The following is a 56159-nucleotide window of genomic DNA, read 5'->3' as shown; positions in this document are numbered from 1 at the left end:
CTGGACCTCGCGGACGTGCGCTCCGATGAGCACTCGGCGGCACTCCGCCTCGAGGACGTGGAGTCGGGGATCCGTGTCGATGCCTACCTGGAGATCGGCGTCGGCGGGATCCTGACCCAGCGTCTGGCGGTGACCAACCTCGGGACGACCACCTACCAGCTGGTGACGCTGCAGGCGACGTTCCCGCTCCCGTGGGACTCCACCGAGCTGCTCGACACCACGGGTCGCCACCTGCGCGAGAGGACACCGCAGCGGCACGACTTCACCTTCGGCCGGCACGTGCGGGAGAGCCGCCGCGGTCGTCCCGGAGCCGACGCTACGCTCCTGCTCGCGTGCGGCACACCGGGCTTCGGGTTCGGCCACGGGCTCGTGCACGCCGTGCACGTCGGCTGGAGCGGCAACCACCGCGTCGCCGCGGAGCGCGTCACGACCGGCGATGCGGCCCTGACAGGAGGCGAGCTGTACCTGCCCGGCGAACTGCCGATCGCCCCCGGCGCGACCGTCCTCTCCCCGATCGTCTACGGCTCGTGGGGGAACGGACTCGACGACCTCGCGCATCGCTTCCACGCGCTCTGGCGCGCGAGGCCGCACCACCCGTCCCGTCCTCGGCCCATAACCCTCAACACCTGGGAAGCCGTGTACTTCGACCACGACCTCGCGCGGCTCACCGCCCTCGCCGAGGCCGCGGCGGAGGTCGGCGTCGAACGCTTCGTCCTCGACGACGGCTGGTTCCGCGGCCGTCGCGACGACACGGCAGGCCTCGGCGACTGGTCCGTCGACGAGGACGTCTGGCCGGACGGACTCGCGCCCCTCACCGACCGCGTGAGCGCACTCGGCATGGAGTTCGGGCTCTGGGTCGAGCCCGAGATGGTCAACTCCGACAGCGATCTCGCCCGCGAGCACCCCGACTGGCTGCTGCGAGCCCGTGCCGCGCTCCCGGTCACCGGGCGCGGTCAGCACGTGCTCGACCTCTCGCACCCGGACGCGTACGACCACCTCTTCGAACGTCTGAGCTCCTTGCTGGACGAGTACCCGATCGCGTATCTGAAGTGGGATCACAACCGCGACCTGGTCGACGCCGGATCCGGCCCCGGTGCATCAGCGCGAGTGCACGCGACCACTCTCGCCCTCTACCGCCTCCTCGACGAGCTCCGAGCCGCCCATCCCGGCCTCGAGATCGAGTCGTGCGCCTCCGGAGGGTCCAGAGTCGACCTCGGGATCCTGGACCGGACCGACCGAGTGTGGGTCAGCGATGATCTCGACCCGATCGAGCGCCTCGGCAATCAGCGCTACACCGGGCTGGTCGTGCCTCCCGAGATGATGGGGATGCATCTGACGAGCCCGAGGGTGCACGCCACCGGCCGCACCGTCGACCTGGACTTCTCGGCGGCCGTCGCACTCCTGGGCCACACCGGCATCGAATGGGACCTGACGACCACCGACGCGCGGACCCGCGCCGACATCGCGCACTGGGTCGCCCGCGCCAAGCGGCTCCGCGATCTCGTCGCCACCGGACGCACTGTCAACGGCGATCCCGCCGACCCCTCCCTCGACGTGAGAGGAGTGATCAGCCAGGATCGGCGGCGCGGCGTCTTCGTGCTCTCCCAGGTCGCGATGAGCACGAGCTACCCCACCGGCCGCGTCGTTCTCCCCGGGCTCCAGCGCGATGCGCGCTACGTCGTGACGGTGGAGGGGAGCGATTCGGTCGGTGCCGGGCTGACCGCTCTGCCCTGGCTCGAGGCCGGAGCCGTGCACGCCACAGGACGCGAGCTCGGCACGATCGGGCTGCGTCCCCGGGTCATGCTGCCGCAGCAGTCGATGGTCGTCCTCGTCCGGGCCGTCGCGTGAGGGGATCACTCTTCGCGATCGTCCGGACCGCGTTTTCGTGACCAGTCCCACGAGCACGGCCTCGACATCGACCCGATCCGCAGGGCCGTTCCCGTGGATCCCGGTCCTGATCCTGGGCTTCGCCTGGTTCCTCGCCGTCTCGATCGAACTGAGTCCTGCCGGTCTGCTGATCGGCATCGCGCAGGATTTCGGCGTCGGTCTCGCCGCGGCGGGGACGCTCACCACGTTCTACGCCCTCGGCAACGCCCTGCTGGTCCTCCCGCTGACGGCGCTGGCGCTGCGGTTCGCGCGCCGCCCCGTCCTCATGGTCGTCATGGGCGCACTCGGCCTCAGCACGGCGGTCGTCGCCCTCACGCCCGACCTCGCCGTCGCGGGCGCCGGACGGTTCATCGGCGGCGCGTGCTACGCCCTGATCTGCACTCTCTTCCCCGCGATCGTCCTCCGCATCGCCGGTCCCGGCCACGCCAGGAGGGCCCTCACGGTCGTCTTCACCGCGACCACCCTCGGGACCGCCCTCGGCGCTCCGATCGCCTCCCTGGTCGGAGCCGTCACGGGCTGGCGGCCCGTCTTCCTCGGGGCGGCCCCCTCCTCGTCGCCGTCGCGGGAGCCCTCCTGTGGTTCGTCGTGCCCAGCGTCCGGGAGAACAGGCAGGAGTCCGCGAGCGTGCTCCGCACGGCGCGCCTGCCCGGAGTGCTGCGGGTCGCCATCGGCTGGTCACTGGTGATGCTCGCCCACTTCATCGCCCTCACCTACCTCGACGCCTACCTGTCCTCCGTCGGTGCACCCCGTTCGACGACCGGCGTCGCGCTCGCCCTCACCGGAGTCGGAGGTATCGTCGGAACCCTGGTCATCGGACGCGTCTCCCGTCGCAGCCTCGCGCCCGCCCTGATCATCGCTCCCGCGATCGTCGTGCTCGGCTTCACCGCGCTGGCAGCCGCAGGAGGTGCGGTCTGGATCATCCTCGCGGGGACGACCTTCTGGGGAGCGGGCGTCGCCGCCACCGTCGTCGTCCACCAGCAGGCGCTGCTCCTGACGGGTGCCCGTGCTCCGGAGACCGCGACGAGCATCGGAGTGCTGCTCGCGCAGGGCGGCTTCGCGGCGGGAGCGACCGTCGGAGGCATCACGATCGACACGATCGGCATCGGCGCTCTTCCGATCGTCGCCTCCGCCTCCGTGCTCCTCTCCCTCGTCCTCGCCGGGACCCTCGCACCCACGATCAGACGAGCGGAGCGGGCGCGCCCGACCTGAATCCGCACGCCTCGCAACGGGGTGCGGCCGGCGTTCGCAGGAGCGGGTCGTGCGCCGTCGTCGTGACTCCGGCGCTCAGTCGAGGACGAGGACGCCGAGAACGGCGGAGGCGCTCGCGAGCAGGGCGAGGACGACAGCCGGGACGACGGTCAGCTCGTGGCGGGCGTCGACCACGACCGCGCCGATCATCAGGACCGCCAGTGCTGCCCCGGCGACGGGAGCGAGGACCGGCGCGATGCCCGCGACGACCGGGACGATGAGCCCGATCCCGCCGAGGGTCTCGGCTGCGCCGATCAGCCTCACGGTCGACGGGGAGAAGTCGTCCACCCACACCAGACCGCTCTCTCTCAGCGCTGCCGGGGAGCGGACGATCTTGAGGAGACCGGAGCCGACGAAGGCGAGCGCAGCGAGGCCGGCGACGACGAGGAAGGCGATGATCATGCAGGACTCCTGGGGGTAGCGACGGGGTGCGGGCGGGACGGAGACGCGGGTGACGACACGGCGCGGCGACCGGGCGCCGGCTCGTCGGAGCTCCGGCGGGGGACCCGCTACTCGACTCGGAGCTCGGGGTAGAGGACCTGGATCGGAGCGGCGAGTCCGGCCTTCACCTGTCGGCTGAGCTCGTCGGCGACGATCTCGTACTCGTCGTCTCCGACTCCGTCGAGCACGGCCGCCACCAGGTCGGCGGGTCGCATCTTGGCGTCGTCGGTGTGGGCCGCCATCGCGGTGTCGACGTACCCCATGTGCACGCCGGTCACGTGGACGCCGCGAGGAGCGAGTTCGAGTCGGAGCGAGTTGGTGGCCGACCAGAGAGCCGCCTTCGAGGCGCTGTAGACCCCCGCGCCCGCGTACCAGCTGGCGACGGAGTGGATGTCGATCAGGACAGCGTTCCGGGCCTCGGCGAGGATCGGAGCGAACGCCCGTGCCACGAGAAGCGGAGCGAAGAAGTTGATCTCCATGTTCTGCCGCAGGGCCTGCTCGTCGATGTCGAGCAGGCTGGCGGTCGGCGGCAGGCCTCCCGCGTTGTTGACGATCACCGTGACGTCGGTGGCGACGGCGGCCGCGGCGCTGATCGAGGCGGTGTCGGTCACATCCAGCGTGAGCGGAACGATGCGGGGGTCGTCCCACGCGCGAGGGACCCGTGCGGAGGCGTAGACCTTGGCGGCCCCGCGTGCGAGTGCGGAGTGGACGAACTGCGTGCCGATGCCTCCGTTGGCTCCGGTGACGAGGACGACGGCGTCGATGAGAGAGGGCATGGGTTCTGCTTTCCGTGAGGTGGTGAGTGGTGGTGATGAGCGGGTGCTCGGAGTGCTATCGCGCCTTGCGCAGGAGGCTCCGGAGGGACGACGCCAGAAGGCGGTCGAGTACGCGGTCCGGCAGTAGGCGCGCGAGGCGGATCAGGATCGCCGCGTCGCGGCCGATCGTGTAGCGGGTCTTCGGCCGCCGCGCTGTGGCGGCGGTCGCGATGGTCCTCGCGGCCTGCGAGGCGTCCACTCCGCTGCGGAGGAACCCCTCGGACTGCAGCAGGATCGCCTTCATCAGACTGCCGTAGCGCCGCTCCTGCTCGGGGGTCATGTCTGCGCTGAGCTTCTTCAGGGTGACCCCGCCGCGCCCGACCATCTCCGTCCGCACGGCACCCGGTTCGACGATGGCGACCTGCACGCCGGTGGGTGCGAGCTCGCGACGGAGCGAGTCGGCGACGGCTTCGAGAGCGAACTTCGATCCGGAGTACGCCCCGTAGGTCGGCTGGGCGAGGCGCCCACCGATCGAGCTGATCATGACGACGCGCCCACGGCTCTTGAGCAGGGCCGGGAGCACGGCCTGCGTGACCTCGATATGGCCGAAGAAGTTGACGTCGAACTGCCGGCGCCACTCCTCCATCGGGAGGACCTCGACGGGAGCGTTGACGGCGATGCCGGCGTTGTTCACGACCGCCCTCAGCGGTCGGCCGTCGGCCTCGACGAGCGCGGCGATCTCGCGGATCTGGTCCGGTCGCGTGATGTCGAGGAGCACCGGCCGGATGCGGGGGGATTCGAGGCTCCGACCGTCGCTCTCGCGCCGGACTCCCGCCAGCACGTGATATCCGCGGGCGGCGAGCTCGCGGACGGTCGCAGCGCCCATGCCGGTGGAGGCACCGGTGACGAGGACGAGTTCGGTAGGTTCAGGTGACGTTGTCATCTTAGAACCATATCATTCCGGATGACGTTGTCAACTGTATGATGTCGTCATGGTCAGTCGTCTCGAATCCTCCGCGGCCACCCGCCGGTCTCTGCTCGACGCGGCCCGGCAGCTGCTCAACGAGGGCGGTCCGGCGAGGGTCACACTCCGCGAGGTCGGTGCGCGTGCGGACGTGTCGCGCGGTGCGCCCTACCGCCACTTCCCGGACAAGGAGAGCCTCTTGGCCGCCGTCGGAGCCGAGAGCTGGGACCGGATCGCGGACCGATTGCGACGGATGCCGGACGCGGCGACCGACGATGACGCGGCGGTCCTGCGGTCGGCGCTCGACACGCTGCTCGCGGTCGGGAGAGAGGAGCCCGAGGTCTATCGGATGATGTTCACGCTGCCTGCTCAGAACCCCGAACCGGCCATCGAGGCCGCGAGCCGAGCGCAAGCCGAGTTCCTCCGCATCGTGGGGGGCGTCGTCGGGCCGGACCGCTCTCATCTCTTCGGCGCGCTCCTGCTGACCAGTGCGAACGGACTCGCCGGCATGGAGGCCAGCGGCCACCTGGCGCCGGAGATGTGGCGGACCACACCGAACGAGGTGATGTCGGCTCTCGTCGACCTAGTCGCCGGCTGTCGGTGACTCGGCGGCCGATAAATACCCAGAGAGTGTGCCTCCGGCGCCGGGCCGAACGGCCGCTCCCGCCCCGAGGTCGCCGCCGAGTAGCCGGCCGACATTCGAACCGACCGGCGCTCCGGCACCCCCGCCGAAGGACGACCGCGCACGCTCGACGTCGACGAGCCCGTACCTCCTTTGGTGAACCCCTCACCGATACGGCCCTCGCCTGAGCACGAGCGGCCATCGCCCGCAGCGGGTTGGTCGGCGAGACCCTCACATCCGCTCAGGGTGAGGCGACGATGACGGTCTCCACCTGGTCGCGGAGTCTGCGGAGGTCGAGGTTGGAGATGCCGTCGTCGACGATTGTGACCTGGAAGTCTTTGAGGCGCGCCTGGCGGAACATCGCCCGCCGCGAGAACTTGGTGTGATCGGCCAGCAGCACTGCCTTCTGGCTCTGAGCAAGAAGCGCTCGCTTGGTCAGGAGAGGAAGTTCGGCGGGGTTGTAGACGGCGTCTGATCCGACCGCGGCGACCGAGACGAAGGTCACGTCGATCTGGATGGCGGTGATCGCTTCGATGGCACCGGCACCGTGGAAGGACCGGTACTCGTGCTCGTAGCTCCCTCCGATAGCGATCACACGAGAGTCGGGGCTCTCAGCCAGCCGCTCGAGTGCGGGGAGAAAGTTGGTGACCACCGTGACGTCGTGGTCGGCGAGCGGCTCGACAAGGGCGAGAGCCGTCGTGCTGTCGTCCAGCGCGACGACTCGGACGTCATCGCGGTCATCCAGCCAGTGCACGGCGGCGCGGGCGATGGCCTGTTTCTGCTCGACCATGTGGTGCTCGCGGAAGGAGACGACTCTCTCGCGCTCCTCGAGTGGGGTGGCACGGGCGCCGGAGCGGACTTTCGCCAGGATCCCTCGACCGTTGAGGTCCTCGAGGTCGCGGTGGATCGTCATGGCGGTCACGTCGAAGCGCTCAGCTAGCTCGTCCACGCGCACGAAGCCCTTCGCTGTCACGAGCTTGGTGATCTCCGCTCGGCGATGATCGATGTCAAGTCTGGAGGCCACGTTGCCCATCCTCTCCTGCTTCCCGAAATCTAGCAATAAATGTGATTTAGGTCCACTTGACACGTTTTCTTTGTCCGATTATGGTCTGGAAGCACGTTAGGACGCGAGCACCATCGCGTCATCGGACACGAAGGAGTGGTCGCAGTGGCGCATGCCCTGTCAGTGCGAGGATTGAGGAAGTCGTTCGGCGGCGTTCCCGTCCTTCGAGATGTGACGTTCGACGTCGAGGCCGGCAGCGTGACCGTGCTGGCAGGGGAGAACGGCGCCGGCAAGTCGACGCTGTTCAAAATCATCACGGGCCAGCTGGCGGCGGACGAGGGGACCGTCACGATCGACGGGAAGCCGCTTGACGTGGCTAATCCGCACGCGGCTCGATCTCTGGGCGTGGGTATCGTCCCCCAGGAGCTCGCTCCCTACGACGATCTGACGGTCGCCGAGAACCTGTTCATCGGACAGGAGCCCACTCGGGCCGGATTCGTCCTGAACCGCAAGCGCATGGCGACCGAAGCTCGACGGATGCTGAACGACTTCGGCATCGACATCGACCCCTCACGTCGTATGCGGACACTGTCGGTCGCTTACACGCAGATCATCGAGATCGTGAAGGCGAGCACCTCCGGCGCTCGGGTCCTCCTGATGGACGAGCCCACATCGTCCATCCCCACGGCGGAGGTCACTCGTCTCTACCGGGTGATTTCCCGGCTCACCGCGCAGGGCGTCGCGATCGTCTACACGACTCACCGCATGGCCGAGATCGAGGCGATCGCCGACCGGATCGTGGTACTCCGTGACGGGACGCTCGTCGAAGACGCTCCGACGAGCGATCTCACCGCGGAGGACATCGTGACGGCGATGATCGGTCGCGAGCTCGGTCAGCTCTTCCCCGAGCTGCCGGAGGCGAGTGAGGACGTCGCGCTCCGCGTGAAGGGCTTGCAGCGCAAGGACGGCGCCCCGGAGGTCTCGTTCACCGTCCGGCGCGGCGAGATCCTCGGTATCGGGGGACTGGTCGGTGCCGGTCGTTCAGCGACCCTGAACGCCCTGTTCGGCGTCCGTCGCGCCCATCGCGGATCGGTCACGGTCGGCGGCATCGCACTCGAGCGACCTCGAGTGCGCCAGACCATCTCTGCGGGTATCGCCTACGTCCCGGAGGATCGGAAACGGCAAGGGCTCGTCCTCAGCCGCTCCATCCAGGACAACCTCACGCTCCCGCATCTCGACGACTACGCCGTCGCCGGTGTGCTGCGCTCCTCCGCCCGATCGCGGTCGGCGGTCGGTCTGGCGAAGGACGTGAGCCTGCGCTACCGAGCGGTCACCCAGCTCATCGAGACGCTCTCCGGCGGCAACCAGCAGAAGGTGGTCATCGCGCGCTGGCTGAGCCGCACTCCCTCCGTCCTCCTCCTCGACGAGCCCACCAGAGGCGTCGACGTCGGTGCTCGCGGGGAGATCTACCGCATCATCACCGACCTGGCCGCGTCCGGCCTCGCCGTCGTCCTGGTCAGCTCCGACATGCCGGAGCTGATCGGCATGAGCCACCGCGTGTGCGTCATGCGCGGAGGCCGCATCGCGGGCGAGGTCGACCGGGAGTCGCTCAGCGCCCCCGATGCGCAGAACAAGATCTTCCACCTCGCCAGCGGTGAAGCGGCAGCGCTCACCGCGGGAATCGCCACGTCCCGCTCGACGAAGAGAGACCTCTCATGAACACCATCGCCCCGGCCGCGGAACGCGGTCGCTTCACGCTGACCGGACCGGTCCTGCAGAACCTCCTCGTGCGCAACGCCATGGTGCTGGTCCTCGTGGTCGTCATCTGCTACTTCACCTACCGCAGCGCCCGGTTCGCGACGCTCGACAACGTGACGACGATCCTCATCGCCGCCGCCCCGTTCGCTCTCGTCGCACTCGGGCAGACCCTGGTGATCCTGACCGGCGGGATCGACCTCTCCGTCGGCTCGGTCATCGCCGTGAGCGCGATGACCGCCGCGTCCGTCGCCGTCGCGAACCCCGAGTCGCTCTGGCTCGCACCCGTCGCAGCGCTGGCCGTCGGCCTGGTCTGCGGCCTCGTGAACGGGCTGGTGATCAGCCTGCTCAAGGTGCCGCCCTTCGTCGCGACCCTCGGCATGCTGACAGCGGCGTCCGGTGCGGCCTACGTCATCGGGAACGGGGCGCCGATCAACGGCGTGCCGGCCGCCTACGGCGACTTCGCCAACACGTCCTTCCTCGGCCTCACGGTCCCCGTCATCACGATGATCGTCGGCTTCGCCGCCATCTGGTTCATGCTGACCCGCACCACGTTCGGCCTGCGGATCTATGCCGTCGGAGGCAATCCGACGGCGGCATCCCTCGCGGGCGTCCGCACGAACTGGACGCTGATCCGGGTCTACGCGATCAGCGGTGCTCTCGCCGGCGTCTCGGGACTCATGATCTCCTCCCGCGTCATCTCCGGATCGCCCACCCTCGGCAACGGCTACGAACTGGACGCCATCGCGGCGGTCGTCATCGGCGGCGCGAGCCTCTTCGGCGGGCGCGGAACGGTCTGGGGCACCCTGCTCGGGCTGCTGCTCATCCAGACCCTCAACAACGGCCTCGACATCCTCGTCATCCCCGCCTACTGGCAGTCGATCATCAAGGGCGCGCTGATCATCGCGGCCGTCGGGATCGATGTCTGGGCGACACGACGAGCCAAGTCCTGACACCACGATCCATTCCCATTCCCATCCCCATCCCCCACTCCCGCGAAGGCGCGGGCGAAGGAGTCAGCACCATGAAGAACACACGTCGCACCACCTGGGCGGCAGCGGCCGCCGTCACGGCGGCCACCCTGTCCCTGACGGGCTGCGGTGCGGGAGATCCCTCCGCAGCGGGAGGAGGCGACTCCGTGACCGTGGGCGTGTCCGTCTACGACATGAGCTCGTTCATCACCCAAGGCCAGGAGGGCATGGAGGCGTACGCCGAGGCGAACGACATCACCCTCGTCTGGAACTCGGCCAACCTCGACATCTCGACGCAGGCCAACCAGATCCAGCAGTACATCGACCAGGCAGTCGACGCGATCGTCGTCGTGCCGGTGCAGGCCGACTCGCTCGGCCCCCAGTTGAGCGCAGCAGCAGCAGCGGGCATCCCCGTCGTCGCGGCGAACGCCGCTCTCTCCGACACCACCAACGTCACCTCCTCAGTGCTCCCCGATGACATCGCCGCCGGAGAGCAGGAGATGACGATGATGGCCGAGAAGCTCGGCGGCAGCGGAAAGATCGTCGTACTCCAGGGTCCGCTCGGCCAGTCCGCCGAAGTCGATCGCTCCCAGGGCATCCAGAACGTCCTCGACGAGAACCCCGGCATCGAAATCCTCGCGAAGGACACCGCCAACTGGAAGCGGGACGAGGCGGTCAACAAGATGAAGAACTGGATCTCGGCCTTCGGCGACGAGATCACCGGTGTCGTCGCCGAGAACGACGACATGGGCCTCGGCGCCCTTCAGGCGCTCAAGGAGGCCGGACTCGACATCCCGATCGTCGGCATCGACGGCATCGAGGACGGGCTCGACGCCGTCCGCGAGGGCACCTTCATCGGCACGAACCTCCAGCACGGGCGAGTCGAGCTGGCCGCGGGACTGGCCGTCGCCGCCCGCGCGGCAGCGGGCGAGGACGTCGAGAAGGAGTACGTCTACAAGATGCCCGAGATCGACGCTGACACCGTCGACGGGTTCTACGCCAACGTCGTGAGCGACTCGGACGCATTCGTCGAGCGGCTTCCCGCTCTGATCGACGCGAACCTCGAGTCGGGTGATCTCTCGAACGAGGAGTAGACGCGGGGATCCTCCTGAACGAAGAGAGGGGCGGGTGGCCGGAGGGTCGCCCACCCCTCTCTTCGTCGTGCTCCGGGCGGCCGGTCGGAGGGTCCGGACGAGGAGGAGCGCTCCGCCGCCCGGGTCACAGGGGCGGGCTGCGCGGGAGTGAAGAGGGCGACCTCTCCCAGCGCCGGACGGCCAGGCCGGTCCCGTCCTGCGGGCCGCGCCCATCACGACGACGCCCCCGACGAGACCGTCGGGGGCGTCGCGGGTCGACCGGCTCGTGCGATCAGTGCAGCGCGGAGAGAGCGTGGAACGTCGGGCGGAGGATGCTGTAGAGGCCGTCTCGGATGGAGCGCAGCGCGCGATAGACCGCCGCATCGGACGGGTCGGGGCGCATGACGACCCCCGCTCGGCTCATCGCGGCGATGGCGTCGTCCAGGCTGTGGTGCAGTCCGGCGGCGACCGCCGCGAGGATCGCCGCACCGAGTGCCGTCGTCTCCGGCTCGTCGCAGATGACCACCGGCCGGTCGAGGACGTCCGCCACGATCTGCGTCCAGACGACGCTCCGGGACCCGCCTCCGGTGCAGAGCACGCGATGGCCCGTCATGCCGGAAGCCGTCTCGAGCACGTCGATCTGCGTGGCGATCTCGAAGGCGATGCCCTCCAGGAGCGAGCGGTAGAAGTGCGCGCGAGTGTGCGACGGCCGCCATCCGATGACCGCTCCCGATGCGCGCTCGTCCCACGCCGGGCTCTGCAGGCCCAGCCAGTAGGGGAGGGAGACGAGGTTGCCGCTTCCGGCGGGCAGGCGGGAGATCGCCTGCGTCAGGCGGTCCAGTTCATCGGGATCGGTCGAGCCAAACTCCTCCCGGTACCAGTTGACCAGGGAGGTGCCGGAGGCGAGGAACGCCTCGAGCAGGAACCCGTGCCCGGCGGCGGCGGCGACGGTGCGGTACTCGGGGTGCCACTGGTAGTCCGTCACGAGCGTGCCGCAGACCTCCGCCGTTCCGAGGTTGAGGTAGATGTCGCCCGGCTCGACGAGGCCGGCCCCGAGAGCCGCGCACTGCCCGTCGCCGGCGGCGGCGATGACGGGGGTCCCCGGCGTCAGGCCCAGCGTTTCCGCGATCTCGGGCAGGACGGCGGCGACGGAGGTGCCGGGCGCCACGAGGTCGGGCAGGACCCGTCGGTCCACTCCTGCCAGTCGGCAGAGTTCGTCGTCCCAGTCTCCGAGGGAGAGGTCGATCATGCCCATCGAGTCGGCGCTCGCGCTGCTCGACGCCCACCGTCCGGTGAGCTGCAGCGTGAGATAGGCCGAGACGTCGCCGACGCGGGTGCTGCGCGCGAGCAGCTCGGGCTCCTCGTCCGCCATCCACGCGAGCTTGTAGAAGGACGGGGTGAGGTCCGCCGGGCGACCGGTCCGCGCGTGGATGCTCTCCGCGCGCAGCCTCTCGAGCTGCGAGCCGGCTCGCTTGTCCATCCACAGCATCGCCGGGCGCACGGGATCGCCGTCCAGGCAGACGAACGTCTCCCGCTGGTGCGTGATCGTGAGAGCCGCGACCCGCTCCCCGCCGACCGACTCCACGACCTCGTGGAGTGCTGCGAACGTGGTCGTCCACCACGCGCGCGCGTCCTGCTCGAACCGGCCCTCGCCGGGCGAGAGGACGGGGAAGGAGTGCCTCGCGGTTGCGACGGTGCGGCCTCCCGCATCGACGGCGACGGCCTTGCTGGCCGTCGTCGAGCAGTCGATCGCAACGACAAGATCACCGTCAGGCATCCGGGCCCCTCCTAGGTAGTCGACCGCCGTGGTCGCGTCGACCTTCGCGGTCGACTCCGACTCATCATCTATGTGTCGAACATGACAGGTCAAGTGTTGCGTTTGAGAGGTTCGCTGATACTGTGATCTTCATTGTCCAGCTTCCGAGGAGGGAACAGCGATGGCAGGAATCCCCTCGCGGCGTCGTGAGCAGATCGCCGCCTACATTCGCGATGCGGGCGGGGCGCGCACCGAGGATCTCGCCGAGCGGTTCGACGTCAGCCCGATGACGATCCACCGCGACCTCGACGCCCTCGCGGCGGAGGGCTGGATCGAGCGGACGCGAGGCGGTGCCCGTGTCGGCGGCCCGCGGCTCCACGAGCGCAACGTCAACCTGAGGATGCGCCAGCAGACCGCGCAGAAGCGGGCGATCTCGCGCACTGTGCTCGGGCTGCTCCATCCGGGCAGCACGGTCGCCCTCGAGGACTCGACGACAACGATGGCGCTCCTCGAGTACCTCCCCGCTCTGCGCCCCCTCACGCTCATCACCAATTTCCTCCCCGCGATCGTGGCGGCGTCGGTCGATCCGGACATCGACATCATCGGTCTGGGCGGCCAGTACGACCCGAATCTCGACTCCTTCGACGGCCCCGCGGTCATCGACCAGCTGCGTCTGCTCAACGCCGATGCGGTCGTCATGTCCGCGGCCGCGATCAGTGGGACTCAGGTGCAGCACCCCTCGGTCGAGACCGCTCGCCGCAAGCTCGCGATGATCGAATCGGGCGAGACCCGGATCCTCGCGGTCGACGCGACCAAGTTCGACATCCGAGCCACCTACCGCGTCTGCGCCCTCGACGTCTTCGACCACATCGTCGTCGACGACGGCATCGCGCCGGAGGATCTGGAGCGACTGCGCTCGCTCGACACCACCGTCCACGTGGCAGAGGTCACGCCCGACGACATCGCCCACCACTCAGCAGCGACTTCCCCGGTCGCCGGAAGGAAATGATGACCACCATACGAGCAGCGATCTTCCGAGGCCCCGGCGAACTCGCGATCGAGGAGATCGAGAAGCCCCTCCCCGGACCGGGGGAGATCTCCGTGACGGTCCGTGCGGCTGCGACCTGTGGAACCGACCTCAAGTCGTACCGCCGAGGCCACCCCAAGCTGTTCCCCACCCTGCCGGCACGATTCGGGCACGAGTTCGCCGGCGTCGTCGACGCCGTCGGCGCGGGTGTCACCGGATTCGCCGAGGGCGACCGCGTCGCCTCAGCGAACACCGCCCCCTGCGGCTACTGCTGGGCCTGCACGAAGCAGCGTCCGAGCCTCTGTGAGAACCTGGCCTTCCTCAACGGCGCGTTCGCCGAGTCGGTCGTGGTCCCCGCGCCCATCGTCGCCAGGAACACCTTCCACCTTGCCGATCACGTCTCCTTCGCCTCCGCAGCGCCGCTGGAGCCGCTCGCGACCGTCGTCCACGGCATGTCCGAATCGGGCATCCAGCTCGGCGACACGGTCGTGGTCAACGGTTGTGGACCCATCGGACTGATGTTCATCAAGCTCTCCCGCCTGCGCGGCGCCCGTGTCATCGCGACCGATCGCGCGGAGCTCCGACTGCGCCAGGCGGTGGAGGCGGGGGCGAGCGAGACCATCGACCTCACCCCGTTCGAATCCGTCTCGGACCGTGCCGCGGCTGTCAGGGAGCTGACCGAGGGCGGGCGCGGGGTGGACGTCGCGATCGAGGCGGTCGGTCTGCCCGAAGTGTGGGAGCAGACGGTCGAGTGCCTCCGCCCGGGCGGTACTGCCGTGCTCTTCGGCGGTCCCAAGGCCGGATCCCGGTTCTCGGTGGACGCCGTGGCGATGCACTACAGCGAGTACACCCTCAAGGGCGTCTTCCACCACACGCCCGAATTCACGAAGACCGCGATGGCCCTCCTGACGTCGGGAGACCTCAACGGTGAGAGCCTGATCTCCGAGACCCGTCCGCTGGAGGCGCTCGTGGAGAGCCTCGAGGACATGGCCGCGGGCAAAGGCGCCAAGTACCTCCTGGACCCGTCGCTATGAGCGCGCCGATCCTGCACGAGGCTGAGCGCGCGAGTGTCGTCGCGCTCGCACAGCGCATGGTGCGCGACCGACTCGTCGTCGGAACTTCGGGGAACATCTCCCTTCGCGTCGGGGAGCATCTCGTCGTCACTCCCAGTGGCCTCGACTACGACACGATGCGTCCTGAGGACGTCGTCGTGACGGACCTCACCGGAGCGATCGTGGACGGTTCGCTGAAGCCGACGGTGGAGCTCCCGTTCCACCTGGAATGCGTGGTCGAGCACGGCGCCCAGGCCGTCGTGCACACCCATTCGGCGGCCGCGACCGCCCTCTCTCTGCTCCGACGGGATGTGCCGGCGGTGCACTACCAACTCGCCATGTTCGGCGGGTCCGTCCAGGTCGCGCCGTACGCCACCTTCGGCACGCCCGAGCTCGTCGCCAACATCAGTGCCGCTCTCGCGGGGCGCTCGGCGTGCATCATCGAGCATCACGGAACGCTCGCGTACGGCGACACCCTCCAGAAGGCGTACGATCGCGCTCGTCAGCTCGAGTGGGTCTGCGACGTCTGGCTGCGCGCGTCCTCGGTCGGGCTGCCGTCGCTGCTCTCCCAGGCCGAGATGGAGAAGGTCACAGAGCTCTTCGGCGGCTACGGCCAGACCCGCCCCGCCTGACGGGCGAGTCGCGTACGGCAGCCCGTTCCACTCCGCCACCGGCGTCGGACATCCCACTCCTCCGCTCCGCGCCGGTGACGGGGCCTCCTCGCGAAGTCCGGATCCGCCTGCGCCGGCCCGCGGGCTGCAGCAGGGAAAGGTCTCTGTGAGGCAGCAAGGCGCTGAAGACCACGACCGCCGCCCGGCGCTCCTCGGCGGCGGCGCGAGGCCCGTCCCGCGCCGTCGTCCGCGACGAAACGATCAGCAGTCCAGCGGAGCCTGGGGAGGAACGGTTCTCTCCATCAGACCGTGCCCTCATGCAAGAGGAAGCAGCCGTACGGCCCCGGATTAGCGGCGTTCAGCGCTGTCATAACGGTTTCGGCATCGATGCGTGCTACTTCAACGACGGGCCCGGCCGTGACCGGCTCGTTCGCGAGAACCTCGGCAGTCATCCCGTTGCTCGATCTCCACCTGATGAAGATCGAGCGGCCGCCCGACTCACCGAGCCCAGTCCGTCTCAGGGTTCAACTTCTGAAGCTCAGCGGCTCGCACTCGCGCAAGATGGACGGAGTCGCGGACGCGAGTGGGTATGGGCGCGAGGTGCTCGCCCGGCGTGTGGCCCTCGTCGAGGAGGAGACGCACGGCCAGGGCTCCCATCTCCTCGAAGGGGGCGGCTGCCGTAGTGAGCATGGGGTGCAGGTACACGGCGATGTCGTCGTCGTCGAAGGACACGACCGCGACGTCGCGCCCGACGGTAAGGCCCACCTCCGCGAGCGCCCGGTAGGCGCCGAACGAGAGCCGGTCGTTCAAGCAGATCAGGGCCTGCGGAGTGATGCCGGCGGCGAGCAGATCGCGGACCGCCTCGTACCCCGCCTTCACCGACCACGGCTGGCACGGCAGCTGGGCGATCGGGCGGACGCCGTGCGTGCGCAGCGATTCCCAAATCCCCTCGAGGCGGCGCTGCACGGGCAGGGTCAACCACTCGTCGTCGGGCTGGTCGACCGACCGGCCGACGACGACGACCCCCTCGGAGTGGTCGGCGTCGAGGAGCAGGTCGACGACGTCCTTCGCGCCCGCGTGCTCGTCGGGGAGGACGCAGTCCGTGGCCCCGTCGGCTAGGGCGTTGAGCATGATCACCGGGGTGCTGCCGATCCTGAGAGCCGAGCGCAGGCCGAGTTCCTCCGCATCGTCGGAGGAGTCGTCGGGCCGGACCGAGCCCACCTCTTCGGAGCTCTCCTGCTCACCAGCGCGAACGGTCTCGCCAGCATGGAGGCCAGCGGCCACCTGGCGCCGGAGATGTGGCGGATCACGCCAGGCGAGGCGGTGTCCGCCCTAGTGGGTCTCGTCGCTCGCACCGCGGACTCTGAGGAGCGAAGTTGACGGCTACCGGTGAGATGACGAGAAAGAACGCCGGAGCGTGTTCATCGCGCGAGCAAGCCGGGGGTTGCACCAGGTGAAGACGGCGGCGAAGTGAGGATCGGTTTCTCGAGAGAAGAAGCGGGAAGGGAAGGGCCGATCGAGCTTCCCTTCCCGCTGCCTCAGGCCGTCTCCTCGCGAGTACCGCTCAGAGCACTGGTGGCCTCCACGAGGACCGAGGGGAGCGGTTGTGCCACGTCGATCGTCCACCCGTGCTCATCGACCTCCAGATCCTCGAGAGTTGCCAGCTGCGACTGCAGCAAGGAGGCCGGCATGAAATGGCCGTCCCGTGACGCGAGCCGTTGGTACAGCAGCGCCTCGTCACCGTGGAGGTGGATGAAGCGTACGCCGGGCGCCACCCGTCGGAGCCTGTCGCGGTAGTGGCGCTTAAGGGCTGAGCAGGCGATGAGGATCCCATCGGGACGAAGCCCCAGCTCGTCGGCAACGAGATCGAGCCAAGGGGCGCGGTCCTCGTCGGTGAGGGGCTGACCGCTGCGCATCTTCTCGATGTTCGAGGAGGGATGGAGCGTGTCGGCGTCGACAAAGGGAACGCCGTATCGCTCGGCGAGATGCTCGCCGACGACGCTCTTGCCGCAACCGGCGACACCCATGACTACCACGGGGCCGATGGGATGACGATCCGCGCCGCTCATGCCGCCACGATGCGCGCGTCGACCTGGTGTCTGTCGTCGCTGAGGTCGACGACGACCTTGCTGCTGACGGAGGAAGCCTTGGCTAGCTCGAAGGCCTGCTGAACGTCCTCAACGGGGAGGACGTGAGTGACGACGGCCTCGATTTCGGGTCGCTGTGCCAACAGGAGTAGCGCTTCGTCGATCTCATCGAGGAAGCGGAAGACTCCGATGAGGGTCACTTCCTTCGAGATGAGTGGAGCGAGCGCGACGGGGCGTGCTTCAGCGGGGACCATTCCGACCTGGACGACCGTGCCCCGTCGACGGACAGCGATCACGGCGGAGGAGATTGCGGCAGCGGCTCCCGAGCATTCGAAGACGACATCGAACGAGTCAGCTTCGATGGTGTCGACGCCGACATGTCGGGTCTCGTGAGCGCCGATGGTGAGAGCGAGTGCGAGCGGCTCAGCGAGGACATCGCTCACCACGACGCTGCTCGCGCCTGCTGCGGAAGCCGCGGCGGCGGTGAGCAGTCCAATGGGCCCGGCGCCTGAGATGAGGACTCGGGCCCCGTGCACGCTGCCTGCGCGGGCGACCGCGTGGAGTCCGACCGCGAGGGGCTCCGCCAGGACTGCTCTCAGCACGGGCAGTCCCTGAGGCAGGATCCGCACCATGGACGCATCGACGAGGAGGTACTCGGCCATCGCCCCTTGGGTGTGCGGGGTGGTGGATGCACTGCCGAGGTACGACCCCCCTGACCACAGATGGGGCGCATCGGGGATCGAGTCGTCCGTGGCGCCGAAGCGGGCAGGGTGGATCGTGACTGGCGTGCCCGGGGTGAGTCGGCCGCTCGGGTCGAGGTCGACATGGCCGGAGAGCTCGTGACCCGGGGTCAGAGGTTCCTTCACAACGAACGCACCGTTGGCGCCCTCGAAGTAGTAGTGAAGATCTGAGCCGCAGATTCCGACGAAGGAGACGCGGATGCGGATCTCACCCGGCCCTGGTTTGGGCAGGGGTACTTCGGCGACGGCGAGGTCGAGCTTTCCGGAAATGGAAGTTGTCTTCATGGCTTGTCCTTTGCGTGACAGAGATGGGCGTGAGGTGGTCAGACAACTGCTGTCATGCCACCGTCGACGAAGATGTTCTGGCCCGTGACGAAGTCACTCGCAGACGACGCCAGGTAGACGAGGGTGCCCGCCAGCTCCTCGGGTCGACCCCAGCGGCCCGCCGGCGTGCGCTGCTCGAGCCACGCGGAGAAGTCCGGGTCCTCGACGAGGGCGCTATTCATGTCGGTGGCGAAGTAGCCGGGTGAAAGAGTGTTGACCTGGATGTTGTGACGAGCGAGGTCCGCGGTCATCCCGCGGGTGAGCTGAGCCACTCCGCCCTTGCTGGCGGCGTACGGAGCGATCGTCTGGCGGCCGAGCGCGGACTGCACGGAAGCGATGTTGATGATCTTCCCCGAGCCCCTGGCGATCATGTGGGGGGCGACGAATCGAGACACGTAGAACACGCTCGAGAGGTTCGTGGCGACGATCTCGTCCCAGTGCTCGACCGGGAACTCGGCGAACGGGGCTCGATGCTGAATGCCTGCGTTGTTGACGAGGATGTCCGGCGCTCCATGACGATCGACGAGGTCTGCGATCGCCGTCTCGACGCTCGGAGCATCTCGAACATCGAAAGACAGGCTGAGGGGTCGCTGTCCGTGAGTGCGTTCCCACGTGTCCGCTGCGTCTTGAAGTGACGTAGCGTCGCGGCCGTGGAGGACGACCCGTGCGCCTGCTGTCTGGAGCGCGGTGGCCAAAGTGTGCCCGAGGCCTCGAGAGGACCCGGTGACAAGGGCTAGTTTTCCGGTGAGGGTGAACATGCGTGCCTCTCAGACGATGGCGAAGATGACGAGGGTGATGGCGAAGCCGACCAGCGATTCCAGGGTCTGCTGCACTGTCCATGTCTTGAGCGTCGTCTTGACGTCCATGCCCATGAGGCGGCCCACGAGCCAGAAGCCGCCGTCGTTGACGTGTCCGGCGAAGACCGAACCGGCCGCTGTGGCCATGGTGATGCAGGCGAGCTCGAGCGGCGAGTAGCCGGCCGCGAGTACCGCGGGGGACAGTAGACCTGCAGTCGTGACGAGCGCGACGGTGGCCGATCCCTGAGCGACACGCAGGATGACCGCGATCAGATACGCCGCGAAGATGATGGGCAGCCCGAGTCCGTCGAGGGTCCCTGCGAGAGCATCGCCGATACCGGATGCGCGGAGCACCCCACCGAACATGCCACCGGCGCCAGTGATCAGAACCACTGAGCAGATGGGGCCGAGGGAGCGATCGACGACCTTCTCCAGAGCGGAGCCGTGCACTCCGCGCCGGGTACCGAGGACGACGAGGGCGACGAGCAGGGCGAGGAGCAGGGCGATCTCGCTCGTGCCGATCAGCGTCAAGGCGCGCACCCAGAGCTGGTCACCCTCGAGAACTCCTGCCGATGTCAGTGCCGTCAGGCCAGTGTTGAGGAAGATGAGCAGGAGGGGGATCGCGATGATACCGACGACCGTTCCCGCAGACGGCGGGTTAGTGGGTTCGACGTCATCCTCGGGTCGGCCGAAGAGGGCCAGGACCGCCATCGGGTTGCGCTTGTTGGCGAACTTCGCCCAGAGGTAACCGGACACGTACCAGGTCGGCACTGCAACGATCACGCCGAGGATGAGCACGATGCCGAGATTGGCGCCGTAGGTGGCGGACGCGGTCACCGGGCCAGGATGCGGCGGAAGGAACACGTGCATCGCAGAGAGCGCCGCGGCTGAGGTGAGTCCGTAGAGAAGCAGGTTCTTGCCACCCAGTCGGCGTGCGACCGCGAACACGATCGGAAGCATGACGATCAGACCGGCGTCGAAGAAGATCGGGAAGCCGACGATGAGAGATGCGACGCCGAGGGCGAAGGGCGCGCGCTTCTCGCCGAAGATGCTGACCATCTTGTCCGCGAGGACTCGTGCGCCGCCGCTGGACTCCACGAGACTTCCGAGCATGGCACCCAGGCCGACGAGCAGCGCGACGTGGCCGAGAGTGCCGCTGAAGCTCGAGACCAGCACCTCCGCCAGGTTCTCGAGCGGGATACCTGTTGCGATCGCCGTGAGCAGCGACACGAGGATGAGGACGAGGAAAGCATGCAGCTTGACTCTGATCACCAGGAACAGGATCAAGGCGATTGCCGCCGCGGCGATGCCGAGCAGGGGCAGGGCGCCCAGTGTCTGGGTCCAGTCTTCCATTCTGATTCTCCGTTGAATGAGAGGGTGGGATGCGACACCGAAGTGATCGCACCGCCTGGCGGACAACGTGATCGTCATCGCGGCCAGCGACCATCGGGGACGGTCGAGGATGAGAATCACATATAAGTACTACCTTTGGCAAGAAAAATCCTACGATTGGGCGAAATGGATAGACAGGCCAACTCCGGCGTGCACGCGGAGGTTCTTCAGATCCTCGGCCGCAGGATCGCGGGCGGCGTCGTTCCCGCAGGCGCGGTCCTGACGTTGGCGCTCATCGAGGACGAGTTCCGCGTGTCCCGGACGGTGGCCCGGGAGGCGGTACGAGTGTTGGAAGACCACGGGATGGTGACTTCGAAGCGTCGCGTCGGCGTCACGGTCAACGAACGCACCCAATGGGATTCGATGAACAGCTCGGTGATCCGGTGGAGACTTGACGGACCACAACGACACGCGCAGCTTCTCGAACTGATGGAGCTTCGTGCGGCCGTCGAGCCGGCCGCCGCGCGCCTCGCGTCCTCGCGCGCGAATCGCCATCAGAGGAGCGCACTCACCCGCTTGGCGGCCGAACTCGAATACCTCGGGGCGACAGGAGCAGGTCGATCAGAGGAATACCTCGCGGCTGACATCGAGTTCCACCGCACCCTCCTGCAGGCCAGCGGTAATTCGATGCTCGCTCAGCTGGCCGGCCCAGTGGAGGAGATTCTGACGGCGAGGACGAACCTCGGCTTGGTTCCCCCCCGCCCGGACGAGCGAGCTCTGCGTGGCCACATCGACGTCGCTGCGGGAATCGCCTACGGAGATGCTGATACTGCCGCAGAAGGAGCCCAGGCTTACATTGCGACAGTGTCGCTCGAAGTGCAGATCGGCGGCCCAGGAGTGGACGAGCCCGAGCTGTAGTTCCCTGTGAGGTTCTGGACGTCGTGCGCGGGTTCAGCCGGCCGATTCCGGTGCGGGGTCGGTGTGATGGTCGTCGCGCCGGACGCGGCGATCCTGTGGCAGATCGAGCACAACGGTGCGTGGCGCTGGGACATCGGAGAGGACACCGGAGGCGCATCGCTGACGCTCTCCGGACCGACCGATCGCGATCACGGCTGGATCCACGCCCTCGAGCCGGGGGAGGAGTTCCGCTCCGTGCCCGTCACCGTCGCGTTCGGCGCCGACCTGATGCGAGCGGGAGACGCTCTGACGAGCCGTCGTCGGGCCCGACGCCGCCCGCACCCCGACAACGCCGCCATGCCCGTGATCTTCAACGACTACATGAACACCCTCAACGGCGATCCCACGACCGCGCGACTGCTTCCGCTGATCGACGCCGCGTCGGCAGTGGGCGCCGAGATCTTCTGCATCGACGCCGGCTGGTACGACGAGAGCGCACTGCCCGACGGATGGTGGAGCAGCGTCGGCGAGTGGCGGCCCTCCAGCACCCGTTTCCCGGGCGGCCTGGGCGAGGTCGTCGATCGGATCCGAGAGCGCGGCATGGTGCCGGGGCTGTGGCTCGAGCCCGAAGTGATCGGCGTCGACAGCCCGCTGGCCGGCCAGCTTCCGCCCGAGGCCTTCCTGAGCCGGCTCGGGGTCCGCGTCCAGGAGCACGAGCGCTTCCACCTCGACTTCCGCCACCCGGCAGCCCGCGCCCACCTCGACAGCACCATCGATCGTCTCATCGCCGACTTCGGGATCGGCTTCTTCAAGTTCGACTACAACATCGACGCCGGCGCGGGCACCGACCGCGACGCCGACTCGGTCGGCGCGGGACTGCTGGGGCACAACAGAGCATTCCTGGCCTGGCTGGATGCGCTGCACCTGCGCCATCCCTCGCTGGTGGTCGAATCGTGCTCCTCTGGAGCCATGCGCGGCGACTGGGCGGTGATGTCGAGACTGCAGCTGCAGTCGAGCTCCGATCAGCAGGACTTCCGCCTCGCTCCGTCGATCGCGGCGACGGCTTCGATGATGGTGCTCCCCGAGCAGGCCGCGAGCTGGGCCTATCCCCAGCCCGGAATGACGGACGAGGAGATCGCCTTCTGCCTGGTCACCGGCCTGCTCGGCCGCTTCTACCTCTCCGGCTACCTCAACCGCATGTCGCCCGCGCAGCTCGCTCTCGTGCAGGAGGCCGTGTCCACCGCGAAGAGCCTCCGCGCAGCGATCGCGCACGGCTTCCCTCGATGGCCGCTCGGGCTGCCCGACTGGACGGACGACGCCGTCGCGTTCGGCCTCAGCACCGGCGACGAACTGCTCGTCTCGATCTGGCATCGCGTGGGGAAGGACGACATCGTGCTCGAGCTGCCTGACCTCCGCGGCCGAGAGATCCGGATCGAGCAGGTCTTCCCGGCCCGGCTCGCGGAGTGGGGCGCGCAGTGGCAGGCGACGACAGGACGCCTCACCCTGACGCCCACGGCCCCGGCACCGACAGCCCGCACGCTCCGGATCCGCCACCGCCTCGCTTCCTGAGGTGATCGTGGCGCCTTCACCTCTGCGGGCGACAGCGCCCGTCGGGCGGCACCACGACGGAGATCTGACGGTGGACCCGGCCGAGGATCACCGGCGTCGAATCGTTCAGGTGCGCAGTCGCCGCAGTGGTCACGTGGATCACGGAGGTGATCACCCGGGCGATCGTGGCGGCGTCGTCCCTCGCGCGGTCGTGGGCCAGGAGCCTCGTCAGTCCGTCCTCGAGGCGGAGCGAGAGAGTGAGACCCTCGCCGCGGTGGGGCTCGGCCGGGTCGCCGAAGACGAGCTCGTGGAGATAGGCGCGGCCGTTCTCCGGCTGCTCCCGGATGCAGATCACCACAGGCCTCACCAGAGCGAGCACCTTGTCGAGGGCGCCGGCGGTGTCCAGTCCGTCGGCGGCGGCCAGTCCTTCGTCGATGGCGGCCGCGAACTTCTGGTTCTGCACCATGATCAGCAGCTCAGCCTTCGAGGAGGCGTAGAGGAACAGGGTGCCGACCGCCACGTCCGCCCGGTCGGCGATCTGCTGCGTGGTGACTCCGCCGACTCCGTGCTCGGCGAACAGCTCCCTCGCCGCGCTCGTGATCCGGCGTCGCTTCTCCTCTTTGGCGCGCTCGCGGCGGCCGCTCGGGGGCCTTCTCGACGACATCGGCTCCTTCTTGACAAATTAACTGAGTGTGCTCATGATTGAGTCTACTCGGATGAGTCGAGCATCAGGAGGGCAGTCATGACTTCGGCATCGACCGACGCACCGACTCGACGCGTGAGCGCGGCGGGTGCGGAGTTCGTCTACCGCGACATCGGGAGCGGTGACCTGCCTCCGCTCGTGGGGCTGACGCACCTCGGAGTGAACCTCGACAGCTGGGACCCGGAGGTCGTCGATCCGCTCGTCGAGGAGCGCCGGGTGATCCTGCTCGGCTACCGCGGGGTCGGCGGCTCGACCGGCAGGGTCCGGGAGTCGTTCGACGACGCGGCCGACGATGTCATCGCCGTGATCCGCGCGCTCGGTCTCGAGCGGGTCGACCTCCTCGGCCTGTCGATGGGCGGCATGGTCGCCCAGGCGGTCCTCGAGCGGGCTCCTGAGCTCGTCGACCGGGTGATCCTGGCCGGCACCGGCCCCGAGGGCGGTCCGCGCCTGACCGCGCTGACCGGGGTGATGGTGCGCTCGATCCTCCGCGGAGTGGTGACGGCCACCGATCCGACCGCGCTGCTCTTCTTCACCCGCACGGCCGGCGGCCGGCGCGCCGCGGAGGAGTACGCGGCCCGGCTGAAGCGGCGCCGGAGCGATCGTGACGCCGCCGTGACCCCCGGGGTGTTCCGCGCGCAGCTGCGGGCGGTCGCGCAGTGGGGGCGTCGGACGGCGCCGAGCGGCCGGTTCTCGGCGCCCGGGCTGATCCTGCACGGCGACAGCGACCGGATGGTCCCGCTCGCGAACGTCGCCGTGCTGCGCGCGCGGTTCGACGACGCCCAGACACGGATCTTCCCCGACTCCGGCCACGGAGTCGTGCCGCAGAACCGACGAGCCGTCACCGAGGCCGCGCGCCTCTTCCTCCGCCGCTGACCGCGGCACCCACAGCCACAGAAACCAGGAGACACACCATGCGAGCGTTCGTGTTCGACACGTACAAGCAGCCCCTCCACGAGGCCGACGTGCCCGAGCCCACCGTCCGTCCGCGCGACGTCCTCGTGCGCGTCGCCGCCGCGGGCCTCAACCAGCTCGACGAGAAGATCCGTGAGGGCGAGTTCAAGCCGATCCTCCCTTACCCGCTGCCGCTGACTCTCGGTCACGACGTCGCGGGCACGGTCATCCGCACCGGCGCTGACGTGCGCGGGGTGAAGCCGGGAGACCAGGTCTACGCCCGCCCCCGCGACCACCGGATCGGCACCTTCGCCGAGCGCATCGCGATCGACGAGGCAGACCTCGCACTCGCTCCGACATCGATCAGCGCGGCGGAGGCGGCGTCCCTGCCCCTCGTCGCGCTGACCGCGTGGCAGGCGCTCGTCGTGAAGGGCAACGTGCAGCCCGGCCAGAAGGTCCTCATCCACGCCGGCTCCGGAGGCGTCGGCACCGTCGCGATCCAGCTCGCCAAGCACATCGGCGCGGTCGTCGCGACCACGGCGTCGGCCTCGAACGCCGACTTCGTGCGCGAGCTCGGCGCCGACGTCGTCATCGACTACCGCAGCCAGGACTTCGAGCAGGAGCTCTCGGGCTACGACTTCGTCCTCGACAGCCTCGGCGGCGAGACCCTCGAGAAGTCGATGCGGATCCTGAAGCCCGGCGGCACGGTCGTCGGCATCAACGGCGTCCCCGACCCGGCCTTCGCCGCGGAGGCGGGATTGAACCCGGTGCTGCGCCTCGCGATTGCGGCGCTCAGCCGGAAGACACGGGCCCGCGCGAAGAAACTCGGCGTGCACTACCGCTTCCTCTTCATGCGCGCGAGCGGCTCCCAGCTCGCCGAGATCGCCGCGCTCGTCGACGCAGGGGTCATCCGACCCGTCGTCGGAGCGACGTTCCCGTTCCACGAGACCCCAAAGGCGCTCGCCTCCCTCGCCACGAACCGCATCCGCGGCAAGGCCGTCGTCCTCGGCCTCTGAACCACCCCACTGCAGAAGGAATCAGCATGACCATCACCTCGTACGCGGACGCCCCCGCGAAGACCCTTACCACTGCCGGCAAGACCTTCGCCTATCGCGAGCTCGGGCCGACCGAGGCGATCCCCGTCGTCTTCTTCGTCCATCTCGCCGCGACCCTCGACAATTGGGACCCACGGATCATCGACGCGATCGCCGCGAACCGCCACGTGATCACCTTCGACCAGCAGGGCGTCGGCGCCTCCGGCGGCACCGTCCCCGCGACCCTCGAGGAGGCCGCCGACGACGCCTACGACTTCATCCACGGCCTCGGCTACGACACGATCGACGTCTTCTCGTTCTCGATGGGCGGCATGATCGCGCAGGACCTCGTTGTGAAGCACCCGTCGCTCGTCCGCAGGCTGGTCCTGACCGGCACCGGCCCGCGCGGCGGCAAGGACATGGACAAGGTCGTGGGCGTCACCTACTACGACCTCGTGCGCTCGATCCTCACCCGCTCCGACATCAAGGAGTTCCTCTTCTTCACCCGCGACGCCGCAGGCCGAAAGGCCGCGAAGCAGTTCGTCGGCCGCCTGAAGGAGCGCACCGTCGACCGCGACGCGACGATCGGCACCAAGGCGTTCTCGACCCAGCTCAAGGCGATCCAGCGCTTCGGCCGCTCCGCTCCGTCGGATCTCTCGGTCATCACGCAGCCGACCCTGATCGCGAACGGAGACCACGACCGCATGGTCCCCTCCGTGCTCTCCGAGGACCTGCACCGCCGCATCGCCGGCTCGGAGCTGATCATCTACCCGAACTCGGGGCACGGCGGGATCTTCCAGTACTGGCAGCAGTTCGCTCCGGTCGCGGCGAAGTTCCTGGCGGCCTGAGGCCGGCACGGTCGATCCGCAGCACGGTCGTCCAGCAGCGCGGTCGAACCGCAGCCGTTCCACGAGCGGGCGAGCCTCGTCAGTGCGGGAGGATCGCCGCGACCTGGGCGCGCACGGCCGCGACGATCTCGGCGACCCCGGTCCGCGGATCGGCGCTGGTCGCCAGCGTGAGGAACATCACGGCAGAGACGATGCCTGCGAGCGTCGCGGCGTCCGCGGCGGCGAGCCCTGCTCGGCGCACGAGGATGTCGGCCATGGCGCTGTCGGTCTCGGCCGCGATGGCCCGTGCCGCGGCGTGGTGGGGCTCAGTCGGGTCGCCGAAGGCCATCTCGCGCAGGTAGGTGCGGCCGTTCTCGACCTGCACGCGGTTGCACTCGGCGATCGGCGCGAGGACCGCCAGCACCGCGTCGAGTGCCGTCGCCGCCGATTCCGCCTCGTGGCGTCCGCGCGCGAGCGCCTCCTCGTAGTGCGCGTTCTGCACGAGCAGCAGCAGCTCTCCCTTGGTCTTGGCGTAGAGGAACAGCGTTCCGGTGCCGATGTCGGCGCGCTCGGCGATCTGCTGCGTCGTGACCTCGTCGACTCCGTGCTCGGCGAACAGCTCGGCGGCCGCCGCGACGATGCGCTCGAGCTTCTGCTGCTTGTTGCGCTCGCGGCGGCCGAGCGGAGCGGCGGCGGCGGGCGTCGTCTCAGCTGACGAGGTCATCGGGCCCTCCCTGGTCGGCGGAGCAGGGGCGCTCGCTCTCGGACGCCCTATTGTCCCACCGACCCGAGCGCCGCTGACGAGGTGCTCATCGCGCCGACGCCGGCGTCGAGAGCCAGCCGCCGATCAAAGGGTGGCGCCGAGAGTGGCGGAGGCGATCGCGAACAGCGCCAGCACTAGCGCGGGAACGACGGTGAGCCGGTGACGGGCGTCGACGACGATCGCGCCGATCATCAGGACCGTGAGTGCTACTCCGGCAACCGGCGCGAGCGCCGGCGCGATGCCCGTCACGACGGGAAGGACCAGTCCGAGCCCTCCCACGGTCTCAGCCGCACCGATCAGTCTCACGGTCGACGACGCGAAGTCGTCCACCCACACCAGCCCGCTCTCCTTCAATGCGGACGGAGGACGGATGATCTTGAAAAGTCCGGAGCCGACGAAGGCGAGTGCGGTGAGGCCGGCGACGACGAAGTACACGGTGATCACGAGGTTCTCCGGGGGTGATCCGCGGCGTGAGGGGTCATGGCGCTAGGCGGTGCGGAGCTCGGGGTAGAGGGCTTCGATCGGCGCGGCGAGCCCCGCCTTCACCTGCGCGCTGAGCTCGTCGGCGACGACCTCGAAGGCGCCCGCCTGCACGCCGTCGAGGACCGCGGCGACCAGGTCGGCCGGCTCCATCTTGAGGTCGTCGCTGTGCGCCGCCATCGCGGTGTCGACGTAGCCCATGTGCACGCCCGTCACGTGAATGCCGAGCGGCGCGAGCTCGAGCCGGAGCGCGTTCGTGGCCGACCAGAGCGCCGCTTTCGAGGCGCTGTAGACGCCGGCGCCGGCGGACCAGCTCGCCACCGAGTGGATGTCGATGAGCACGGCGCCCGGAGCGGCGGCCGGGACCGGCGCGAACGCCCGCGCCACAAGCAGCGCAGCGAAAAAGTTGATCTCGATGTTCGCCCGTAGATAGACCTCGGCGATGTCGAGGAGGCTCGCGGTCGGCGGGAGTCCACCGGCGTTGTTGATCAGCACGGTGACGTCTTCGGAGGCGGCGACAGCCGCGGAGTGCGTGCGGTGGCATAGACCTTGGCGGCTCCGCGGGCGAGGGCGGTGTGCACGAAGGCGGTGCCGATGCCTCCGTTCGCCCCGGTGACGAGGACGACGGAGTCGGTGATGGAGGGCATGGTGGCTTCTTTCTCGAGGGGTGGGGTTCAGCGGGGGAGGTGTGGCCGGAGCGCGGAGGCGAGGACGCGGTCGAGGGCGCGGTCGGGCAGGAAGCGGGCGAGCCGGGTGAGCGCGGCGGCGTCGCGGCCGATCGTGCAGCGGGCGCGGGGCCGCGGGCTGGTGATCGCCCGGGCGAAGACCTGGGCGGCCGCCGAGGCGTCCACTCCCGTCCGGAGGAAGTCCTCGGACTGCGCGAGGATCGCCTGCATCAGACCGCCGTGGCGCTGCTCCTGCTCCGGGGTCATCCCGCTGATCAGCGTGCGTGCGGTGACTCCGCCGCGGCCAACCATCTCGGTGCGGACGGCGCCGGGCTCGATGAGGACGACCTTCACACCCTCGGGTGCCATCTCGCGGCGGAGCGCGTCGCCGACCGCCTCGAGGGCGTACTTCGACCCGGAGTAGGCGCCATAGGTCGGCTGGGCGAGGCGGCCGGCGAGCGAGCTGGTCACCACGATCCGCCCCCTGCTCCGCCGGATAGCGGGCAGTAGGGCCTGGGTGACCTCGAGGTGCCCGCCCTTCTCGATGCGGCCCGCGAGCTGTTGAACGAGGGCGGTCCGTAGAAGGTCACCCTCCGCGAGGTCGGTGCGCGCGCCGAGGTCTCTCGCGGGGCTCCCTACCGCCACTTCGCCGACAAGGAGAGCCTGCTCTCGGCGGTCGGCGCCGAGAGCAGGGACCGGATCACCGAGGTGCTGCTGGGTTTGCACCCGGCGGAGTCGGGTGACCGCACGGCCTCCCTGGCGACAGCGCTCGAGGCGCTCCAGGCCGTCGGGCGAGATGAGCCGGAGGTCTACCGGATGATGTTCACCGTGCCGGCCGTCGATCCGGAAATTGCGATCGACGCCGCGTCCCGCGCGCAGAACGAGTTCTTGCATATCGTCGGATCCGTCGTCGGCGACGAGCATGCGCACCTCTACGGAGCGATACTGCTCAACGTGCGCACGTGAGTGCGCAGCCGTTGATTCCACGACGCCGACGCACGGCCCTGTCTCACCGCACAAGAAATGACATGACAAATATTTTCGGCAAATGCCGGAAAAGGACCCGGGTCTTCGCCGAGCATGACGAGTAGAGGGCGCGCTCCTGGGTTCTGGATTCGACGCTGCGCGTGCTCTCCTGGTACCTGGTCATGCCGAGCATCTTCCGAGAGGAGGCCGAGCGGGACAGTCCCCGCGCATTCCGCACGCGCGGGATCCTGATCACGGAGCGGTTCTTGGGGCCGGCATAACCCGCGACGGCGAACTCGACGCACCTCAGCTGCGCGCTCCTCCCTGCGGCTCAGAACGTGGAGTTGCACGTGGCCAAGCCGTCTCAACCTCCTCCGTGCGGTGAATCGTTTCTCGTTCGCTGTTTCGGCGGCACCTCGCCGGTCGTGATCGAGGCAACTGGCGACCTCGAGCCTCCGCAGCCGCACCGAGCCCCGAACCCTACGCCCGGAACGTCACCACGAACCCGCCGGCCGGCTCCGTCGGGAACGAGTGGAGGCTGATCGAGAAGTCCTGGCTTGGGGCCACGTCGTACGGGTGCCCGGTCGTGAGCAGCTCGAGTGCCTCCGCCAGGAGGTCGACGGTCGCGGGCTCGCCTGGGCAGCGGTGGCCGTCGCCGTAGTGGCCGCCGCCCTGGGCGATGAAGCCGTTGCGGTCGACGGGGGCGAGGAAGCGCGACGGGTCGAAGGTCTCGGGGGCGTCCCAGTGGGCGGTCGCGTGGTCCGTCGCGTACAGGTCGAGGAGGAACCACTGGCCCGCGGGCAGCGTCTCGCCCCGGAATGGCAGGCTTGTCTGCGCGCGTCCACCGACCATCGGGAAGAAGGGGGAGAACCGGCGGACCTCGTTCGCGAAGGCGGCGCGCTCCTCGGGCTGCTCGAGCCGGTCGCGCCACTCCGGGTGCTCGTGCAGTGCCAGCGCGGCGAGGACGATGAAGCGGCCGACCGCGACCGTGGGGCGGAGCAGGTTGAGCAGCTCCACCGCGGCGACCTCGGTCGGCAGCACGGCGCCGTCCTCCTCGGCGTGCGCGATCCGGTCGACGATCGACGCGGCGCCCTCCTCGGGCGGCAACCCGGCGGCGCGGCTCGCCTCGATCAGGCTCTGCGCCCAGTGCTCGGTGCGCCGACGGCGCAGGCGCGCGGCCCAGTTCGGCGGGCCGAAGCGCCCGGCGTTGTCGACCATGCTGCGGAGCTCGTCGGAGCGCTGCTGCGCCTCCTCCTCGTCCAGCGCGATGCCGGCCCAGGCGAGGACCGCCCGCCCGAGCACCTCGGCCGCCACGTCCTGCAGCGGCACGGGGGTTCCGGCGAAGCGCGCTGCCGAGCGCTGCCATTCGAGGGCGAACGCGCTGACGAGGCGTGAGCGTTCGTCTGCGGTCTCGACGAGGGAGAGGAAGAGCCGCTTGCGACGGTGGTGCTGCTCGTCCTCGAGGGTCTGCACGCTGCCCTCGTCCTGCAGGAGGTGCAGAACGGAGCCGGGCAGGGCGCCGGCCCGGTCGAAGCGGCCCCCCTCGTAGAAGAAGCGGGCCGCCTCGATGCCCCGGGCCACCACGACGGGTCTGCCGAGGATCCGGGTGCGGAAGGCGTCGGCGTCGACCCGCGCGAAGCGCCTGGTGCCGAAGAGATAGCCGTCGGCGAGGACGGCCGCCGTGCTGTCGAGACCGCCGAGCGCGGGGATCACGCTCAGTCCGTCGGCTCGCTGACGCCGGCGTCGAGGTCGTCGTCGTCGACGGCGGTCGTCACGTCCTCGGCGGTCGACTGCGCGTCGCCGCCCTGCCCGTTGCCGATCTGCGCGTCGTCGCCCTCGGCCTGCGAGGGCTTGTCGACTCCGGCGTCGTCCACCGTGTCGTGGTTCTGCGGGTTGTCCTGGGGTCCGTCGGTCGCGCTCATGCTGGGTCTCCTCTCGGGCGGGCGGATGCCGCACCCCCACGGTAGGGAGCGGGGCCGCTCGCGCTGAAGCCGGTTGACGGCGACCGCGACCGGCTGGCATCCTCGCGCGGCAGCGGCAGCGGCAGCGGCAGCGGCAGCGGCAGCGGTAGCGGCAGCCGCAGGGACCACCTGCAGCACCGCCGGCCTCAGCCGCGCGCCCGCCTCCGCAGGATCACCGGCGCACTCGTCCACACCGCCGCGATGATCAGCAGCACCGCCCCACCCGCGATCAACCCCGCCGTCGGAGTCAGCACGAAGTCGAACACGAACGTCACGACGCCCACGAACAGGAGCGACCCCGCCGCGAGGCAGGTCAGCACGATCCGGTTGCCGAACCGCACCAGCTCGGCCTTGCGGCCGCGCGCGAACAGCAGCCGGTGCACGACCACCGGCGCCAGCGCCAGCACCGTCACCGTGGCCGCCAGGAACACGAGCACGAGGTACAGCGCCACGTCCATCGGCGCGAGCTCGGTGAAGCGCTGCTGGAAGCAGAGCGTCAGCAGGAAGCCGCCGAGGATCTGGGTGCCGGTCTGCACGACCCGCAGCTCCTGCAGGATCTCGTTCCAGTTGCGGTCCGAGCGCTCCTCGGGGGTCTCGTCGCGGCCTGTGCCCGGCTCCGTGCGCTCGTCGGCGTCCTGTCCTGTCATGGACAGGAGGGTAGCGCCGCCGTTCACCGGAACGCGCCATACTCGTCGGGCCGATCCCCACCCCCCGAGGAGACCCCCGTGAGCGACACCCCCGCCGTCCTGTTCGTCTGCATCCACAACGCCGGCCGCTCGCAGATGGCCGCCGGCTACCTGACGAGCCTCTCCGGGGGCCGCGTCCAGGTCCGCTCCGGCGGGTCCGAGCCGGGCGCGAGCATCAACGCCGTCGCGGTCGCCGCGATGGCGGAGGAGGGGATCGACATCTCGCACGAGGTCCCGCAGCTGATGACGACGGAGCAGGTGCGCGAGTCGGACGTCGTCATCACCATGGGCTGCGGCGACGTCTGCCCGATCTTCCCCGGCAAGCGCTACGAGGACTGGGAGCTCGCCGATCCGGCCGGACTCCCGCTCGAGCAGGTGCGCCCGATCCGCGACGACATCCGCGGCCGCGTGGAGCGGCTGGTCGCCGAGCTGCTCGGCTGACGACTCGGAGCGATGCGCGGCTGACGCCTCAGAGCAGCGACTGCGCGAGCGACACCGCTCCGCGCACGCCCGACTCGTCGCCCAGACCGGGTCGCACGATCCGGATGGGCCCCGCCGCCGTCCCCGTCGCGCCCGGTGCGCCCATCAGCCGCTCCACCTCCGACTCGACCGCCGCGAGGAGGCCCGGCGTCTTCGAGACGCCGCCGCCGAGGATCGCGAGGCGCACTCCCGCGACGTAGGCGAGCGTCGCGACGAGCTGGGCGAGGTAGAAGGAGCTGAAGCGGAGGTTGGTCGCGGCGTCCTCCGGGCCCAGGCTCGAGCCGTCGACGCCCCAGCGGGCGCTGATGGCGGGCCCGGCGACGAGTCCCTCGAGGCAGTCGCCGTGGAACGGGCAGGTCCCGGCGAACGTGTCCTCCGGGTGGCGGCGGGGGAGGAGGTGCGCGACCTCGGGCCAGCCGCTGCCGGCGAGCAGGCGGCCGCCGGCGAGCAGTCCACCGCCGACTCCGGTGCCGACCGTGAGGTAGACCACATCGCTCTCGCCGACGGCGGCACCCCACCGCGCCTCGCCGAGGGCGGCGCCGTTCACGTCGGTGACGAGAGCGGTCCGCGCGCCCGGGGCCGCGGCTCCGATCGGGCCGAGCACGTCGACGCCCTCCCAGCCGATCTTGGGCGTCGACGTCAGGTGCCCGTAGGTGGGCGACTGCGGATCGACGTCGAGCGGCCCGAACGAGGCGACGCCGACCGCCGCGACGGTGCCGTCGACTCCGTGGCCGCGGACGAACTCGGCGATGTCGGCGAGCGTCTCGACCGGCCCACGGGTGGGCAGCGTGGTCGTCGCGAGGAGGCGCTCCGGCTCGTCGAGCGCGGCGACGGCGGCGACGACCTTGGTGCCCCCGGTCTCGATCCCGACGAGGAGAGGGCGTGCGCTGAGGGTGCTCATGGGGTCTCCGGGAGTGTGTGTCCGACGTCGGCCCTCCGACAGTAGTGGGCCGACGCGGGACGACGGAACGCCCCGCCCGACCGCGCGGAGGCGGCGGGACGGGGCGTTCGCGGGGGACGGACCAGCAGGCGGATCAGCAGACCGCGAGGGTGTCGATCGCCGGCTGCAGGGTGGTCGGTCCGCCGAGCAGCAGCACGAAGTCGAGCTCGTTCGCCTGCAGCGCGACGCGGGTCGCGTACGGCACGCAGTTCGGCTCGCTGAGGTACAGCGGGGCGCCGTAGGCCGCGGCGACCGCTCCGATCGAGAGCGCGTCGGCGAAGCCGGTGGCGGTCGCGAGGAACGCGGTGTCGTTGAGCTCGCTCGAGGGGTACCGGTCGTTGAGCTTGCGGCTCGTGTCGTGGCGGTCGACGCCGGCGACGCGCTCGACGTCGGTGACGAGACCCGAGGTGGCGAGGTCTCCCTCCACACCGGCCGAGATCGACGGGGTTCCGCCGAGCAGCTCGCCGAGGTCGGGCTGCAGGCGGTCGATCGCGGTCCGGGTCGGCGCGTCGAGCGCGGACTTCGCGCCGTCGACCAGCAGCACCGGCTGGCCGAGGCGGCCCGCGATCGGAGCGACGGACAGGGCGTCGGGGAAGTTGGATCCGGTGGCGAGGAACACGATGCCGTAGGAGTCGTCGCCGAACGCGTCCGCGACGATCCTGCGGCTCGTGTCGTAGCGGTCGGTGCCGGCGATCCGCTCGACGTCCGCTCCGGAGGTGCGCTGGAGCGTCTGGAAGACCTGGTCGCTGACCGACAGCGAGCTGCCGACCACGACGATCCGCTCGGGGTTCAGGCGCTCGATCTCGGCCGTGATCACCGCGGGCACGCGGTTCGGGTCGGTGAGGAGGAGGGCTCCGCCCTGGGCTGCGGCCGCCGGGCCGGCGCTGAGCGCATCCGGCCACTTCTCGCCGCTGGCGATGTACAGCACGGGCAGGGTGCCGCCGTCGGCGAAGCCCAGCTGCGTCGTCGCGGCCGAGGTCGCGTAGCGGTCGGAGCCGAAGACGCGGTCGGTCTCGGTCGCGAAGCCGGTCGGGCGGAAGTCGACGCCCGTGAGGCCCGAGGCGGGCAGCGTCGTGAACGCCTTCGCCTGCAGGTAGGGGAGGTTCGAGAAGTACTGGTCGTCGAAGGCGGGGTAGCCCGGCTGGGTGACGCGGAACACATACTGGCCGAGGGGGAGCGCGTCCGCGCCCGAGAGCGACCAGTCGGCCCAGCTGTTCGGGGCGCTGCTCGTGGCCGCCTCGTCGAACGGGTACAGCGTTCCGTCGGTCGGGTCCGACGTGTCCTCGTCGGCCTCGACCCAGTAGGCCTGGACGACCCACGAGGTGGGGTCGGCGGCGCCGGCGGGAGTGAAGACTCCACCGCTCGCCGCGGCCGTGCGGGGCAGGGTGATCACGAGGTCGTCGCGGTCCGTCGCGAGCGCGTCGGCCTCGACTCCGATCGGGGTGTCGCCGAACCAGGTGGGGTACCAGGCGGTGCTGCCGGGCACCGACGCCTGGAGGTAGTAGTTCGTGCCGGCGGGCAGCGAGACGCTGAAGTCGGCGGCGGTCGTGACCTCGGCCACGATGCCGCCGCGGTCGTCCTCGATGCGCAGGAAGTAGGCCTCGCCGGTCGGCGCAGGGTTCGCGTCGTCGGCTCCGGACAGGGCGATGCGGCCCGAGAGCACGACCTCGTCGGCGGCCACGGAGGCGTCGACCGTCTGACGCTGCGTCTTCGCGGGGGAGAGCGGCACGGCGCTCTCGCGCTCGGCGGAGCCGGCGGCGAGGGAGGCGAGGTCGCGGGAGCTGTCGGCCGGAGCCGCGGGCGACACGGGCGCGAGCGGATCCGCCGCCGCGGGTCCGGCGGCGAGGCCGGCGAGCAGCACGGCGGCGACGCCGACGCAGGAGAGAGGGAGCAGGCGGCGACGAGGTGTGTGCACGGCGAGTCTTTCGAGAGGATCCGCGGAGGACCGCGACGGATGCGATGACTGAATGCTAGTGACCGGGTCGGTACCGGAGGGGGCGTCGGGAGGCTGTCGCCTTCCCCCGAAAGGGAGGGGTGGCGGGCCGGAGAGGTTCGCGCCGACGGATGGTCTGTACGCAACGATGATGCTCCGCGTGGCGGTTTTCCGCCGATACCGTGCGCGCAGTGAAAGACATCGCAGGATCCGCGCGTGCGAGACTGGGGCCGAGCGTGCGCCACTCCGCGATGATCCTCCGCGGGACCCGGCGCCACTGGACCCGGTCCGCTCATCCGCAGCCTTTCGCAGGAGGACTCGAATGACCGACACCGCCGTGCTTCCCACCGACACGACCGACACCGCCGCCCGACCCGCCGCCACGACCCGCACGCCCGTCGCCAAGACGGTCCTGATGTGCCGCCCCGAGCACTTCACCGTCGTCTACCGCATCAACCCGTGGATGGACCCGCAGGTCCCGACCGACACCGCGCTGGCCGTGCGCCAGTGGCAGACCCTCTACGACACCTACGTCGACCTCGGCTTCGACGTGCAGCTGATCGACTCCGTGCCGGGCCTGCCCGACATGGTCTACGCCGCGAACGGCGGTTTCGTGATCGACGGCATCGCCTACGGGGCCTCCTTCACCTACCCCGAGCGCCAGCCCGAGGGCCCCGCCTACATGGACTGGTTCCGCGGCGCCGGCTTCGACGTCCGCGTCCCCGAGGAGGTCAACGAGGGCGAGGGCGACTTCCTCCTCGTCGGCGAGCGCATCCTCGCGGGCACCGGATTCCGCTCCGCCTCGGACTCGCACGCCGAGGTCGCGCGGGTCTTCGGCCGCGAGGTCGTGACCCTCGAGCTCGTGAATCCGTCGTTCTACCACCTCGACACGGCGATCGCCGTGCTCGACGACTCCACCATCGCCTACCTGCCCAGCGCGTTCAGCGACGAGGGCAACCGCACGCTGCAGCGCCTCTACCCCGACGCGATCCTGGTGTCCGAGGAGGACGCCTCCGTCCTGGGCCTCAACTCGTTCTCGGACGGACTGCACGTGGTCATCGCCTCGCGCGCCACGGGGTTCGAGCGCCAGCTGCGCGAGCGCGGCTACGAGCCGATCGGCGTCGACCTGTCCGAGCTGCTGCTCGGCGGCGGCGGCGTGAAGTGCTGCACCCTCGAGCTGCGCCGCTGATCCGCGATCACGAGAGGACCGACATGAGCATCCTGGACACGACCACCGCCTCCGCCGCCCTGATCGCCGAGGAGGAGGCGCACGCCGCCCACAACTACCACCCGCTGCCCGTCGTCGCCGCGACCGGCGAGGGCGCGTGGATCACCGACGTCGAGGGCCGCCGCTACCTCGACTGCCTGGCCGCCTACTCCGCCGTGAACTTCGGCCACTCGCACCCGGTGCTGCTCGCCGCGGCCCGCGAGCAGCTCGACCGCGTCACCCTCACCAGCCGCGCGTTCCACAACGATCGGCTCGGGCCGTTCGTCACCGCGCTCGCCGCGCTCGCCGGCAAGGACATGGTGCTGCCGATGAACACGGGCGCCGAGGCCGTGGAGTCGGGCATCAAGGTCGCGCGCGCCTGGGGCTACCGGGTGAAGGGAGTGACGCCGGGACGCGCGAACATCATCGTCGCCGCGGGCAACTTCCACGGGCGCACGACCACGATCATCTCGTTCAGCGACGACGCGGAGGCTCGCGACGGCTTCGCGCCGTTCACGCCGGGGTTCCGCACGGTACCGTTCGGCGACGCGGCGGCGCTCGAGGCCGCGATCGACGAGGACACCGTCGCCGTGCTGATCGAGCCGATCCAGGGCGAGGCGGGCATCGTCGTGCCGCCGGCCGACTACCTCCCCGCGGTGCGCGAGATCACCTCGCGCCGCAACGTCCTCTTCATCGCCGACGAGATCCAGTCGGGCCTGGGCCGCACCGGCGCGACGTTCGCCTGCGACCTGGTCGGCGTCGTGCCCGACGTGTACCTGCTGGGCAAGGCGCTCGGCGGCGGCATCGTGCCCGTCTCGGCCGTGGTCGCGAACGCCGACGTGCTGGGCGTCCTGCAGCCGGGTCAGCACGGCTCGACCTTCGGAGGCAACCCGCTCGCCGCCGCCGTCGGACTCGCGGTCGTCGGGATGCTCGCCACGGGCGAGTACCAGGCGCTCGCCGTCGCCCGCGGCGCGCAGCTCCATGCGCGCCTGACCGCGCTGATCGGCCGCGGCGTCGTCGCGGTCCGCGGCGCGGGACTGTGGGCCGGGATCGACATCGACCCGGCGCTCGCCTCGGGCCGTGAGGTCTGCGAGGCGCTGATGGCGCGGGGCGTGCTGGCGAAGGACACGCACGGATCCACGATCCGTCTCGCTCCTCCGCTGGTCGTCACCGAGGGCGAGATCGACTTCGCGGTCGACGAGCTGGAGGCGGTGCTGGACGGGCTGCGCTGACCGGGGCCCGCAGGAGCGCTGTCAAGCCACTCCCGGGAAGGGGCGCCAGCGGGGGAGCCTTGCACGATGGATGACAGGGTGCCGACGACGACCACGTCGAGTCCGCACCCGGTGCGACGGCGGGGACGGGAGTCTCCGCTCGATCCGGCGCCGCGGCGTCGACCCTCTCTCCACTCGCGGCGTGCCCTGGACCCCGGCGCGAGACCCACCTCCGGATCGGCAGTGGTCGACGTGAACGAACCCGAACAGCTCCCCGTCCCTCCCGAGCGCGTGCTCCGCGACCTCCTCGACGCGTTCGACCCGCCGGGCGCAGCCGATGCGGGGTTCGCCGCGCACGTGCTCGGCCATGTGCGCGAGGCGCTCGCGCTGACGGAGCGGCGGCGGATGCCCACCGTCATCTGGCCGCGGACCGCGGTCGTCGAGGTGCCGGACGCGCCGCCGGTGCCGCCCGGGGCGCTCTGACCTGCCTCGACTGAGGAGGGGTCCGGCGGCTGTCGTGCGCGACGGATCGGACCACAGCGGCTTGCCGTTGGACGGGATCTGCTGCTCTGAGCAGCCCGGAGCAGCGGGAAGTGCCGAACGGTGAACACTGAGTTTTCGCGTCGCGCGCCTGGGCGCCGCTGCCCCTCGCCGGGCGCGTGATGCAGAACGTCGGTCGGGAGTGCCTGTCAGCCACGATCGCGGCTGAGCGGCACTCCCGGCCGACGTTCTGCACGTCAGTCGCCGTCGCGGACCGTCGACAGCGGCTCGGTGATGCTCTCGAGGCTGCGGCGCTCGGCGTCGACGCCGAAGACCAGCGCTACGACACCGCCGATGATCATCACCGCAGCTCCGACGAAGTAGCCGATCGTGAGCGGGCCGCGGTCGCTGCCGTCGCCGATCAGCACGCCGTACAGCGTGGGGGCGATCGCTCCGGCGATCTGGCCGAGGGTGAAGAAGTACGAGATGGCCTGGCTGCGCAGCTCGAGCGGGAAGATCTCGCTCACGGTGAGGTAGGCGCTCGAGGCGCCCGCGGAGGCGAAGAAGGAGGAGACGCACCAGAGGATCGTCTGCGTCGTCGCGGTCAGCACGTCCATGCTGAACAGCACGGCCGACAGGGCGAGGACCGCGCCCGACACCCCGTAGGTGAGGAAGATCATCTTCCGCCGGCCCCACACGTCGAACAGGTGGCCGAGCACCAGCGGGCCGATCAGGTTGCCGATCGCGAACGGGAAGAAGAAGTACGAGACGGCGCTCTGCTCCACGTCGTAGAAGTTCTCGAGCACCAGCGCGTAGGTGAAGAAGATGGCGTTGTAGAGGAAGGACTGGGTGACCATCATCGTGGCGCCCACCAGCGTCCGCTTCGGGTACTGCCGGATGAGCACCCGCGCGATGGTGCGGAACGGGATGCTCTCGGTGGCCTTCACCGTGATCGCCTTCGCGTCGTCGACCGGCTCGAGGACGCCGCCCTCGTTCTGCACGCGCCGCTCGATCTCGTCGACCGTGCGCTCCGCCTCCTCCTCGCGGCCGTGCGTCATCAGCCAGCGCGGGCTCTCGGGGATGTGCCGGCGGAGGTAGATGATCGCGAGTCCGAGGATCGGGCCGAGGAAGAAGCCGAGCCGCCAGCCGACGTTCTCCGCGAAGATCTCGTCGTTGAGGAAGAACAGGTTGGCGGCGGAGCCCAGCGCGGCACCGCCCCAGTAGGTGCCGTTGATCGCGATGTCGACGCGTCCGCGGTACTTGGAGGGGATGAGCTCGTCGATCGCGGAGTTGATCGCCGCGTACTCGCCGCCGATGCCCATGCCCGCGAAGAAGCGGAACACCGCGAGGAACGCGTAGTTCGGCGAGAGGCCGGCGATGCCGCTCGCCAGCAGGTAGATGACGAGAGTGAGGATGAAGAGCTTGCGGCGTCCGAGCTTGTCGCTGAGGCGGCCGAAGATCAGGGCGCCCGCGATCTGGCCGACGAGGTAGACGGTGCCCACGCCCTCCTGTCGCCCCGGCTCCTTGCTCTTCCCAGGTGCGGCGAGACGACGATAGACCCTCGTATCGCCAGGCTATTCACCCCTTGTCCACACGGTGTGCGGAGGTGTAGGAGCGCGTACCGTCGGGGCATGACGATCCGCACCACTCTCGAGCGGCAGCTGCCGGACGATGAAGCGGCGGACCTCGAGCAGACCCTCCTCGCCCTGCAGGACGGAGTCGCGGATATCCTCGGAGACGGACTCGTCGGCGTCCACCTCACGGGGTCGTTCGCGCTGGGCTGCGGTGATCGGGCGAGCGACGCGGATGTCGTGATCGTGAGCGCGGAGGCGCTCTCCGTCGACCGGATCGAGGCCGCGAGCGCCCTCCACCGGGCCCTCCCCGACCTTCCGCTGCGCTGGGCCGGACGGCTCGAGGGCAGCTGGGTGACCGCCTCCGCTCTGCGCGACCCCGTCGGAGCCCATGGTCCCTGGCTGTACGTCGACAACGGCAGCCGCGAGCTGGTGGAGTCCTCGCACGACGACACCTGGAACGCACGCTGGCTGCTCCGGCATCGCGCGATCGCGCTCGCGGGGGTGTCCGCCGCGACGCTGGTGCCCGACATCGATCCCCGCGCCATGCGGGCGGAGGCACTGCAGCAGGCCGATGCGCGCGCGGTCTGGATCCGCGACGACCCGGCGGTGCTGATGGACGCCTGGGCGCAGCCCTACGCCGTGCTCACCGCCGCCCGGCTCCTGTGGACGGCGACATCCGGCACCGTGCTGGGGAAGACCGAGGCGGCGGAGTGGCTGGGCCGCACCGAACCCCGGTGGCGCGGGCTGCTCGAGGCCGCCGTCGTTCAGCGACAGCGAGGGGCGACGGCGGATCCCTCCCTCGCGGGCCCCGCCGCCGACTTCGTCCGCTGGGTGGCCGCGGAGGCGCGCTCCCTCGTCGCAGGGAGCACGTCAACCGTCCCCCGGCCTCCCCTCGCCCGCGGCTACGGTGGGCAGATGATCGTCGCGACGCCCGCGGGCACCCCCTCCTACGTCCTCAGCGAAGGCCCCGTCTGGGACGCCTCGACCGGCCGCCTCACCTGGGTCGACATCGAGGCCGGCGCGGTGCTGTCCGCTCCGCTCGTTCCCGAGGGGCTCGGTGCGGTCTCGCGGTCGGACGTCGGCGAGCAGGTGGGCTGCGCGCTGCCGATCGGCGACGGGAGGGTGCTCGTGGCGCTGACGCGGCGGCTCGCGATCCTCGAGGTCGACGGGTCGCTGACGACCGGATCCGAGCTGCTGCCCGAGGGGCACCGCTTCAACGACGGCTCCATCGATCCGCAGGGGCGGCTCGTGGTCGGCTCGCTCACCCTCGGCGAGTCCGTGGGCGACGACGTGCTGCTCCGCCTCGAGCTCGACGGCTCGGTGACCGTCCTCGACCACGACCTGCGGCTCTCGAACGGGCTCGGCTGGTCTCCGGACGGCGCGGTGATGTACTCGATCGACACGGAGTCGGGTGTGATCTTCCGTCGGCCCTACTTCGACGGGTCGCACGGTGCCCGCGAGACGTTCGTGGAGCTCGAGGAGGGGGTCTTCGCCGACGGGATGACCGTCGACACCGACGGTCGGCTGTGGGTCTCGATCTGGGGCGGCTCCGGCGTGCGGGTCTACGACTCCGAGGGGCGCCTCGTCGAGGGCGAGGGAGTCCGGATCGACGCGCCGCACTGCTCGAGCGTCGCCTTCGCGGGCGAGGGGCTGGATCTGGCGGTGATCACGTCGGCGTCGCGCGACCTCTCGGCCGACGAGCGGGCGGCGCATCCGTTCGCGGGCGGGCTGTGGGTCGCGCGGCCGGGAGCGCGGGGGCTTCCGGCGACGCGGTGGGTCGAGACGCGGCTGCCGTGAGGCGCGCGGGCCGACCGCCCGGTCGCCGCCGTCGCCGGGGAGCCGGGGCTAGACGGACGGCTCGGCCGGCTCCGCGGCGCTCGACGAGGCGGGCTGCGGAGTGAGGGTCACGCGCGAGATGCGGTAGCGATCCGTCTCGGCGACGCGGAGGACGTGCTCGCCGACGACGATCGAGTCGCCCACCACGGCCACCCGGCCGATGCGGTCGAGGATGTAGCCGCCGACGGTCTCGTACGGGCCGTCGGGCAGCTCCACTCCGAGCAGCTCCTCGAGGTCCTCGAGGATCATGCCGCCGTCGACGTCCTGCAGCTGCTCGGCCGCCTTCGCGTCCACGTCCTGCCGGGCGCCGTCGTACTCGTCGTAGATCTCGCCGACCAGCTCCTCGAGCAGATCCTCGAGCGTGATGATGCCGTCGGTTCCGCCGTACTCGTCCACGACGACGGCGATCTGATGACCGTCCTGCCGCATCGTGCGGAGCGCGGCGAGCACCTTCGTCGAGCCGGGCACGGCGAGGATCGGGCGGGTGATGTCCGCGACGCTGCTCGCGGTGCCGGGCTCGCCCGCCTCCGGGAACGCCGCCATGAGGTCGCGCACGTGCACGAAGCCGAGCACGTCGTCGCGGTTCTCGCCCACGACCGGGTAGCGCGAGTGCGGCTGGTCGAGGACGGCGCGGTAGCCCTCCTCGAGCGGCAGCTCCCCGCGGAGGAAGTCGACGTCCGGGCGCGGGCGCATCACCTCGGCGACGCGGCGGTCGTCGGCGCGGAAGATGTCGGTCAGCAGGCGGCGGCTGTCCTCGTGGATCTCGGTGTTGCTCGAGATCATGTCGCGCACCTCGTCGGCCGAGACGCTCTCGCCCTTCTCGCGCGGATCGGCGCCGAGCAGGCGCACGACTCCGTCGGTCGAGACGGACAGCAGCCAGATGACGGGGCGCATCAGGCGCGCGAACCCGTTCAGCGGCGGAGCCAGGACCTTCGTGAACGCGACCGACTTCTGCATGGCGAGGCGCTTGGGCACCAGCTCGCCGAGCACGAGCGAGAGGTAGGCGATGACCAGCGTGAGGCCGATGAAGGCCACCGTCGAGGCGACTCCGGCCGACAGCCCCAGCGCCTCGAGCGGAGGCGCGAGGTCGGGTGCGATCGTCGACGCCCCGTAGGCGGAGGAGAAGAAGCCGGCGAGCGTGACGCCGATCTGGACGGCCGAGAGGAACGTGTTGGGGTTCCGCACGAGGGTCGCGATGCGGGCCCCGCGCTCGCCCTGGGCCTCGATCGCGCGGACCTGGCTCTCGCGGAGGCTGACGATCGCCATCTCGGTGCCGGCGAACACTCCTCCGATCAGCACGAACAGGACGACGAGGCCGATGTTGAGGAGGGTGTCGAGATCCACGGAGCAACAGTAGGGACGTCTCCCGTGAGAACGCCTCGGGGACTCTCAGGCGTGTGCGGGGCGGGCGGAGACGCCGGGCGCGGGCCGGCGCTCCTCCAGAAGTTGCGGTGAGCGCGCGCGCTTCACCGCGACTTGTGGAGAAGCGCGGGGCTCGGAGGCGACTCCGCGACGGATCGACCGCGGCGGATCGCCCCGAGGGTGGGCGGACGCGGGTGCGGAGCCGCCGTGCTTCTCCAGGAGTTGCGGTAACGGCGCGCGATTCCCCCAACTTCTGGAGGAGGGGCGGCAGCGGGGTGGGGCGCGTGCGGAGCCGCCGTGCTTCTCCAGAAGTTGCGGTAACGGCTCGCGTTTCCCGCAACTTCTGGAGGAGGGAGGCAGGGTGGGTGGTCGACTCCGCAGAAGTCGTCGTACTCGGGCTCGAGTACGACGAGTTCCGAGGAGTGGGCAGCGACGAGCCGCCGCCGTCCACCCCCGGAACGGGCGCCACCGCGACCGTAGGGTGAGGGCATGCATCGCCTCGACGCCCGGGACCCGCTCGCGCAGTACCCCGAGCTCTTCGTCCGCACCCCCGAGGTGCGCTCCTACCTCGACGGCAACTCGCTCGGGCGGCCGCTGCGCGCCAGCATCGAGCGGCTCCAGCGCTTCGCCGAGGAGGAGTGGGGCGGTCGCCTGATCCGCGGCTGGTCCGAGAGCTGGCTCGAGATGCCGCTCGCCGTCGGTGACGCGCTCGGAGCCGCGGCGCTCGGAGCGGCGGCCGGGCAGACCGTCGTCGCCGACTCCACGACCGTGCTGCTCTACAAGCTCGCCCGCGCGGCCCTCGCGCACCAGCTGCCCCTCGGCCGCGACGAGATCGTGGTCGACACCGACAACTTCCCGACCGACCGCTACGTGCTCGAGGGCATCGCGGCCGAGACCGGAGCGACGCTGCGCTGGGTCGCGTCCGATCCGCAGGCGGGCGTGCGGCCCGAGGACCTCGCGCCGGTCATCGGCGACCGCACCGCGCTCGTGCTGCTCAGCCACGTCGCCTACCGCTCGGGCTTCCTCGCCGACGCGGCGGCGATCACCGCGCAGGCGCACGACGCCGGTGCGCTCGTGCTGTGGGACGCCTCCCACTCGGTCGGCTCCGTGCCGATGCAGCTCGACGCGTGGGGCGCCGACCTCGCCGTGGGCTGCTCCTACAAGTACCTCAACGGCGGGCCCGGCGCGCCGGCCTGGGCGTACGTCGCCGAGCGGCACCAGGAGTCGCTGACGCAGCCGATCCAGGGGTGGATGGGCGTCGCCGACATGTTCGAGATGGGGCCCGGCTACCGTCCGGCCGACGGGATGCGGCGCTTCCTCAGCGGCACGCCTCCGATCACCGGGATGCTCGCGATGCAGGACATGATCGCGCTGATCGCCGAGGTGGGGATGCCGGCGATCCGCGCGAAGTCGGAGGCGATGACGGCGTACGCGCTGGAGCTCGTCGACGAGTGGCTGGTGCCGCTCGGCGTGCGGGTGGCGACTCCGCGCGACCCCGGCGCCCGGGGATCGCACGTGACGATCGACCACGAGTCGTTCGCGGAGCTGGTGCCGCGCCTGCAGGCCGACGGGGTGATCCCGGACTTCCGCAACCCGGACGGCATCCGGATCGGTCTGTCGCCGCTGTCGACGACGTTCGCCGAGCTGGAGCTCGGGGTGGCGGCGGTGCGGGACTCGCTGAGCTGAGCGCGCCCGTCCCGCGCTGCCCCGCTCCTCCGCGGCCTGTCAAGCGGCCCCCGCTCCGCGCCCCGCGTGCCTAGCGTCGGACAGGAGGTCGCGACCCGCGCGACCGACGCGAGGAGGGCATCCGATGGGTTTCTGGGGACAGCACGACGCCGGGCGCGAGACCAGACCGGTCGACGAGCCGGTCGGCGAGCTCGAGGTGGTGCACGCGTTCGAGAGCGGGCCGATGCCCACCGGGGTCAGCGTCTCGCACACCGGGCGGATCTTCGTGAACTTCCCGAAGTGGGGCGACGAGGTGCCCGCGACGGTGGTCGAGCTGCGCGACGGGGTGGCGGTGCCGTTCCCGAGCGAGGAGTGGAACAGTCCCGTGAGCGACCACGACGAGAACGCGCTCGTCTCGGTGCAGAGCATCGTCGTCGATCCGGCCGACCGGCTGTGGATCCTCGACACCGGCAGCCCGCTGTTCCAGCCGACGGAGCGGGGCGGGCCGAAGCTCGTCTGCGTCGACCTCGCCACCGACACGGTCGAGAAGGTGATCGTGTTCGAGCCCGACGTCGCCCTGCCGACGACCTACCTCAACGACGTGCGCTTCGATCTGCGCCGCGGAGTCGCCTACATCACCGACTCCGCCGATTCCGGCCCCAACGGGCTGATCGTGGTGGACCTCGAGTCGGGGGAGGCGTGGCGCCGGCTGCACGAGCACCCGTCCACGAAGGCGCTCACGCCGCCCGAGATGGTGCCGGTGGCGGAGGGGCGCGTGCTGATGAAGCGGCCGGAGGGCGGCGATCCGCAGCCCGTGACCATGGGCGCCGACGGCATCGCGATCTCGGCCGACGGCGAGCGGCTCTGGTACTGCCCGCTCGTCTCGCGGCGGTGGTGGAGCGTGTCGACGGCGGCGCTGGTGGACCGCGCGCTGCCGGAGGAGGAGGTCGCGGCGACCGTCGTCGACGAGGGCGACAAGGGCGGCGGATCGGACGGGCTCGAGACCGACGCGCTCGGGCGTTTCTACGCCACCGACTACGAGCACAACGCGATCCTGCGCCGCCGCACCGACGGCGTGCTCGAGACGCTGGTCCACGACGAGCGGATGCTGTGGCCCGACACGATGTCGATCGCGACCGACGAGCACCTCTACTTCACGGCGAACCAGCTGCACCGGCAGGCCGACTACCAGGGCGGAGTGGACCTGCGCGCGTACCCGTACGCGCTGTTCCGCGTCGCGATCGGGGCGGGGCCGGTGCTGCTGCGGTGAAGGGGGTCTCGATACGCCGCTGCGCGGCTACTCGACCGGCAGGGTCTGCTCGCTGATCGAGTAGCCCGCGGAGCGGGCGTATCGAGATCCGCGTGTCCCGGCCTCAGCGGGCCTTCCGGGTTTGGCGGGCGTTCTCCTTCTGCAGGGCCTCGACGAGCTCGTCCTTCGTCATTCGCGAGCGGCCCGAGATGTCGAGGCGCTTGGCGAGGTCCAGCAGGTGCGCCTTGGAGGCGTTCGCGTCCACTCCGCCCGCCGTCTCGCCGCCGCCGTCCGTGCCTCGCTCGGCGGCCCGCGAGTCGGACGGGCCGCTCTCGTCCTTGCGCTCCCAGTGGTCGCCGACCTTCTCGTACTCGTGCTTGAGCGCGGCGAAGGCGGTGCGATGAGCGCGCTCGCCCTCTCCGTAGCTCTCGACGGCCGAGTCGTGCGCCGCCGACCAGAGGTCCTGCGCGTGCTTCTCGGAGCGCTCGATGGTCGACGGGATCTCGTCGCGTGCCGGCATGGGTGCCTCCCTCTCGTCCTCCGGATGTGGGTGGCCGGCAGCGTAGACGCCTCAGCTGAAGATTCTGAGACTCCTCGTGTCGATCCGCGAGCGAGCGAAACTCACCAGGCCTATCCCCCGGACCGTCCTACTCAGGGCACCTACGAAAATCGGTGAGCAGCAGCGTGCCACGATTCCCTTCTCTCTTGCGGCCGTCTGTGACGGTTTCGCGAGAGCTGATTGGAGACACGGACGGCGATAGTGACCGAGCAGTCGACGATGCATGCCTGACCGACGTCTTGCGTCAAGGCTAGGCGGACGACGTCCGATGGGGGAGGACGGTATCCTCAATGTCAGACCTTCAGCCTAGCCTCGACGTACCTGGTGGCGGAAGCCCGTTAAAAGCGTGTCGCGCGACGGAAAGGCCAAAACGTGTCCTACCCCTATGAAGATCTTGATGATGCGCAATTCGAACGGCTAGTGACGCAGTGCTCAAAGAAACTTTTTGGTTCGGGCGTTCAGAGCTTCTCGACGGGCCCTGACGGAGGTCGCGATTCACGATTCGATGGAATCGCAGAGCGTTATCCGAGTACTGCCGGGCCATGGATGGGGATCACGGTCATTCAGGCAAAGCATACTAATGCCATTAACGCTCACTTCGGTGACGCATCATTTAGTAGCGAAGCGCCTTCGTCGGTGATAAGTAAAGAACTGGGTCGCATACGGAAGCTTGTTGAGGCGAAGGAGTTAGACAACTATCTTCTTGTTTCAAATAGGCGTCTCGGCGGTAATGCTTCGTCTGAAATTGCAAATCGGATTGCCGATTCCACAGGCATTGAACGGTCGAAGGTGAAGCTGGCGGGCGTTGAGTTTCTGAATGAATTTTTGCATGAGTACCAGGACGTCCTTTCTCTTGCTCGAATAGAGCCAATCGACGGCCCTCTTCAAGTATCGAGCTGGGAGCTTGCGGAAGTAATTTTGGCTATCGCAGACGAACTTGAGTCGGTGGCCAGCAAAGCGGATGCGCCAATTGTGCCTCGCGTAAGCTATGCCCAAAAGAATGAACTAAACAAGATGTCTCCTGAATTCGCGGCTCGACTTTCACAGTCATATATGGTGTATACGGAGACAATTGATCGATTCCTGGCCGACCCGGCGAACGGCCAATCTCTTGAGTACTACGAGGGCGTCGTGGAAGAATTCAATTTGAAGCTCGTTGCTAAGTACCAGGATTCCAACTCCTTTGACGATATTTTCAATTATCTCGTCGATGTTCTTCGGAAGCGAGACGGCATTCTTGCTTCGAGAGTGCGCCTCGTTCGTGTGATGCTCTTCTACATGTACTTCCACTGCGACATCGGAAAGGTAAGTTGATGTTGGTACCAACCAAGCATTCCCATCCGGACCAGACGGTGGTTGCGGCATCGGCAAAACTTTTACGCGAACTTCGAAAGCAGCGAGTAGTGGCGTACGATGACCTTCGGAAAGTCTTGCTGAAGAGTGGCCCAACGTCAGAATTTCTCTTCACACCCGCTACAAGTTTACTTTTCCTTCTCGGTCTAATCTCATATCTGCCTAAAACAGATTCATTTGAATACAGGGGAAAGTAAATGCGACTTGTCCGACTGTACTCGAGCCGCTCAGACGTCTTTTCACCGATCGACTTCAATGACGAGTTGTCGGTAATCCTGGCCGAGATTCGCATACCCGAGAATCGGGATCTAGATACCCATAATCTCGGCAAGACGACCGTTGGTGAACTTATTGACTACTGCCTTCTTAAGGGAAAGGCTGGCTTCTTCCTGCATAAAGCTGAGAATGAACCAGTGTTCGCAGACTTCGTCTTCTATCTCGAGATTAGACTTCTCGATGAAAGTTACTTGACAATCGCTCGGCCGGTATCGCCGGGATCACGCGTATTCCTTCTGCGAAATGGTGAGCATGTCGAGGATGCTGCCGGGATTCCTCTGGAGACGTGGACCCATGCGAATTTGCCCCTAGAGCGAGCAAAATTCATTCTTGACGGGATTTTTGGTTTTCATACCTTGTCTCCTTGGTCCTATCGCAAACTCGTCGGGTACTTAATTCGATCCCAGGTGGACTACTTGGACGTGTTCCAGCTGGGTAAGTTCTCGGGAAAGCATCAAGACTGGAAGCCCTTTGTCGCGCACCTCCTTGGGCTTTCAGTAGGTCCAGTGAGAGACCTCTACGCGAAGCGGGAGGCTCTCGCCGAGGCAGAGAGCCTACTTGGGACGCTGAGCGCCGAGTGGAATGGTGCCGAGCTCGATCCGAGCACCCTCGATGGCCTGATTTCGGTAAAACGTAGGGAAATTCAGACACGGGAGACCGAGCTCAGCTCTTTTAACTTTGAGCACTCTGATCGACGCGTCTCTCGAGAGGTGGTCGAAGATCTCGAGGTAATGATCGCTCGTCTGAACGAAGAAAGATACGGCTTATCGCAACTCGAAGTCGGGATCACAAAATCCCTGGATAGCGCCGCAATTATGTTTAAGACGCAAGACGCGGAAAAGCTATTTGCGGAAGCTGGAGTTCTTTTTCCGTCGCAATTAAAGGCCAGCTTTGATCAATTGATCGCTTTCAATCTTGCGATATCGAGGGAGCGTCGTGATGCGCTTGAGCAGCAACTTCATGAGACGAGGGAGCGGCTGGCGCATATTGAGTTGGAACTGCCCAAGCTACAGCAGGAGCGTGCTGATGGTCTCGCTCATCTTCGGCAATCTGAAGCGATCGAAAAGTATAAAGACCTCTCGCGCGTCGTTGCGAAGTTGCAATCTGAGCTCGACGGGCTCGAGTCGAGAAGGTCAGCGGCGGGCCGGTTGGTTGAGTTGCGGCGCGAGCAAAGACAATTAGCTGAAGATTTTGGGCGTTTGCAAGGGATGGTCGAGGACGAGATTGATCGCCTCAGCCAGGATGATTCGAGCCGGTTCGGCCAAATCCGCACTTTCTTCGGTGAGATCGTAAGCGAAGTGCTCGGACAGAACGCAATCATCTCAATGAAGCTCAACGGGGCTGGAGGTATTGACTTCCGGGCGGAGTTCATCGGCGAGGACGGAACGGCCACAAGCGAGGATCGTGGAACAAGCTACAAGAAGCTGTTGTGCTTAGCCTTCGACTTTGCACTTTTGCGTGCGTATATAAATGAGCCTTTCCCGCGATTCCTGTTTCATGATGGCGCATTCGAGCAACTTGAAACCAGGAAGAAGGCCAACCTGGCTAACGTTTTGCGGCGCTACGCGGCGCTCGGCATTCAGCCCATCGTTACGTCGCTGGACAGTGACGTGAGCTCGTTAGGAGATTTCGGCGCTAAGTCACTAACGAGTAAAGAGATTGTTCGAGTGCTCCATGATGAGGGGGAGGCGGGGAGGCTTTTTAATATGCCTAGCTGGTAGATTTCAGCGGTCCTTCAGTGGATGATGGACACGGTTGGCCTCCGGCGCTATTGCTTTCGCCATTTCGATTGGTATTGGCATTGCGCAGTTACTTGTTCTTCTTGCGGGTAGAGGCGTGGATTCAAAGAGTCAGCCCAGCAGGCGCTCGCGCACGAAGTCGCTCGCGAAGCGACCGGAGGGATCCCACTCCGCTACCAGCGCACGCCACTCGGGCAGGTGCGGGTAGAGCGGGGCGATCTCGTCCGCTCCGGCCAGGAAGTGCTTGCCCCAGTGCGGCCGGGCGCCCAGCGGCAGCAGCGCCCCCTCGACGGCGGGCAGCACGGCGTCGACTCCCGCGCGGTTCTTCGCGAAGGTGAAGTGGATGCCGACGCTGTCGCGCTCGGACGCCGGGGAGAGCCACTGGTCGTCGCCCGCCATGGTGCGCAGCTCCGTGATCAGCAGGACCTCGTCGATCCGGTCGCCGATCGCGCGCAGCGCGACGATCGCCTCGCGGATCCTCGAGCGCGGCACCATGTACTCGCTCTGGATCTCGTCGCCGGCGCTCGGCTCGCGGTCGAGGCGGAAGTGCGGCAGCCGCTCCGACCACGGCCCGACCGACCCGCCGAACGGGTTCAGGTTCGAGTCCACTCCCTCCGACACCGCGAAGAGGCTCGCGGAGGCGGCGATCGCGCCCAGGTGCGTCGCGTCCACGTCGGCGACGCTCCCCTTCTCGACCTTGGTCTTCAGCCACAGCTGCTCGACCGTGGGGCTCGACCAGTGCGTCATGAGGCTGACGCTGTAGGCGGAGGAGGTGATCGCGTCGAAGTCGTCGAGCACGCGGTCCCAGGGCAGGTCGACGAACGCGTCCTGCCGCACGTCGAACGTGGGCTGGATGTCGAGGGTGACGCGGGTCACGATGCCGAAGGCGCCGAGTCCGACGACCAGGCCCTCGAAGCCGGGCTCGCCGCGGCGGACGGTGCGGAGCGATCCGTCGGCGGTGACGAGCTCGAGCGCCGAGACGGCGGACGAGAGGTTGGCGTTGCGGTCGCCGGAGCCGTGGGTGCCGGTCGAGATCGCGCCGGCGACGGAGATGTGGGGGAGCGAGCCCATGTTGTGCAGGGCGTAGCCGGCCGCGTGCAGGTGCTGGGCGACGATGCCGTAGCGCGTCGCGCCTCCGACCGTCACGGTGCTCGCGTCGGCGTCGATCACCGGGTCGGGTGAGAGGCGACCCAGGTGCAGCAGGGTGCCGGGGGTGTCGGGCAGCGCGTTGAAAGAGTGGCGGGTCCCGAGGGCGCGGATCCGGTCGCTCGAGCGGACCAGGGACTGCACCTCCTCGGTCGACTCGGGTTCGAGGATGTCGGCGGCGCGGTACTCGTAGGTGCCCGCCCAGTTGCTCCGGTGCGTCATGGCCCCATTCTGCCGCGTGCGGTCCGCGATTTGTTGTGCGGACCAACGAAATCCGTGTCACCGGGACGGTGGCGCGGACGGGGCAGACCGTCACGCCGTCGAAACGACCCGGAGACACGGCCTCCCTACTGTGGGCGCAGCGGTGCCCCGCGCACGGCGGGCCGTCCGCCGCGACGAAGGGAACGAACCCGATGAGTGGCAACACCGTCCGCCTCCAGGCCATCCGCGACGTGGAGGCCTACGTTCCTCCGGCGCACAGCTTCGACGAGTCGGAGGCACCCGGCGAGGTCTTCGGCGCGAACGTCTTCAGCACCGCGGTGATGCGCAAGCGCCTGCCGAAGTCGGTCTACAAGTCCGTGATCTCGACGATCGAGCGCGGCACGACCCTCGACCCGCTGGTCGCCGATGCGGTCGCGAGCGCGATGAAGGACTGGGCGCTCGAGAAGGGCGCCACCCACTACGCCCACGTGTTCTACCCGCTCACCGGCCTGACCGCCGAGAAGCACGACAGCTTCTTCGAGCCCACGGGCGACGGAGCGGCGCTCGCCGAGTTCGCCGGCAAGACCCTCGTGCAGGGCGAGCCCGACGCGTCGAGCTTCCCGAACGGAGGGCTCCGCAACACCTTCGAGGCGCGCGGCTACACCGGCTGGGACGTGACGAGCCCGGCGTACGTGCTCGAGAACCCCAACGGCAACACCCTCTGCATCCCCACCGTCTTCGTCTCGATGACCGGCGAGGCGCTGGACCACAAGACGCCGCTCCTGCGCTCGCAGCAGGCGATGGGCGAGCACGCCGAGCGGGTCCTCGCGCTCTTCGGCCACGCCGACGACGAGAAGATCGTCTCGTTCTGCGGCCCCGAGCAGGAGTACTTCCTGGTGGACCGGCACTTCTTCCTCGCCCGCCCCGACCTGATGAACGCGGGCCGCACCCTCTTCGGCAGCACCCCGCCCAAGGGCCAGGAGTTCGACGACCACTACTTCGGGGCGATCCCCGAGCGCGTGCTCGGCTTCATGATGGACACCGAGCGCGAGCTGTTCAAGCTCGGCATCCCCGCGAAGACGCGGCACAACGAGGTCGCGCCGGGCCAGTTCGAGATCGCGCCGATGTTCGAGCGCGGCAACGTCGCGGCCGACCACCAGCAGCTGCTGATGACGACCTTCAAGACCATCGCGAAGAAGCACGGGATGGAGATCCTGTTCCACGAGAAGCCGTTCCAGGGGGTCAACGGCTCGGGCAAGCACGTGAACTTCTCGCTCGGCAACTCCTCGCTGGGCTCGCTGCTGGTGCCGGGCGACACTCCGCACGACAACGCGCAGTTCCTGGTGTTCTGCGCGGCCGTGATCCGCGCGGTGCACCGCTACTCCGGACTCCTGCGCGCCTCCGTCGCGTCCGCGACGAACGACCACCGCCTCGGGGCCAACGAGGCGCCTCCCGCGATCATCTCGATCTTCCTCGGCGACCAGCTCGCCGACGTGTTCGAGCAGATCGCGTCGGGCCCGGCCACCTCGTCGAAGGGCCGGGGTCACATGACCATCGGAGTCGACACTCTGCCGGTGCTGCCGACCGATCCCGGCGACCGCAACCGCACGAGCCCGTTCGCGTTCACCGGCAACCGCTTCGAGTTCCGCGCTCCCGGATCGATGCAGTCGGTCGCGGGGCCCATGGTCACGATCAACACGATCATGGCGGAGTCGCTCGACTGGATCGCGACGCGTCTCGAGAAGGACGTGGCGGACGGGGTCGACTTCGACGCGGCCGTGCAGGCGCTGCTGACGGGGATCATCACCGAGCACGGCGCGATCGTCTTCAACGGCGACGGCTACGCGGACGCCTGGCCGATCGAGGCCGAGAAGCGCGGGCTCGCGAACCTGCGGACCACTCTCGACGCCCTGCCCGAGCTGATCACCGAGCCGGCGCTGGCGCTGTTCGAGAAGTACCGCGTGTTCAACCACCGCGAGATGCACTCGCGCTACGAGATCGGGCTCGAGCAGTACGCGCTCACCATCGGGGTGGAGGCGCGCCTCACGCTCGAGATGGGCACCACGACCGTGCTGCCCGCGGCCGTGCGGCACCAGACCGAGCTCGCCTCGAACGTGGCCGCGATGAAGGCGGCCGGAGTGGGCGTCTCGCTCGACCCGCTGCTGGAGGTCTCGGAGCAGGTCGACGCGCTCCGGTCGGCGCTGGCGGAGCTCAAGGCGGCCCTCGCGATCGAGCCGGGGCACACGGCCGAGGCCGAGGCGAAGCACGCCGCGGCGGCACTGCTGCCGGCCATGGCGGCCGTGCGCACGGCGGCCGATGCGCTCGAGGACGTGGTGGCGGACGACCTGTGGCCGCTGCCGACTTACCAGGAGATGCTCTACGTGCTGTAGGGCCGTCCGCTCGACTGCGCGCGGAGGGGGAGGCGGGTCCGGCCCGTCTCCTCCTCCGCGCTCGGGGGCTTCTGCGGAGCAGCGGCCCGCAGCGTCACGCGGAAGCGCGCGCCTCCCTCCCGCGGCAGGCAGACGAGCTCTCCGCCCTGGGCCCTGGCGAGGCCGCGGGCGATCGGCAGGCCGAGCCCGGCCCCTCCATCGGCGCGGTTCCGGGCGTCGTCCAGGCGCACGAGCCGGTCGAACACCCGCTCGCGCTCCGACTCCGCGACGCCGGGACCGTCGTCGTCGACCGTCAGCGCCACTCCGCTCGGCGTCGCCGCGATCAGGACGTCGACGTGCGAGCGGGCGAAGCGGGTCGCGTTCTCGACGAGGTTGGCGACGATCTGCTCGAGCCGGTCGGGGTCGCCGTCGACGGGCGGCACTGCCGCGTCGCTCCGCAGCGCGAGCACGATCCCCGGCCTGCGGAGGCGCTGGCGCTCGAGCACGGCGCCGGCGATCGAGGACACGTCGACCGGCTCCGAGCGCACCGTCAGACCCTCGTCCAGGCGAGCCATCAGGAGCATGTCCTGGATGAGTCGTCCCGCGCGCAGCGACTCCTGCACCACGAGCACGGCCAGCCGCTCGCGCTCCTCGCTCGAGCCGTCCGCGCGGACCAGGGCGTCCGCCGCCGCCCGGATGCCCGCGACGGGGGTGCGCAGCTCGTGGGCCGCGTCGGACACGAAGGCGCGCATCCGCTGCTCGGCCGCGAGGGCGGCGGATTCGGCCGTCTCGAGGTCGTCGAGCATCTCGTCGAACGCGGTCGCGGTGCGGCCCAGCTCGGTGGAGGGGCGAGACGGGCGCAGCCGCCGCCCCCGGTCGCCGCGGGCGATGGAGCGGGCGACCGTCGTCATCCGCTCCAGGGGGCGGAGCGTCGCGCGGACCACCACGACGAGCGCGCCGGCCGCGAGGAGGAGGAACGCGGCCGAGGCGCCGAGCAGGATCGCGTTCAGCGACGCGAGGGTCGTCCCGACGGAGCTCGCGTCGGCGGTCAGCACTAGCTCGGTGCCGTCGCTGAGGGTCGAGGCGAGGGTGACGAGATCGTCGTCGGCGGTCACGGAGGAGGAGGTCACGGTGACCGCGGAGGCGGGCGCGTCGGCCGTGCCGGTCGTGGTCGGCGGCGCGGCGGGAGCGGGACCGGGGCCGGCGGGGAGGCCGCTCCCCGGTCCGCGACGCAGCTCCTCCGGACTCGGGCCCGCGACCACCGCCTCGCCCTCGGGGCTCGTGATCAGCACCGAGACGCCCTGCGCTGAGAGGCGGGAGGCGAGGTCGTCGTCGTCGACCGTGCCGACCAGGGCGGCCGCCGCCGCGGCGCGATCGGCCAGCCGCTCCTCGATCTGCGAGCGGAGGCGGTCGCCGAGGACGACCTGCACCGTCACCGAGAGCGCCAGCAGCAGCACGGCGAGCAGGGCCAGCACGGCGACGACGGTGCGGAGGCGGAGCGATCCGGTGCGCAGCGGGGCAGTGCTCACGCGTCGACCCGGTAGCCCAGGCCGCGGACCGTGTGGACGAGACGGTCGCCGTGCGCCTCCATCTTCTTGCGCAGCGAGCTGAGGTGGACCTCGACGAGATTGGGGTCGACGTGGTCGTAGCCCCAGACCTGCGTGAGGATCTGCGTCTTGGTGAGCGTGCGGCCCCGGCTCGCCGCGAGGAACGCGAGCAGGCGGAACTCCGTCGCGGTGAGGTCCAGCGCCGTGCCGGCCCGGCGGGCGCGACCCGCTTCCGGATCGACGACCAGGTCGCCGATCTCGATGATCGACGGGATGCGCCCGCGACGCCGCAGGACGGCGGTCACCCGGGCGACCAGCTCGGCGAGCGAGAACGGCTTCACGACGTAGTCGTCCACTCCCTCGCCGAACGCGCGCAGCCGGTCGTCGACCGCGTCGCGGGCGGTCAGCATGATGACCGCGGCGTCGCTGCTGCGGCGGAGGCGCTCGGCGAGCGTGATGCCGCTGGGCCCGGGGAGCATCCAGTCGAGGACGACGAGGTCGGGCGCGAACGAGGCGACCTCCTGCGCGAGGTCCTCACCGCTGGCCAGGGCGCGCACGGTGAAGCGCTCGCTGCGCAGAGCGGTGTCGACGGAGGAGCGGAGGGCGTCGTCGTCCTCGACGAGGAGGACGCGGGCGGCGGAGGGCATCCGCCGAGCGTAGGAGCGCCCGTTATCGGCCTGCCCTGCGCCACCTGTGCGGACGCTGGTCTTAAGCGCGGCTTCAGAACCGCTTCGGAGTCTGATGAGGAACCGGCGGCGAGCCGGGCCCGACCGGGTCCGCCGCAGCGCCGGACGGAGGAGAGAACCATGGACGAGACCACCACCCCGCAGCCCCGCGGACCGCGCCGCCCCCGCACTCGACTGGTCGTCGGTATCGCAGTGGGAGCGCTCGGGCTCGCGGCGCTCGGCTCGACGGCCGCCTTCGCGGCGGGGCCGTCGGCGACGAGCACTGCGACTCCCACGGCCACCGCTTCGCCGAACGGGTCTGTCGTGCCGGGACCCGGGGCGAGTGCGTCGCCGGGTGCACGGACGCCGGGGGCGACGGACGCTCCGGCCGAGGGGGCGGGGCCGACGCCGCCTGCGCCGGGCGAGTGCGGACCCGCGGGGCCCGCGGCGGGCGGGCTGCCGTCGGCGGATGGGGAGCGGCCGACTCCGCCGGCGCCGTCG

The 56159-nt window shown here is 69.3% G+C and carries 54 protein-coding genes and 1 pseudogene (1 of these 55 cut by a window edge); 28 read left to right on the top strand and 27 right to left on the bottom strand.

All coding sequences use genetic code 11. The features are described 5' to 3' along the window. The 3 genes in view from ASF46_RS16035 to ASF46_RS16025 are tightly spaced (at most 37 nt apart) and all read left to right on the top strand, a layout consistent with a single transcriptional unit that may run on beyond the window. Positions 1–1848, top strand: partial view of an alpha-galactosidase gene (locus ASF46_RS16035; RefSeq protein WP_200919728.1) — the 3' portion only. It extends 333 nt beyond the left edge of the window; 1848 of the gene's 2181 nt are visible here — the last part of the coding sequence; its start codon lies beyond the left edge, outside the window; its stop codon occupies positions 1846–1848. Positions 1849–1885: 37 nt separating this feature from the next. Next, entirely contained in the window at positions 1886–2572 is a 687-nt protein-coding gene (locus ASF46_RS16030) for an MFS transporter (protein WP_056868453.1), read from the top strand. Beyond that, positions 2512–3096 carry an MFS transporter gene (locus tag ASF46_RS16025; RefSeq protein WP_056868452.1) on the top strand — a complete coding sequence of 195 codons (585 nt, stop codon included), beginning with the start codon at positions 2512–2514 and terminating at the stop codon, positions 3094–3096. The genes ASF46_RS16030 and ASF46_RS16025 overlap by 61 nt, the downstream gene beginning before the upstream one ends. A 75-nt stretch (positions 3097–3171) precedes the next feature. Here the strand turns inward: ASF46_RS16025 and ASF46_RS16020 are convergent, their stop codons facing one another. The 3 genes from ASF46_RS16020 to ASF46_RS16010 all read right to left on the bottom strand — a co-directional run bounded on the left by ASF46_RS16020 (position 3172) and on the right by ASF46_RS16010 (position 5274). Continuing rightward, a complete protein-coding gene (locus ASF46_RS16020; protein WP_056868451.1) occupies positions 3172–3537 on the bottom strand; it encodes a DoxX family protein in 366 nt (121 codons plus the stop codon). A gap of 107 nt (positions 3538–3644) precedes the next feature. Then, complete coding sequence (locus ASF46_RS16015) at positions 3645–4352, bottom strand: SDR family oxidoreductase (protein WP_056868450.1); 708 nt, start codon at positions 4350–4352, stop codon at positions 3645–3647. Between the two features lie 55 nt (positions 4353–4407). Beyond that, a complete protein-coding gene (locus ASF46_RS16010) occupies positions 4408–5274 on the bottom strand; it encodes an SDR family oxidoreductase (protein WP_056868449.1) in 867 nt (288 codons plus the stop codon). A gap of 49 nt (positions 5275–5323) precedes the next feature. Here ASF46_RS16010 and ASF46_RS16005 point away from each other — a divergent pair, with 49 nt between their 5' ends. Further along, positions 5324–5899: a TetR/AcrR family transcriptional regulator gene (locus ASF46_RS16005; RefSeq protein WP_056868448.1), complete on the top strand. Its 576-nt coding sequence runs from the start codon at positions 5324–5326 to the stop codon at positions 5897–5899. Between the two features lie 259 nt (positions 5900–6158). On the opposite strand, the gene ASF46_RS16000 is transcribed toward ASF46_RS16005, so the two are convergent. Then, positions 6159–6950: a DeoR/GlpR family DNA-binding transcription regulator gene (locus tag ASF46_RS16000; RefSeq protein ID WP_056868447.1), complete on the bottom strand. Its 792-nt coding sequence runs from the start codon at positions 6948–6950 to the stop codon at positions 6159–6161. Between the two features lie 201 nt (positions 6951–7151). Between ASF46_RS16000 and ASF46_RS15995 the strand changes: the two genes are divergently transcribed. The 3 genes from ASF46_RS15995 to ASF46_RS15985 all read left to right on the top strand — a co-directional run bounded on the left by ASF46_RS15995 (position 7152) and on the right by ASF46_RS15985 (position 10740). After that, a complete protein-coding gene (locus ASF46_RS15995) occupies positions 7152–8639 on the top strand; it encodes a sugar ABC transporter ATP-binding protein (RefSeq protein ID WP_235576969.1) in 1488 nt (495 codons plus the stop codon). Then, positions 8636–9628, top strand: coding sequence for an ABC transporter permease (locus ASF46_RS15990; protein ID WP_056868445.1), 993 nt, complete (start codon positions 8636–8638; stop codon positions 9626–9628). The genes ASF46_RS15995 and ASF46_RS15990 overlap by 4 nt, the downstream gene beginning before the upstream one ends. A gap of 71 nt (positions 9629–9699) precedes the next feature. Beyond that, complete coding sequence (locus ASF46_RS15985) at positions 9700–10740, top strand: substrate-binding domain-containing protein (protein WP_056868444.1); 1041 nt, start codon at positions 9700–9702, stop codon at positions 10738–10740. Between the two features lie 271 nt (positions 10741–11011). Here the strand turns inward: ASF46_RS15985 and ASF46_RS15980 are convergent, their stop codons facing one another. Continuing rightward, complete coding sequence (locus ASF46_RS15980; RefSeq protein ID WP_056868443.1) at positions 11012–12496, bottom strand: xylulokinase; 1485 nt, start codon at positions 12494–12496, stop codon at positions 11012–11014. Between the two features lie 160 nt (positions 12497–12656). Between ASF46_RS15980 and ASF46_RS15975 the strand changes: the two genes are divergently transcribed. Genes ASF46_RS15975 through ASF46_RS15965 form a run of 3 tightly spaced genes read left to right on the top strand, consistent with a single transcriptional unit; the run spans position 12657 to position 15186 of the window. Beyond that, complete coding sequence (locus ASF46_RS15975) at positions 12657–13484, top strand: DeoR/GlpR family DNA-binding transcription regulator (RefSeq protein WP_056868442.1); 828 nt, start codon at positions 12657–12659, stop codon at positions 13482–13484. Further along, complete coding sequence (locus ASF46_RS15970; protein WP_056868441.1) at positions 13484–14536, top strand: zinc-dependent alcohol dehydrogenase; 1053 nt, start codon at positions 13484–13486, stop codon at positions 14534–14536. Before ASF46_RS15975 ends, ASF46_RS15970 begins: the two co-directional genes overlap by 1 nt. Next, positions 14533–15186 carry a class II aldolase/adducin family protein gene (locus ASF46_RS15965; protein WP_157602619.1) on the top strand — a complete coding sequence of 218 codons (654 nt, stop codon included), beginning with the start codon at positions 14533–14535 and terminating at the stop codon, positions 15184–15186. Before ASF46_RS15970 ends, ASF46_RS15965 begins: the two co-directional genes overlap by 4 nt. 477 nt (positions 15187–15663) lie before the next feature. Here the strand turns inward: ASF46_RS15965 and ASF46_RS15960 are convergent, their stop codons facing one another. The 5 genes from ASF46_RS15960 to ASF46_RS15940 form a co-directional block, all read right to left on the bottom strand. Beyond that, entirely contained in the window at positions 15664–16296 is a 633-nt protein-coding gene (locus ASF46_RS15960; protein WP_235576968.1) for a substrate-binding domain-containing protein, read from the bottom strand. A gap of 407 nt (positions 16297–16703) precedes the next feature. Next, positions 16704–17234: a gluconokinase gene (locus ASF46_RS15955; protein ID WP_056868439.1), complete on the bottom strand. Its 531-nt coding sequence runs from the start codon at positions 17232–17234 to the stop codon at positions 16704–16706. Next, complete coding sequence (locus tag ASF46_RS15950; RefSeq protein WP_056868438.1) at positions 17231–18277, bottom strand: zinc-binding dehydrogenase; 1047 nt, start codon at positions 18275–18277, stop codon at positions 17231–17233. Before ASF46_RS15950 ends, ASF46_RS15955 begins: the two co-directional genes overlap by 4 nt. Positions 18278–18315: 38 nt before the next feature. Next, on the bottom strand, positions 18316–19074 hold the full coding sequence (locus tag ASF46_RS15945) for a glucose 1-dehydrogenase (protein WP_056868437.1): 759 nt from the start codon (positions 19072–19074) through the stop codon (positions 18316–18318). Between the two features lie 9 nt (positions 19075–19083). Continuing rightward, entirely contained in the window at positions 19084–20466 is a 1383-nt protein-coding gene (locus tag ASF46_RS15940) for a GntP family permease (protein WP_056868436.1), read from the bottom strand. Positions 20467–20631: 165 nt separating this feature from the next. Between ASF46_RS15940 and ASF46_RS15935 the strand changes: the two genes are divergently transcribed. After that, positions 20632–21363: a FadR/GntR family transcriptional regulator gene (locus ASF46_RS15935; protein WP_056868435.1), complete on the top strand. Its 732-nt coding sequence runs from the start codon at positions 20632–20634 to the stop codon at positions 21361–21363. Positions 21364–21429: 66 nt separating this feature from the next. Continuing rightward, complete coding sequence (locus ASF46_RS15930) at positions 21430–22911, top strand: glycoside hydrolase family 36 protein (RefSeq protein WP_056868434.1); 1482 nt, start codon at positions 21430–21432, stop codon at positions 22909–22911. A gap of 16 nt (positions 22912–22927) precedes the next feature. On the opposite strand, the gene ASF46_RS15925 is transcribed toward ASF46_RS15930, so the two are convergent. Further along, on the bottom strand, positions 22928–23554 hold the full coding sequence (locus ASF46_RS15925; RefSeq protein WP_056868433.1) for a TetR/AcrR family transcriptional regulator: 627 nt from the start codon (positions 23552–23554) through the stop codon (positions 22928–22930). Between the two features lie 78 nt (positions 23555–23632). On the opposite strand from ASF46_RS15925, the gene ASF46_RS15920 reads away from it, so the two are divergent. Genes ASF46_RS15920 through ASF46_RS15910 form a run of 3 tightly spaced genes read left to right on the top strand, consistent with a single transcriptional unit; the run spans position 23633 to position 26366 of the window. After that, positions 23633–24466 (top strand): alpha/beta fold hydrolase, encoded by an 834-nt coding sequence (locus tag ASF46_RS15920; protein ID WP_056868432.1) that lies wholly within the window; start codon positions 23633–23635, stop codon positions 24464–24466. Between the two features lie 38 nt (positions 24467–24504). Then, on the top strand, positions 24505–25500 hold the full coding sequence (locus ASF46_RS15915; RefSeq protein WP_056868431.1) for an NADP-dependent oxidoreductase: 996 nt from the start codon (positions 24505–24507) through the stop codon (positions 25498–25500). Between the two features lie 26 nt (positions 25501–25526). Beyond that, positions 25527–26366, top strand: a complete 840-nt coding sequence (locus tag ASF46_RS15910) for an alpha/beta fold hydrolase (RefSeq protein WP_056868430.1) — start codon at positions 25527–25529, stop codon at positions 26364–26366. 79 nt (positions 26367–26445) lie between these two features. On the opposite strand, the gene ASF46_RS15905 is transcribed toward ASF46_RS15910, so the two are convergent. From ASF46_RS15905 to ASF46_RS15890, 5 genes are all read right to left on the bottom strand, one after another. Further along, positions 26446–27069 carry a TetR/AcrR family transcriptional regulator gene (locus ASF46_RS15905; protein ID WP_056868429.1) on the bottom strand — a complete coding sequence of 208 codons (624 nt, stop codon included), beginning with the start codon at positions 27067–27069 and terminating at the stop codon, positions 26446–26448. A gap of 123 nt (positions 27070–27192) precedes the next feature. Further along, positions 27193–27552 (bottom strand): DoxX family protein, encoded by a 360-nt coding sequence (locus tag ASF46_RS15900; RefSeq protein ID WP_056868428.1) that lies wholly within the window; start codon positions 27550–27552, stop codon positions 27193–27195. A 42-nt stretch (positions 27553–27594) separates the two neighbouring features. Beyond that, entirely contained in the window at positions 27595–28083 is a 489-nt protein-coding gene (locus tag ASF46_RS15895) for an SDR family NAD(P)-dependent oxidoreductase (RefSeq protein WP_327205469.1), read from the bottom strand. Next, entirely contained in the window at positions 28077–28235 is a 159-nt protein-coding gene (locus ASF46_RS19900) for a hypothetical protein (protein ID WP_327205468.1), read from the bottom strand. Before ASF46_RS19900 ends, ASF46_RS15895 begins: the two co-directional genes overlap by 7 nt. 27 nt (positions 28236–28262) lie before the next feature. Next, on the bottom strand, positions 28263–28799 hold the full coding sequence (locus ASF46_RS15890) for an SDR family NAD(P)-dependent oxidoreductase (protein WP_416351500.1): 537 nt from the start codon (positions 28797–28799) through the stop codon (positions 28263–28265). Positions 28800–28850: 51 nt separating this feature from the next. Between ASF46_RS15890 and ASF46_RS19940 the strand changes: the two are divergent. Both ASF46_RS19940 and ASF46_RS19795 read left to right on the top strand, forming a co-directional pair. Beyond that, positions 28851–28919, top strand: a pseudogene (locus ASF46_RS19940) (TetR family transcriptional regulator); the annotation flags it as partial. Positions 28920–29069: 150 nt separating this feature from the next. Beyond that, a complete protein-coding gene (locus ASF46_RS19795; protein ID WP_235576966.1) occupies positions 29070–29219 on the top strand; it encodes a hypothetical protein in 150 nt (49 codons plus the stop codon). A gap of 480 nt (positions 29220–29699) precedes the next feature. Here the strand turns inward: ASF46_RS19795 and ASF46_RS15880 are convergent, their stop codons facing one another. From ASF46_RS15880 to ASF46_RS15870, 3 genes are all read right to left on the bottom strand, one after another. Then, entirely contained in the window at positions 29700–30932 is a 1233-nt protein-coding gene (locus tag ASF46_RS15880) for a cytochrome P450 (RefSeq protein WP_056868426.1), read from the bottom strand. Positions 30933–30934: 2 nt separating this feature from the next. Next, positions 30935–31141 (bottom strand): hypothetical protein, encoded by a 207-nt coding sequence (locus tag ASF46_RS15875; protein WP_056868425.1) that lies wholly within the window; start codon positions 31139–31141, stop codon positions 30935–30937. Between the two features lie 185 nt (positions 31142–31326). After that, positions 31327–31827: a DUF6328 family protein gene (locus ASF46_RS15870; protein WP_056868647.1), complete on the bottom strand. Its 501-nt coding sequence runs from the start codon at positions 31825–31827 to the stop codon at positions 31327–31329. A gap of 78 nt (positions 31828–31905) precedes the next feature. Here ASF46_RS15870 and ASF46_RS15865 point away from each other — a divergent pair, with 78 nt between their 5' ends. Then, positions 31906–32307, top strand: a complete 402-nt coding sequence (locus ASF46_RS15865; protein WP_056868424.1) for an arsenate reductase ArsC — start codon at positions 31906–31908, stop codon at positions 32305–32307. Positions 32308–32335: 28 nt separating this feature from the next. Here ASF46_RS15865 and ASF46_RS15860 read toward each other — a convergent pair whose 3' ends face one another. Both ASF46_RS15860 and ASF46_RS15855 read right to left on the bottom strand, forming a co-directional pair. Beyond that, positions 32336–33247: an ROK family protein gene (locus ASF46_RS15860; RefSeq protein WP_056868423.1), complete on the bottom strand. Its 912-nt coding sequence runs from the start codon at positions 33245–33247 to the stop codon at positions 32336–32338. 133 nt (positions 33248–33380) lie between these two features. Next, positions 33381–35201 carry a cell wall-binding repeat-containing protein gene (locus ASF46_RS15855; protein WP_056868422.1) on the bottom strand — a complete coding sequence of 607 codons (1821 nt, stop codon included), beginning with the start codon at positions 35199–35201 and terminating at the stop codon, positions 33381–33383. Positions 35202–35541: 340 nt separating this feature from the next. Here ASF46_RS15855 and ddaH point away from each other — a divergent pair, with 340 nt between their 5' ends. From ddaH to ASF46_RS15840, 3 genes are all read left to right on the top strand, one after another. Continuing rightward, a complete protein-coding gene (ddaH, locus tag ASF46_RS15850; RefSeq protein ID WP_082485557.1) occupies positions 35542–36408 on the top strand; it encodes a dimethylargininase in 867 nt (288 codons plus the stop codon). Between the two features lie 23 nt (positions 36409–36431). Beyond that, positions 36432–37658 (top strand): ornithine--oxo-acid transaminase, encoded by a 1227-nt coding sequence (gene rocD / locus ASF46_RS15845; RefSeq protein WP_056868421.1) that lies wholly within the window; start codon positions 36432–36434, stop codon positions 37656–37658. A gap of 231 nt (positions 37659–37889) precedes the next feature. Next, positions 37890–38120 (top strand): hypothetical protein, encoded by a 231-nt coding sequence (locus ASF46_RS15840; RefSeq protein ID WP_157602613.1) that lies wholly within the window; start codon positions 37890–37892, stop codon positions 38118–38120. Positions 38121–38374: 254 nt separating this feature from the next. Here ASF46_RS15840 and ASF46_RS15835 read toward each other — a convergent pair whose 3' ends face one another. Further along, the gene (locus ASF46_RS15835; protein WP_056868419.1) at positions 38375–39619 is read right to left on the bottom strand and encodes an MFS transporter; all 1245 of its coding nucleotides are present in this window, start codon (positions 39617–39619) and stop codon (positions 38375–38377) included. A gap of 129 nt (positions 39620–39748) precedes the next feature. On the opposite strand from ASF46_RS15835, the gene ASF46_RS15830 reads away from it, so the two are divergent. Further along, complete coding sequence (locus ASF46_RS15830) at positions 39749–41488, top strand: SMP-30/gluconolactonase/LRE family protein (protein WP_056868418.1); 1740 nt, start codon at positions 39749–39751, stop codon at positions 41486–41488. A 48-nt stretch (positions 41489–41536) separates the two neighbouring features. Here ASF46_RS15830 and ASF46_RS15825 read toward each other — a convergent pair whose 3' ends face one another. Then, positions 41537–42871 carry a hemolysin family protein gene (locus tag ASF46_RS15825; protein ID WP_056868417.1) on the bottom strand — a complete coding sequence of 445 codons (1335 nt, stop codon included), beginning with the start codon at positions 42869–42871 and terminating at the stop codon, positions 41537–41539. Positions 42872–43378: 507 nt separating this feature from the next. On the opposite strand from ASF46_RS15825, the gene ASF46_RS15820 reads away from it, so the two are divergent. Both ASF46_RS15820 and ASF46_RS15815 read left to right on the top strand, forming a co-directional pair. Next, the gene (locus ASF46_RS15820) at positions 43379–44575 is read left to right on the top strand and encodes a kynureninase (protein ID WP_056868416.1); all 1197 of its coding nucleotides are present in this window, start codon (positions 43379–43381) and stop codon (positions 44573–44575) included. Between the two features lie 124 nt (positions 44576–44699). Further along, complete coding sequence (locus tag ASF46_RS15815) at positions 44700–45824, top strand: L-dopachrome tautomerase-related protein (protein WP_056868415.1); 1125 nt, start codon at positions 44700–44702, stop codon at positions 45822–45824. Positions 45825–45927: 103 nt separating this feature from the next. Here the strand turns inward: ASF46_RS15815 and ASF46_RS15810 are convergent, their stop codons facing one another. Then, positions 45928–46323, bottom strand: coding sequence for a ChaB family protein (locus ASF46_RS15810; protein WP_056868414.1), 396 nt, complete (start codon positions 46321–46323; stop codon positions 45928–45930). A gap of 411 nt (positions 46324–46734) precedes the next feature. On the opposite strand from ASF46_RS15810, the gene ASF46_RS19235 reads away from it, so the two are divergent. The 3 genes from ASF46_RS19235 to ASF46_RS15800 all read left to right on the top strand — a co-directional run bounded on the left by ASF46_RS19235 (position 46735) and on the right by ASF46_RS15800 (position 49712). Continuing rightward, positions 46735–47676: an ABC-three component system protein gene (locus ASF46_RS19235; protein ID WP_157602610.1), complete on the top strand. Its 942-nt coding sequence runs from the start codon at positions 46735–46737 to the stop codon at positions 47674–47676. Beyond that, positions 47676–47912 carry an ABC-three component system middle component 8 gene (locus ASF46_RS19935; RefSeq protein ID WP_082485556.1) on the top strand — a complete coding sequence of 79 codons (237 nt, stop codon included), beginning with the start codon at positions 47676–47678 and terminating at the stop codon, positions 47910–47912. Before ASF46_RS19235 ends, ASF46_RS19935 begins: the two co-directional genes overlap by 1 nt. Positions 47913–47978: 66 nt before the next feature. Then, entirely contained in the window at positions 47979–49712 is a 1734-nt protein-coding gene (locus ASF46_RS15800; protein ID WP_162240192.1) for a DUF2326 domain-containing protein, read from the top strand. A gap of 129 nt (positions 49713–49841) precedes the next feature. Here the strand turns inward: ASF46_RS15800 and ASF46_RS15795 are convergent, their stop codons facing one another. Then, the gene (locus ASF46_RS15795) at positions 49842–51098 is read right to left on the bottom strand and encodes an FAD-binding protein (RefSeq protein ID WP_056868411.1); all 1257 of its coding nucleotides are present in this window, start codon (positions 51096–51098) and stop codon (positions 49842–49844) included. A gap of 191 nt (positions 51099–51289) precedes the next feature. Between ASF46_RS15795 and ASF46_RS15790 the strand changes: the two genes are divergently transcribed. Further along, positions 51290–53467, top strand: a complete 2178-nt coding sequence (locus ASF46_RS15790; protein WP_056868410.1) for a glutamine synthetase III — start codon at positions 51290–51292, stop codon at positions 53465–53467. Here ASF46_RS15790 and ASF46_RS15785 read toward each other — a convergent pair. Both ASF46_RS15785 and ASF46_RS15780 read right to left on the bottom strand, forming a co-directional pair. Then, a complete protein-coding gene (locus ASF46_RS15785) occupies positions 53455–54975 on the bottom strand; it encodes a HAMP domain-containing sensor histidine kinase (protein WP_082485554.1) in 1521 nt (506 codons plus the stop codon). The genes ASF46_RS15790 and ASF46_RS15785 overlap by 13 nt on opposite strands. After that, positions 54972–55640, bottom strand: coding sequence for a response regulator transcription factor (locus ASF46_RS15780; protein ID WP_056868409.1), 669 nt, complete (start codon positions 55638–55640; stop codon positions 54972–54974). Before ASF46_RS15780 ends, ASF46_RS15785 begins: the two co-directional genes overlap by 4 nt. Positions 55641–56159 lie beyond the last annotated feature (519 nt).

It is taken from the genome of Rathayibacter sp. Leaf296, from assembly GCF_001423045.1.
GTDB lineage: Bacteria > Actinomycetota > Actinomycetes > Actinomycetales > Microbacteriaceae > Rathayibacter > Rathayibacter caricis.
The sequence above is the reverse complement of the archived record's forward strand: the minus strand, read 5'-3'. Positions and strand labels throughout refer to the sequence as shown.

Excerpts from the sequence above, each read along its gene's own strand:
- ASF46_RS16020 (WP_056868451.1), bottom strand. The coding sequence starts at position 3,537 with ATGATCATCGCCTTCCTCGTCGTCGCCGGCCTCGCTGCGCTCGCCTTC.
- ASF46_RS16015 (WP_056868450.1), bottom strand. The coding sequence starts at position 4,352 with ATGCCCTCTCTCATCGACGCCGTCGTCCTCGTCACCGGAGCCAACGGA.
- ASF46_RS16010 (WP_056868449.1), bottom strand. The coding sequence starts at position 5,274 with ATGACAACGTCACCTGAACCTACCGAACTCGTCCTCGTCACCGGTGCC.
- ASF46_RS16005 (WP_056868448.1), top strand. The coding sequence starts at position 5,324 with ATGGTCAGTCGTCTCGAATCCTCCGCGGCCACCCGCCGGTCTCTGCTC.
- ASF46_RS16000 (WP_056868447.1), bottom strand. The coding sequence starts at position 6,950 with ATGGGCAACGTGGCCTCCAGACTTGACATCGATCATCGCCGAGCGGAG.
- ASF46_RS15990 (WP_056868445.1), top strand. The coding sequence starts at position 8,636 with ATGAACACCATCGCCCCGGCCGCGGAACGCGGTCGCTTCACGCTGACC.
- ASF46_RS15985 (WP_056868444.1), top strand. The coding sequence starts at position 9,700 with ATGAAGAACACACGTCGCACCACCTGGGCGGCAGCGGCCGCCGTCACG.
- ASF46_RS15980 (WP_056868443.1), bottom strand. The coding sequence starts at position 12,496 with ATGCCTGACGGTGATCTTGTCGTTGCGATCGACTGCTCGACGACGGCC.
- ASF46_RS15975 (WP_056868442.1), top strand. The coding sequence starts at position 12,657 with ATGGCAGGAATCCCCTCGCGGCGTCGTGAGCAGATCGCCGCCTACATT.
- ASF46_RS15970 (WP_056868441.1), top strand. The coding sequence starts at position 13,484 with ATGACCACCATACGAGCAGCGATCTTCCGAGGCCCCGGCGAACTCGCG.
- ASF46_RS15965 (WP_157602619.1), top strand. The coding sequence starts at position 14,533 with ATGAGCGCGCCGATCCTGCACGAGGCTGAGCGCGCGAGTGTCGTCGCG.
- ASF46_RS15960 (WP_235576968.1), bottom strand. The coding sequence starts at position 16,296 with ATGCTCAACGCCCTAGCCGACGGGGCCACGGACTGCGTCCTCCCCGAC.
- ASF46_RS15955 (WP_056868439.1), bottom strand. The coding sequence starts at position 17,234 with ATGAGCGGCGCGGATCGTCATCCCATCGGCCCCGTGGTAGTCATGGGT.
- ASF46_RS15950 (WP_056868438.1), bottom strand. The coding sequence starts at position 18,277 with ATGAAGACAACTTCCATTTCCGGAAAGCTCGACCTCGCCGTCGCCGAA.
- ASF46_RS15945 (WP_056868437.1), bottom strand. The coding sequence starts at position 19,074 with ATGTTCACCCTCACCGGAAAACTAGCCCTTGTCACCGGGTCCTCTCGA.
- ASF46_RS15940 (WP_056868436.1), bottom strand. The coding sequence starts at position 20,466 with ATGGAAGACTGGACCCAGACACTGGGCGCCCTGCCCCTGCTCGGCATC.
- ASF46_RS15935 (WP_056868435.1), top strand. The coding sequence starts at position 20,632 with ATGGATAGACAGGCCAACTCCGGCGTGCACGCGGAGGTTCTTCAGATC.
- ASF46_RS15930 (WP_056868434.1), top strand. The coding sequence starts at position 21,430 with ATGGTCGTCGCGCCGGACGCGGCGATCCTGTGGCAGATCGAGCACAAC.
- ASF46_RS15925 (WP_056868433.1), bottom strand. The coding sequence starts at position 23,554 with ATGTCGTCGAGAAGGCCCCCGAGCGGCCGCCGCGAGCGCGCCAAAGAG.
- ASF46_RS15920 (WP_056868432.1), top strand. The coding sequence starts at position 23,633 with ATGACTTCGGCATCGACCGACGCACCGACTCGACGCGTGAGCGCGGCG.
- ASF46_RS15915 (WP_056868431.1), top strand. The coding sequence starts at position 24,505 with ATGCGAGCGTTCGTGTTCGACACGTACAAGCAGCCCCTCCACGAGGCC.
- ASF46_RS15910 (WP_056868430.1), top strand. The coding sequence starts at position 25,527 with ATGACCATCACCTCGTACGCGGACGCCCCCGCGAAGACCCTTACCACT.
- ASF46_RS15905 (WP_056868429.1), bottom strand. The coding sequence starts at position 27,069 with ATGACCTCGTCAGCTGAGACGACGCCCGCCGCCGCCGCTCCGCTCGGC.
- ASF46_RS19900 (WP_327205468.1), bottom strand. The coding sequence starts at position 28,235 with ATGCCCTCCATCACCGACTCCGTCGTCCTCGTCACCGGGGCGAACGGA.
- ASF46_RS19795 (WP_235576966.1), top strand. The coding sequence starts at position 29,070 with ATGATGTTCACCGTGCCGGCCGTCGATCCGGAAATTGCGATCGACGCC.
- ASF46_RS15875 (WP_056868425.1), bottom strand. The coding sequence starts at position 31,141 with ATGAGCGCGACCGACGGACCCCAGGACAACCCGCAGAACCACGACACG.
- ASF46_RS15870 (WP_056868647.1), bottom strand. The coding sequence starts at position 31,827 with ATGACAGGACAGGACGCCGACGAGCGCACGGAGCCGGGCACAGGCCGC.
- ASF46_RS15860 (WP_056868423.1), bottom strand. The coding sequence starts at position 33,247 with ATGAGCACCCTCAGCGCACGCCCTCTCCTCGTCGGGATCGAGACCGGG.
- ddaH (WP_082485557.1), top strand. The coding sequence starts at position 35,542 with ATGACCGACACCGCCGTGCTTCCCACCGACACGACCGACACCGCCGCC.
- rocD (WP_056868421.1), top strand. The coding sequence starts at position 36,432 with ATGAGCATCCTGGACACGACCACCGCCTCCGCCGCCCTGATCGCCGAG.
- ASF46_RS15830 (WP_056868418.1), top strand. The coding sequence starts at position 39,749 with ATGACGATCCGCACCACTCTCGAGCGGCAGCTGCCGGACGATGAAGCG.
- ASF46_RS15820 (WP_056868416.1), top strand. The coding sequence starts at position 43,379 with ATGCATCGCCTCGACGCCCGGGACCCGCTCGCGCAGTACCCCGAGCTC.
- ASF46_RS15815 (WP_056868415.1), top strand. The coding sequence starts at position 44,700 with ATGGGTTTCTGGGGACAGCACGACGCCGGGCGCGAGACCAGACCGGTC.
- ASF46_RS15810 (WP_056868414.1), bottom strand. The coding sequence starts at position 46,323 with ATGCCGGCACGCGACGAGATCCCGTCGACCATCGAGCGCTCCGAGAAG.
- ASF46_RS19935 (WP_082485556.1), top strand. The coding sequence starts at position 47,676 with ATGTTGGTACCAACCAAGCATTCCCATCCGGACCAGACGGTGGTTGCG.
- ASF46_RS15795 (WP_056868411.1), bottom strand. The coding sequence starts at position 51,098 with ATGACGCACCGGAGCAACTGGGCGGGCACCTACGAGTACCGCGCCGCC.
- ASF46_RS15790 (WP_056868410.1), top strand. The coding sequence starts at position 51,290 with ATGAGTGGCAACACCGTCCGCCTCCAGGCCATCCGCGACGTGGAGGCC.
- ASF46_RS15780 (WP_056868409.1), bottom strand. The coding sequence starts at position 55,640 with ATGCCCTCCGCCGCCCGCGTCCTCCTCGTCGAGGACGACGACGCCCTC.